Origin of the sequence: Microbacterium sp. SLBN-146 (assembly GCF_006715145.1) — a bacterium.
Classification (GTDB): Bacteria; Actinomycetota; Actinomycetes; order Actinomycetales; family Microbacteriaceae; genus Microbacterium.
The window spans coordinates 346,030-402,704 of record NZ_VFMR01000001.1; the positions used below are offsets into that span (position 1 = coordinate 346,030).

A 56,675-nucleotide genomic window follows, 5' to 3' on the forward strand; every position below is an offset into this window, starting at 1 on the left:
TGAGGAGCGAGTCGAAGAGGCCCTCGGCCGGGTAGACGACGGTGCGCTGGAAGGTGATGCAGAGCACGATGAGGAGCGCAACGATCCCGGCGACCGTCAGGGGGAGGGTCGCGAACTGGGCGAGCACGAGCCATAGCCCGTTGAACACCATCGACAGCGCGATCCACCAGCCGAGCGCCCGCTGGCGCTCGCGCGCCCGCTGACCCGGGAGGGCCTGCCAGATCGCGTACCCGATGAGCAGGACGTAGATGACGCTCCAGATCGAGAAGGCGGGGCTCGCGGGGGCGAGGAGCGAGCCGTCCGCGGCGAGTGCGCCGTCCTGAAGCTCCTGGACGGGCGTCCCGCCGAGGACGCCGCTGCCGACGAGTGAGGCGATCAGCATGAACACCGCCGTCGAGATGACCACGATCTGACGGGCGAGATCCTTGCCTGTGCTCTGCATACCTCGACCGTACGCGCTCGAACGCCCCGTCGTCACGGGGTTGACACCGCGACTCACGCGCCTGGGGGCGGAGTGCGCACGAGGGAGATCCTCTCCTCGAGGTACCCGGCGAGCGGAGCGAAGCCACCGGACGCACTCCAGCGCACGCTCGGCACCCCGCCGACGAGGGCGAGAGGGCCGGATGCCGCTCCCCCGTCGACGGCGGTGGGATCGAGCCGCTGCCAGCCGATGTGCACCGTCGCGCCTTCGTCGAACCCACCCCGGAACGCAGCGGCGGCGAGCGCGGCACGCTGCCGCTGCGACTCCGCGGTGAAGCCGCGGCGCACCTCGGCGTGGGCGCGCAGGATGTCGCCGACCGCGAAGACGTCCTCCTCACCCACGAGCAGCACGCCGACGTGCCAGGCCGAACCGCGCGGGACGATCCGCGGAGCCCGAGGGATGCCGAGGAGACGCCGCGGCTGAACGAGCTCGCCGAGCCCCTCGCGTGCAACTTCCGCCAGCCGCTCACGGGCCGCCTGGAAGAGGTCGACCGCGCTCACGCGAGGTCGTCCTCCTGGGCCGGTTCGCGGACGGGCTCCGCGGATCCCGTCGAACGCCGCCGCAGCGTCGTCGCGATGAGAGGAAGAAGCAGCACCGAGAGCATCCCCGCCCCAACCAGGACCGACGCCGTCGCCGACGTGATGACCTGTTCTTCGACGCCGATCGCCGTGACGGCGACGATGATCGGAAGCCCCGTCGCGCCGAGAAGCCCGACGGCGACCCGGTCCGAGCGCGATGATCCCGGGGGTGCGACGAGCATCGACGGGATGCCGCGCACGACGATCAGTGCGACGACCGTGAGCGGTACAGCCACGAGCAGGAGGGGCTCCGCGAGAAGCGCCGCGAGGTCGAACGTCACGCCCGTGTAGATGAAGAACACCGGGACGAGGAAGCCGAACGCGACGGCCTCGATCTTGCTCTCGACCGCCTCGCGGTCGGACTCCGCGGCATCCCTCATCATGAGGCGCCACACGATCCCGGCGGTGAACGCTCCGAGGAGGATGTCGAGGTCGAGCACCATGCTGAGCGCGACGAGCACGGACAGGACGAGGAAGACGAGGCGCACGGCGAACTGTCCCGATGTGTGCAGCGTCGAGTTCACGAACCGGTGCATCGCGCCGGCCGGGACGCGGAAGGCGAGGAGGATCGCGAGGCCCGCGACGAACGCGAAGATGGCGAGGATCACCGTCGAGATCCCGGGATCCCGACCACCGAGGAACACCGAGATCGCGATCAGCGGACCGAACTCGCCGACGGCGCCGATCGCGCCGACGGAGCGGCCGAACGGCGTCTTCAGGTCGCCGCTGTCGCGGAGGATCGGGAGGATCGTGCCGAGGGCCGTCGAACTCAGCGCGATGCCGATGATGATCGCCGCCTCACCCGGAGCGAGCACCCATCCGAGCCCGACCCCCGCCGCGAGGCTGATGAGCCAGCCGAACCCGGCGTTGCGTCCCGTGCGTCCGCGGAAGGCCGAGAACTCGATCTCGGTGCCCGCGACGAAGAACAGCATCGCGACGCCGAACTCGGCCAGGGTGTCGACGAAGGCCGACGGCTCGGCCCATCCGAGCAGGCTCGGACCGATCGCGATGCCCAGGAGGAGCTCGAACACGACGATCGGGACCCGCACCCACCGGCCGAGACCGCGCGCGAGCAGCGGCGCCAGCACCGCCAGGAGCGGGATGAGCAGCAGCGTCGGCTCGAGGTCGTCCACGGGATCAGGGTAGCGGCGCGCGAGCGATCCGCACGGAACAGTACGCGTTCGCACCCCCGCCATGCCACGGTGGAACCAGACGCCCTCGAAAGGAGCTCGGATGCCCGAGTATCACGGCCTGCCCCCGACATTCGACCGTCCCGGTGAGACAGCGCTCCGGCGTCCGGATCGCTTCCCCGACGAGGGCATGCTGCCGTCGACCGCTTATCAAGTGGTGCACGACGAGACGATGCTCGACGGCAACGCACGGCTCAACCTCGCGACGTTCGTGACGACCTGGATGGACGACCACGCGAACCGCCTCTACGCCGAGGCGTACGACAAGAACATGATCGACAAGGACGAGTACCCCAGCACGGCGGCGATCGAAGAGCGTTGCTGGCAGATGCTCGCCGACCTCTGGCACGCCCCGAGCCCCGCCGACACGATCGGCACGTCGACGACGGGGTCGAGTGAAGCGTGCATGCTCGCGGGCCTCGCGCTCAAGCGCAATTGGCAGCACGCGCGGCGCGCGGCGGGCGCCTCGACCGAGAAGCCCAACCTCGTCATGAGCGCCGCCGTCCAGGTGTGCTGGGAGAAGTTCTGCAACTACTGGGACGTCGAGGCGCGGATGGTACCCATCTCGGACGAGCACAAAGTGCTCGACGGACACGATCTCGCGTCGTACATCGACGAGAACACGATCGGCGTCGTCGCCATCATGGGCGTCACGTACACGGGCATGTACGAGCCGGTGACCGAGATCGCGGCAGCCCTCGACGAGGTGCAGCGCACGACGGGGCTCGACATCCCGATCCACATCGACGGGGCCTCGGGTGGGATGATCGCGCCGTTCCTCCAACCCGACCTCGTATGGGACTTCCGCCTCGAGCGGGTCCACTCGATCTCGACTTCGGGACACAAGTACGGCGCCGTCTACCCCGGCGTCGGGTGGGTCGTGTGGCGCGAAGCGAAGTGGCTCCCCGAGGATCTCGTCTTCACGGTGAGCTATCTCGGCGGCGAGATGCCGACGTTCGCGCTCAACTTCTCGCGCGCCGGCGCGCAGATCGTGCTGCAGTACTATCTGTTCCTGCGGCTCGGCTTCAGCGGCTACGTCGAGATGCAGAAGTCGTCGCAGGACGTCGCCCTCTACCTCTCGGCGGGAATCGCGAAGCTCGACGCGTTCGAACTGTGGAACGACGGAAGCGACATCCCCGTCTTCGCGTGGCGTCTGAGGGACGGGCACACGTCGAACTGGACGCTCTACGACCTGTCCGATCGGCTGCGCATGAAGGGCTGGCTCGTGCCCACCTATCCCATGCCCGACGGCATGTCCGACCTCACGGTGCAGCGGATCGTCGTGCGGAACGGCCTCAGCATGGACCTGGCCGCACAGCTTCTCGCCGACATCGAGGCTGAGACCGCGTACCTCGACGCCCTTCCCTCAGCCATGCCCGTCATGGCTCCCGCCCCCGGCTTCCGCCACTGACGCCACCCCCGCTATTGAGGAGCGCGCGGAGCGCGCGTATCGAGATCGACCCCCGCGTACGGCCCCGGCCCGCGGCATCCGTCGTCAGCGCGCCCCCACGCGGTCGAGCCACTGCAAGAGGCCGGGAAGTGCGAGGTAGGCCACCGTGCCATGGGTGGCGAACGAGATCTCGTGGTACGTCACCCACATGCCGAGGGATGCCTCGTGCTCGGCGAACGCCTTCGAGTCGGCGGGCACGACGAGTTCGTCGTCGAGTCCCTGCGCGATGAAGAGCGGCGCGTCGAACGCCGTCGCGCCCGCGGAGTTCTGCTCGAGGAGCGACTTCCACGGTTCGGTCGTCGTGGGGTCGGCGACGGTGAAGTCCCCGACGAGCGCGTCGCCCATCGCGTGGAGCTCGCCGATGTTCGCGAGGAGGCAGATGTCGTTCATCTTCGGGACCACCTCGAGCGCCTCGGGAGTGAGGATGTCGGCGATCGGTTCGTCGTAGACCTCTGCGAAAGCCGTGAACGCGTACGAGCCGATCGTGACGCCGGAGATGTCGTCGAGGTGCGCCTGCATGAGGTCGACGAGATTGGCCGCGGGCGCCGCCGCAGCGACGGCTTCGATCTGAAGTTCCGGCGCGTACTCGGTCGCCTGCTGCGCCGCGAACAGGACGGCGGCCCCGCCCTGCGAGTGCCCCCACAGCACGACGCGGTCGCTCGCCTGACTCTGCGGGATCGCCTGCGCCGCACGGACGGCATCGAGCACGGCGTTGCCGCCCGTGACCCCGACCAGGTAGGAGTCCGGGCCTTCCGTGCCCATCCCGACATAGTCGGTCGCCACGACGGCGTACCCGCGGTCGAGAAGTGACCGGAGGCCTTCGATGCCGACGAACGGGTCGAACCCGTACGACGGGGCGCACTGTCGCGCGGCACCAGTCGTCGGGTGCGCCCACGACAGGACCGTGCGGCCACCCGGCGGCGCGGGCGTCAGCGGCACGATGAGCACGCCCGTCGAGACCACCGGCTCGCCGTGGACGTCGGTCGTGCGGTACATGATGCGCCACGCCCGCGAGGCGAGCGGCGCACCGAGCAGCTGGTCGGCCTTCACGATCGTTCCCGGGGCACCGTCGAGAGCACCGTCGGGCTGCTCGTAGAAGGCGTCGATGCCGGGGCGCTCGAGCGCGTCCCCTGCGATCCGCACACCCTCGACCGCGACGAGTCCGCCGATGATGGCGAGCGCTGCGGCAAAGAACCCGGCGACGATCCGGTGGCCGTTCCTCACGCTGACGTGTTCCTGGGATTCTCCACAGACCGGATGCTACAGATCTCGCCGCCTCGACGCACCGCGCGCCCTGATCGACGCCGCCCCGCCCGGCTCGGGGTGCCCTTCGTACAGTCGGGGCGCACAGTTCGCGCCCCAGCGCATCAACCCGCGCCCCACCCCGCTGATCGAGTAGCGCGCGGAGCGCGCGTATCGAGATCCGGCCCCCTACTCGGACGGCCGAGGGTGAGCGGCGCGCGCGGCGGACTCCGCGGTGCGCACTGCCGCCGCGGCATCCGCAAGCTCCTTCTCGCGGGTCGCGAGCCGCTCCTCGGCTTCGGTCGCCTCCGCTTCGACGCGCTCGAGGTCGCGGCGCAGTTCGTCGACGCGCTCCCGCAGGTGATCGAGGCGCTCGCGGGCCTTGTCACGCTGCGCTGCGGCACGGACCCTCTCGCGCTCGGCTTCGTTCGCAATCCGTTCGGCCTCGCGGGCGGCCTTCTCGGCGGCCTTGCGAGCCCGACGCTCCGACAGGTCGTCGCGCGGCGGGGGCGCTGCAACCCCCGGGAGCGACCCGCCGACGGTGTCGGAGAGGTCGTCTAGCGAGCCCGCCTCGAGCGGCTTGACGAGCCGCCCCGTCAGCACGGCGGCGGCCGCCACGGCATCCACCACCGCCGCATTGATCGTCTTCTCGACATCCTCACGTGCCGCGGCGCTGAGCGTGACTCCGGCGTCCTCGGCGAGTGTCGCCGCGCGGACGGCGAGAGCCGAGACGAGCGCGCGCCGCTGACGTCCGAGCCGCGCGAGCTCCGCCGCGTCGAGGTCGTCCTGGGCCTCCCGGAGCGCCGCCGACAGCTCGACGGCGTCGGCCAGCTGCCCGTCGCGGACGAGGAGATTGACGGCCCACGCCGCAGCGGTCGGCTTGCGGAGGGCTTTGACGGCACGGGCTTCGGGCCCGCTCGCGCGGGCGTTGCGGGCCGCGGTGAACTCCGCCGGCGGCAGCGCGTAGAGCTCCGCCGCGATGGCATCGACCTCAACGGCATCCATCAGCCCATTGTCTCCCCCGTTGCGCGTTCACAATTCAGTCTCGCTGCCGCCGGCACTCCCGACGGCCGCCGGAATCCCGCGGCTGCACGCATGAGAACACGTTGTCCAGACTGAATTCTGAACGCGGCGGAGCCGGACAGGCCGGTTCGGACCGATCTCAGACCGCGAGGACGGCGGCCGCCTGCCGCGCGGCACCCAGCGCGACGTACTCGCCCGGCTGCGGCAGCTCCACGGGAAGCCCCAGGACGAGCGGCGCGATGCGGCGCACGGCTTCGGACTGCGCGCCTCCGCCGATGAGAAGGGCCCGTTCGAGCGGAACGCCGAGCGCCCGCAAAGCTTCGAGTCCCGCTCCGAGGCCCGACAGCATGCCTTCGACGGCTGCGCGCGCGAGGTTCTCGCGGGTCGTCGAGGCGAGGGTCATGCCCGTGAGGGAGGCCGTCGCGTCAGGAAGATTCGGGGTCCGCTCGCCCTCGAAGTACGGGACGAGCGTCAGCCCGCCGGCGCCGGGCTCGGCCGCGAGCGCGAGCCGCGAAAGCTCGCCGTGGTCGACCCCGAGTAGCCGCGCGATCGCGTCGAGGACGCGCGCGGCGTTGAGCGTCGCGACGAGCGGCAGGAAGCGTCCCGTGCAGTCGGCGAAGCCCGCGACCGTCCCCGACGGGTCGATCGTGCGCTCGTCGCTCACGGCGAAGACGGTTCCGCTCGTGCCGATCGAGACGACGACGTCGCCCGCGCGAGCACCGAGCCCGAGGGCAGCACCCGCGTTGTCGCCCGCCCCTCCGCCGACACGGCGGCCCGCGGCATCCGTCACGAATCCGTCGGCGTCGAGCACTCGCGGCAGGACGGCATCGTGTCCGAGAGCGGCCTCGAGCAGTGCGCGGTCGTAGCCTCCCGTCGCCGGGTCCCAGTAGCCCGTCCCCGATGCGTCGGAGCGGTCGGTGACGAGCTCGTCGAGCACGGGGTTGTCGGGGCCGAAGCCGCGGAGCCGCCACGTGAGCCAGTCGTGCGGCAGGGCGACCGCGGCGACGCGGGCGGCGTTGTCGGGTTCGTTGTCGCGCAGCCAGCGGAGTTTCGTGATCGTGAAGGATGCCACGGGCACGAGCCCCGTCCGCCGGGCGAGCTCGTCGGCGCCGAACTCGGCGATGAGGTCGTTCGCCGCCCCTGCCGAGCGGGTGTCGTTCCACAGCAGCGCGTCGCGGATGACGCGGCCGTCGGCGTCGAGGGCGACCATCCCGTGCTGCTGACCGCCGATCGCCCAGGCGGCGACGTCGTCGAGTCCTCCGGCCGCGGAGATCGCCTCACGCAGCGCGATCCACCACGCCTCGGGGTCGACCGACGTGCCGGCGGGGTGGACGGCGCGCCCTTCGCGGACGACGGCGCCTGTCGTGGCATCCGTGATCACGACCTTGCACGACTGCGTCGACGAGTCGACTCCCATGACGAGCGTCATCGCTCTCCTCTTTCGTTGATGTGGCCTTTCGAGCCCGAGCAGACCGCGAGACTGCATCTTGCGGCCGAGACTGCGGTCCGCGCGTGCTGTCTCGGGTCCCGGGTGCAGTCTCGCGGATCGGCGCGCGGATCGGCGCTGCGGCCCGGAGCCCGGTGCGCCGTACCCGAGCCCGGGCGCGGAGCCAGGGGCCGGGTACGGCGCGAGGTGGTGTGCGGGTCAGCGAGCGCCGAGCAGGTGCTCGGTCGCGAGCTGCTGCAGCCGGACGAAGCCGCCGCCCTTGCCGCCGAGGTAGACGGTCGCGTCGAAGTCCTCGTACGCGGAGCGGTCCGCGAGGAAGTCCTCGTACGTCTCACCCTCGTTGAGCGTCGGGGTCGACAGCTCGTCGACCTTCGCGGCGGCGAGCGCCTCCTGCACTTCGGGGTCGGCGCGGAAGGCCGCGGCGCGCTCCTTCAGCAGCAGGTACGTGCGCATGTTGGCGGCGGCCGACTCCCACACTCCGACCTCGTCCTCGGTGCGCGAGGGCTTGTAGTCGAAGTGGCGCGGGCCGTCGTAGGCGGGGACGCCGCCGGGGCCGCCGTTCTCGAGCAGGTCGACGAGCGCGAACGCGTTGTGCAGGTCACCGTGGCCGAAGACGAGGTCCTGGTCGTACTTGATGCCGCGCTGGCCGTTGAGGTCGATGTGGAAGAGCTTGCCGTGGTACAGCGCCTGCGCGATGCCCGCGGCGAAGTTGAGGCCCGCCATCTGCTCGTGCCCGACCTCGGGGTTGAGGCCCACCAGTTCGGGCCGCTCGAGGGAGTCGATGAAGGCGATCGCGTGTCCGAGGGTCGGCAGCAGGATGTCACCGCGGGGCTCGTTGGGCTTCGGCTCGATCGCGAAGCGGATGTCGTAGCCCTTGTCGGTGACGTAGTCGCCGAGCAGGTTGACGGCCTCGCGGTAACGCTCGAGCGCCTGCCGGATGTCCTTGGCCGAGTCGTACTCGGCACCCTCGCGGCCACCCCACATGACGAAGGTCTTGGCTCCGAGCTCGGCGCCGAGGTCGAGCTGGCGGAACACCTTGCGGAGGGCGAAGCGGCGGACGTCGCGATCGTTGGCCGTGAAGCCCCCGTCCTTGAAGACGGGTGCCGAGAAGAGGTTGGTCGTGACCATCGGGATGATGAGGCCCGTGTCGGCGAGCGCGCCCTTCAGGCGGTCGATCTGCGTCTGACGCTCGGCGTCGGTCGAGCCGAAGGCGAAGAGGTCGTCGTCGTGGAACGTGAGTCCGTAGGCGCCGAGTTCAGCGAGCTTCTCGACGGCGTGGACGACATCGAGCGGGTGGCGCGTCGGGCCGCCGAACGGGTCGGTGCCGTTGTAGCCGACGGTCCAGAGTCCGAACGAGAACTTGTCGTCGCGTGTGGGGGTGGGCATGGTGCTCCTGAGTTCATCGGTGAACAATTGTTGTTGGCAACAACCTATACCATGACGGATGCTTCGCCAACCCCTACAGTGAAGAGAATGAGCGACTCCGTTCCCAGCGCCGAAGGCGTACGCCAGCGCAACCTCGCGCGCCTCCTGCGACTCGTCCACATCGACGGGCCGCTCTCTCGCGCAGCCCTCACGGAGTCGACCGGCCTCAACCGATCCACCATCGCCGACCTCGTGGGCGAGCTCGTCCGCGAGCATCTCGTCGAGGAGCGCGCACCCGATCCCTCTCGGCGGGTGGGCCGCCCGTCTCCCCTCGTCGGCGCCGACTCTCGCGTCGTCGCGATCGCCGCCAACCCCGAGGTCGACGCGCTCACGATCGCCGTCGTGGGCCTGGACCGCGGCATCCGTCATCGGGAGCGGATCGAGGTCGACCACCTCCTCACACCCCACGAGACGGCCACGCTCATCGCCGAGCGCACGGCGACCTGGCGGGAGGCGAATCCCGACGCGCGCGTCGTCAGCGCAGGCCTCGCGATCCCGGGGCTCGTCCGCGCCTCCGACGGACTCGTACGCGACGCCCCGCACCTCGGGTGGATCGACGAACCGCTGGGAGAGCTCGTCGGGGTCGCGACCGGGCTTCCCACCGTCATCGGCAACGACGCGAGCCTCGGTGTGCTCGCCGAGCACCTCTTCGGCGCGGCGCGCGGCATCGACGACGTCGTGTATCTCAACGGCGGCGCGAGCGGTATCGGCGGCGGCCTGGTCGTCGGAGGGATGCCGGTGCCCGGCGCCGGCGGATACGCGGGTGAATTCGGTCAGAACCGGCCCGGCATCGGGGCTCCGGGAGACCGGAGGGCGGAGGGCGGCGTCCTGGAGGACGAGGTCAGCCGCGCGCGTCTCCTCTCCGTGCTCCAGCTCCCGTCGGCCGACGACGCGGCGCTCTCCGCCGCCCTCGGCGCCTCGACCGATGCAGATGTCGCGGAGGAGGTCTTGCGGCAGCGACGCATCCTCTCGACTGCTCTCGCCAATGCCGTCAACGTGCTCAATCCGTCGGTCGTCGTGCTCGGCGGCTTTCTCGCGACGCTCGCGAGCCTGGACCCCGACGCGCTCCTTGCGGGAGTCGCCGCCCAGGCGATGCCTGCGAACATGGAAGGACTGGAGATCCGCGTCGCCGCCCTCGCCGACGACCGACTGCTGATCGGAGCCGCGGAGGCCGCGTTCGCCGACCTGCTGCGCGACCCCACCGCTGCGCCGCCCGCCTGACCCGCGGCACCCTCCGTCCGCGCGGGGCGCACTCCGTCCGCGCGGGGCGCACAATCCGCGCCCCACCGCGCCGGGCCACGCCCCAAACCCCCACCGGCGAGCCCCCACCGCAACCACACGCCCGACTGCGGGTGGCAGGAGCCCCCTCACCGCACGGGGCGCACTCCGTCCGCGCGGGGCGCACAATCCACGCCCCACCGCGCCGAACCACGCCCCCACAGCCGCAAGCCCCACCACACCGCGCCCCACCGCGCCGGGCCACGCCCCAAACCCCCACCGGCGAGCCCCCACCGCAACCACACGCCCGACTGCGGGTGGCAGGAGCCCCCTCACCGCACGGGGCGCACTCCGTCCGCGCGGGGCGCGCAATCCACGCCCCACCACGACGGACCACGCCCCACACAGCCGCAAGCCCCACCAACCCGCGTCGATCCACGCCCCACCGCGCCCGACGACGCCCCACCGCACAAGCCCCACACAGCCGCGCCCCACCCACCGCAGCCCGCAAACCTGCGAAGCGGGCCCGGGGGTCGGGGAATCAGGCGCGCGGGGGCGCGGTCGTCGCGCGCGGGATGAGCTTCGTCGGCAGGATGACGCGCGGCTGCTCGGGAGGCTGCCCGTTGAGCATGGCCGTGGCGAACTGCGCCGCGACGACTCCGAGCCGGTGCATGGGCTGGCGCACCGTCGTCATGGCGGGGGTGCGCCGGGAGGCTTCGGGGATGTCGTCGAACCCGACGATGGACAGGTCGCCGGGAACGTCGAGTCCGAGGGATGCCGCGACGTCCAGGACCGCGAGCGCCGACAGGTCGTTCGCAGCGAAGACGGCGGTCGGGGGCGCGGACGACAACAGCGTCCGGGCGGCTTCGGCCGCGGCATCCGCGTCGTATCGTCCCTCCGCGACGAGCGCGGGATCGAAGGGGATGCCGGCATCGGCGAGCGCCTGCCGATAGCCGGCTTCCCGCAACTGGGCCGAGCGCAGGTCGGGGCGGCCCGCGAGGAAGCCGATGCGGCGGTGTCCGAGGTCGAGGAGGTAACGCGTCGCCTGGAGCGCACCGCCGAAGCTGTCCGACGCGACGGTCGGGAAGTCGCCGTCGCCCGTATGCGGGTCGACGGCGACGACCGGGATGTCGATGGAGGGCGTGAGCACCGTGGGAGTGACCATGATCGCGGCGTCGATGAGCGTCCCGGAGAGCCGCTGGAGCGAGCGACGCTCCCACCCTGTCGAGGCATGGTGGCGGACGCCGGCGTAGGCGACGACGTCGTACGACGAGCCGTTGAGCGCGGCGCCGACACCCTTGAGCACTTCGGCGCTGAAGGGTTCGAAGTCGGGCACGAGCACGCCGATGACGCCCGTGCGACGCGACCGCATGCTGCTGGCCACGAGACTCGACTCGTAGCCGAGCTTCTCGACGGCGGCGAGCACGCGCGAGACGGTGTCTTCCGCGACGCCGTATCGCCCGTTGACGGCCTTCGACACTGTGGCGACGGAGACGCCCGCCTCGGCGGCGACATCGTGGATCGTGGTGCGGCGTGTCATCGTGACGCCGAACCTATCGCATGGAAACCGTTTTCGAAAACGTTTGACAGCCTCCGGGGCCCTTGCGACACTTCCAACCACCGCGGGCCCGGAGTCGGACGAACGCGGATACCGACGCTGCAGCAGCAGCGGCACTCGAAGAGGAGAAAGGTGAATCACATGCACGGCAAGCGGATTCTCGCCGGCTCCGCAGCTCTCGTGATCGGCGCCCTCGCGCTGAGCGGATGCGCGGGCGGCACAGACGGCGGCAACGACGGCGACTCGGTCACGATGAGCCTCTGGCACAACTCGACGACGGGACCCGGGACGGAGTTCTGGGACCAGACGGTCGCCGACTTCGAACAGGCGAACCCCGGTGTCACGATCGACGTCCAGTCGGTCCAGAACGAAGACCTCGACGGAAAACTCCAGACAGCACTCAACTCGGGCGACGCTCCCGACATCTTCCTCCAGCGCGGCGGCGGCAAGATGGCCGCGATGGTCAACGCCGGCCAGCTCATGGACCTGACGGACAAGATCACGGGACCGGCAGCGGAAGAGATTCCGGACGCCGCATTCTCGGCCAACACGCTCGACGGCAAGGTCTACGCTCTCCCCGTCGCCGTGCTTCCCGGTGGTCTGTTCTACAGCCAGGACCTCTTCGACGAGGCGGGGATCACGGAGAACCCGACCACGATCGAGGAACTGGACGGCGCGGTCGAGCAGCTGAAGGCCGCCGGCATCGCCCCCGTCGCGCTCGGCGCGAAGGACGCGTGGCCCGCGGCGCACTGGTACTACTGGTTCGCCCTCCGCGAGTGCAGTTCGGACACCCTCGCGAAGGCCGCCGACGAGATGACCTTCGACGACGAGTGCTGGGTGCGCGCGGGAGAAGACCTGCAGGACTTCGCCGACCTCGAGCCGTTCAACGCGGGCTTCCTCACGACGTCGGCGCAGCAGGGTGCCGGCAGCTCAGCCGGTCTTCTCGCCAACCGTCAGGCCTCGATGGAGCTCATGGGCGCGTGGAACCCCGGCGTCATCGCGTCGCTGACCCCCGACCAGGAGCCGCTCCCCGACCTCGCGTGGTTCCCGTTCCCGGAGGTTCCCGGCGGTGAGGGCGAGCCCGGCTCGATGATGGGCGGCGTCGACGGGTACTCGTGCTCGGTGGATGCTCCGCCCGCCTGCGCGGACTTCCTGAACTACCTCGGTACGTCGGAGGTGCAGACCGCCTACTACGAGGCGTTCAACGCACCGCCCGTCAACACCGTCGCGCAGGAGGCCGTCACCGAGCCCTACCTGCAGGCGATCCTCGAGGCCTACAACGCGGCGCCGTACGCGACGCAGTGGCTCGACACCGTGTACGGCCAGAACGTCGGAAACGCACTGAACGTCGCCGTCGTCGACATGCTCGCGGGCAACAGCACGCCCGAGGACATCGTGGCGGCTGTTCAGGATGCTGCGGCGAAGGCCTAGGTTCGGACATGGCTACACGCGTGAGCTCTGCCGAGCAGGGTGACGTGACGGCGGAGCTCACGCAGACGGGTGGGAGCGACGCGCCGCGCTCGCTCCCACCCGTTGCCCGACGCCGCGCCGACTGGCGTGGACGGCTGGAGATCCTCCTCCTCGTCGGCCCCGCCCTCGTGATGTTCCTCGGGTTCGTCATCTTCCCGGTCGTCATGGCCGCCTACTACGGCTTCTTCAGCTGGCAGGGCTACGGCCCGCCGACCGACTTCATCGGCCTGCGGAACTACCTCACGATCATTCAGGACCCCGCCTTCCTCCAGGCGCTCGGCCACAACGGCTTCATCGTGATCTTCTCGCTGATCCTGCAGGGGCCGGCGGCGATCCTTCTCGCTCTCCTCCTGAATCGTCGGATGCGCGGGCAGTCGCTCGTCCGCGTCCTGATCTTCATCCCCTACGTCATCGCCGAGGTCGTCGTCGGAACCGGGTGGAGCCTCATGCTCCAGACGAGCGGCGCGTTCAACGATCTGCTCGAGAAGATGGGGCTCGGCTTCCTCGCCAACGACTGGCTCTCCAATCCGGACATCGCGATCTGGACGCTCATGGTCATCATCACGTGGAAGTACATCGGTTTCGCCGTCATCCTCTTCCTCGCGGGGCTGCAAGGTATCCCCGAGGAGCTGTCGGAGGCGGCCGCGATCGACGGAGCGTCGTTCTGGCAGATCCAGTGGCAGATCACCCTGCCGCTCCTCGGACCGACCCTGAGGATCTGGGCGTTCCTGTCGATCATCGGCTCGCTGCAGCTGTTCGACCTCGTCTACATCATCTGGGGGCAGTACATCGCTGCGACCGCCGGCACCTCGACCATGGCGACCTACATGGTCGCCGAAGGGCGCAACTCGGGCAACTTCGGCTACGGCAACGCCGTCGCCGTCGTGATCTTCGTGATCTCGCTCGTGATCGCCCTCATCTACCAGCGCTTCGTGCTGCGCCGCGACACCGAGGGCGCGCTCACGGGGGACACGAAGAAGAAGAGGAGGGGTGAGGGATGACCGCCTTCGCCGACACGGCGACCCGCGAGAGCGTCGCCGTCAGACCCCGCCGCGCATCGCGCGAGCGAAAGAACCTGCCCTGGGCGAGCCCGTACGTCTACTTCGTCGCGCTCGTCGTCGTCGGACTCATGCTCGCCCCCGTCGCCTACATCATCATCGGCGGCTTCCGGACGAACGCGCAGATCACGACCGACCCGTCGGGTCTCCCCGACCCGTGGGCGATCGAGAACTACCTCGACGTCCTGACGGGCGGCATCTTCTGGCGTCAGGTGCTCAACTCCACGATCGTCGCGCTCGCGACGACGGTGGGCGCCGTAACGCTCGGGCTCATGGCGAGCTACGTGCTCGCGCGGTACAGGTTCGCCGGTCGCGGCGTCCTCTACGCCGTCTTCGCGGCGGGTCTCATGTTCCCGCTGACGGTCGCCATCACGCCGCTGTATATCGTCGTCCGAAACCTCGGGCTCATGAACTCCCTCGGCGGCATCATCCTTCCCCAGATCGCGTTCGCGCTACCGATGACGATCATCATCCTGGTCCCGTTCCTCCGGGCCATTCCGGATGAGATCGAAGAGGCCGCGTTCATCGATGGCGCGAGCCGCATCGGGTTCTTCTGGCGGATGGTCCTGCCGCTGTCCCTCCCCGGAGTCATCACGACCGGCATCCTGGCCTTCGTCGGCAGCTGGAACGCCTACCTTCTGCCCCTGTTCATCCTGAACAACGAGGCCGCCTTCACGCTCCCTCTGGGCGTGCAGTCGTTCTCGTCGCAGTATTCGGTCGATACGGCGAAAGTGCTCGCCTTCACCTCCTTGTCCATGATCCCCGCACTGATCTTCTTCAGCCTGTTCGAACGTCGTATCGTCGGCGGGCTGACCGGTGCGGTCAAGGGCTGAGCTTCGCCGGATGCCGCGGCATCCCCTGCAGAAAGAGAACGACGTGTCATCAGACCACCCGTCGCGGGTCTCGCCGCGCGTGGAAGACCTCCTCGCCCGCATGACCCTCGAGGAGAAGCGCGCACAACTGGTGGGATTCTGGGTCGACCAGGGTGACGAGGTCGTCGCGCCCATGGCCGGCGAGATGCAGACCTCGACACGCTACGAGGAGGCGACCGCGCACGGCATCGGACACCTCACGCGCGTGTACGGAACGCGCCCCGTCGAACCGCTCGAGCGTGCTGAGTGGCTGTGGGGCGAGCAGCGGCGGCTCCGGTCCGAGACGCGCCTGGGGATCCCGGCGATCGTGCATGAGGAGTGCCTCACAGGCCTTGCGGCGTGGAAGGCGGCGACCTTCCCGACTCCGCTCGCGTGGGGCGCCGCGTTCGACCCCGCACTCGTCGAGGAGATGGCCGCGGTGATCGGCCGCTCGATGCGAGACCTCGGCATCCATCAAGGTCTCGCGCCGGTGCTCGACGTCGTGCGCGACCCGCGCTGGGGGCGCGTGGACGAGTGCATCGGCGAGGACCCGTACCTCGTCGGAATGCTCGGCACGGCTTACGTCCGAGGCCTTCAGAGCGCCGGTGTCCATGCGACGCTCAAGCACTTCGTCGGCTACTCGGCGTCGCGGGCGGGACGGAATCACGCGCCCGTGCACGCGGGTCCCCGCGAGCTCGCCGATGTGCTGCTCCCGCCCTTCGAAATGGCGGTGCGCGACGGTGGCGCGCGAAGCGTCATGAACTCCTACTCCGAGATCGACGGCGTGCCGGTCGCGGCGACGGCCGAGTATCTCACGACACTGCTGCGCGACGAGTGGGGCTTCGACGGCGTCGTCGTCTCGGACTACTTCGCCGTCGCCTTCCTCGAGTCCATGCACCAGGTGGCGGCCGATCGCGCGCACGCGGCGCAGCTCGCGATCGACGCGGGCATCGACGTCGAGCTCCCCAGCTCCGACGCGTACGAGGCCCTGCCCGAGCTCGTCCGGGCGGGGGCGCTCGACCCCGACGTGCTCGACCGGGCCGTCGCGCGCGTCCTGATGCAGAAGGAAGAACTGGGGCTGCTGGATGCCGACTTCCGCACGCCGCCGGTCGAGGTCGACCTGGATTCGCCGGAGCACCGCCGGATCGCCAGGGTCCTCGCGGAGGAGTCGCTCGTGCTGCTGAGCAACGACGGGACCCTTCCGCTCGATCCGCGCTCATCCGGAAGGATCGCCCTGATCGGTCCGAATGCCGACAGCGCGGAGTCCCTCATGGGCTGCTACTCGTTCGTCAATCACGTGCTCGCGCACCACGAGGGCACGCCGCACGGGATCGCGCTGCCGACGGTGCGCGCGGCACTCGCCGATACCTTCTGCGACGCGGCCCTCGTCTCTGAGCGCGGGTGCGACGTGGAGGGCGACGACGACTCCGGGATCGCCGCTGCCGTCGCCGCCGCCGCCGCTGCGGACGTCGCCGTCGTCGTCGTGGGAGACCGGGCAGGACTGTTCGGCCGCGGCACCGTCGGCGAGGGGAACGACGTCGAGTCGCTCGAACTCCCCGGCCTTCAGCGCCGGCTCGTCGAAGAGGTGTGCGCGACGGGAACCCCCGTCATCCTGGTTCTCCTGACGGGTCGGCCCTACGCCATCGGCTGGGCTCTCCCGCCGCGCGAACTTGACCGCGGCGCGGTCACGGGGCTCGGTGCGACCTCGGTGCACACCGTGGGTGGGACGGATGCCGCGGGCCCGCTCCCCGCCGCGGTCGTGCAGGGGTTCTTCCCCGGCGAGGAGGGCGGGGTCGCGATCGCCTCCCTTCTCTCGGGCGAGATCTCGCCGTCCGGACACCTTCCCGTGTCGCTCCCCCGCTCCGCCGGCGCGCAGCCTTACTCCTACTTGCATCCGACACTCGGCGGATCGTCCGACGTGACGAGCGCCGATTCCGATCCCGCTCTGCCGTTCGGTCATGGCCTGACCTACACGACGTTCGCTCGAACGAACCTCGAGAGCGACGCTCGCGTCGCTGCGGGCGGATCTTTCACGGCATCCGTGTGCGTGAGGAACACGGGCGATCGCGAGGGAACGGACCTCGTGCAGCTGTACGCGCGCGACGAGGTGGCGACTGTCACGCGTCCGGTCGCGCAGCTGCTCGCGTTCGAACGTGTGACGCTCGCGCCGGGCGAGGAGGCCGTCGTGCACTTCGACGTGCCGACCCAGCGCCTCGCGTTCACGGGGCTTCGTGGCATCCGCATCGTCGAACCGGGCGCGATCACCCTGTGGGTCGGACCGTCGTGCGCCGAACGCGAGACCACCGCGAGCCTGGCGATCGAGGGAGCCGTGCACGAAGTGCGCCCCGACGACCCCCGCGTCGCTCGCGCTCGCGTCGACCGCGTGGCGGCCGCACCCGTCCGCGCCGCCGTCGCACCCGCAGTCTGACGCCACCCCGGCGCGGCGGGCGCGGTCCGTTGCGCGGGGCTCGGGGCGTCCCGTTTGGGGCGCGATCCGTCCGTCCGGGGCGTAGTTCGTCGCCGGGCGGGCGGCCCGGTCCCGGTTCGGGGCGCGATCCGCACGCCCGGGGCGCGAAACGCCCGCCCCACACGGCAGAACCACGCCCCGAACCCACCCCGCGGCCGGACCACGCCCCTGACCGACGAAGCACGCCCCACCACGGCACCCACCCAGCGGCCGGACCGCGCCCCGAACCAACGAAGCACGCCCCACCACGGCATCCACCCACCCCACCCCCAATCGGGGCGCAATCCACACGCCCGGGGCGCGAAACCCCCGCCCCACACGGCAGAACCACGCCCCGAACCCACCCCGAACCCACCCCGCGGCCGGACCACGCCCCGAACCAACGAAGCACGCCCCACCACGGCATCCACCCACCCCACCCCCAATCGGGGCGCGATCCACGCACCCGGGGCGCGAAACCCCCGCCCCACACGGCAGAACCACGCCCCGAACCCACCCCGACACCACCCCGACACCACCCCGCGGCCGGACCGCGCCCCGAACCAACGAAGCACGCCCCACCGCGGCATCCACCCACCCCACCCCCAATCGGGGCGCAATCCACACGCCCGGGGCGCGAAACCCCCGCCCCGCACGAACGGCGCACGCCCCACACGAACGGACGACGCCCCAGACCGCGGCTCAGGCGCGAGCGGGGCCGTGCCAGCGGGATGCCGGGGTGAGGGGTACGAGCGGAGGCACCGCTGCGGTCGACGCGAGCTCACGTCGGCGACCCTCGGCGGCGGAGTCGAGCAGACCCGTCATGATGTCGAGCACGTGGAGTGCGAGCTCGCCCGAGGCGCGCCCTTCGCCGGCGACGAAGTCCAGCAGACCCACGCCGCGCGCTGCGTCCTCGAACCCCGCCGCCACGGCCAGCTCCTCACCCTCGTCGCGGTTGCCGCGACGCACCCGCACGGGCCCCGAGAAGTAGTTGGGGTCGGGAAGAACGAGCATCCCGTCGACGCCGTGCACCTCGATCGGGGCGGCGCTGGATGCCACGGCGTCGAAGCTGAACGTCACGGTCGACAGCGCCCCGCTCGCGTGCCCGAGCACACCGGTCACGTGTGTCTCGACCTCGACGGGGATGCGCTCGCCCGTCCGCGGCCCCGTTGCGATGACGCGGGTGTCGCGTGCCCGGCTGCTCGCCCCCTGCACCCATGCGACGGGGCCGAGCAGGTGGACGAGCGCCGTCAGGTAGTAGGGCCCCATGTCGAGCAGCGGACCCCCGCCGGCTCGGTAGTAGAAGTCCGGGTGCGGATGCCACGCCTCATGGCCGCTCGAGAGCCACGTCGCCGTCGCCGAGACAAGCGAGCCGATGAGGCCGGACTCCACGGCGGCGCGCGCCGTCTGCACACCCGTACCGAGAACGGTGTCGGGCGCGCAGCCGACGCGGCCCCGCGACTCTTCGGCCGCCGACAGCACCCGGCTCGCCGCATCCAGAGTCGCCGCGAGCGGCTTCTCGCCGTAGACGTCCTTACCCGCGGCGAGCGCTGCAAGAGCGACCTCCTCGTGCGCGGCCGGGATCGTGAGGTTCAGAACCGTGTCGACGGAGGGGTCGGCGTACAGCTCGGCGGGACTCATCGCCCGGGCACCCTCGATCGTCGCGGCGACCGCCGTCGCGCGCTCGTGGTCGAGGTCGGCGACCGCCGTGATGCGCACCGCCGCGGCATCCGTCAAGGTTTCGAGGTAGGCCTTCGAGATGACGCCGAGGCCGACGATCCCGATGCCGTGGGGGGTCATGCGCGCGCCGCCCAGAGGAGCCCGCGCTCGACGATCGTCCGGACGTTATCGTCCTGCAGCACGTCGACGCTGTGTCCCGGGGTGCAGACGAACACACGCCCCTCACCCCACAGGCGCGTCCACACGGCGGGCGAGACGATCGGCCGATGCCACGGGTGGTAAGGCTGAACCGGATGCGTCGTGGTCGCCAGCACGTCGATCAGGTCGTCGTGCAGCACCCAGTACTGCTCGGTCTCGAGGGTGAAGTCGTCGAGACCCGCCGTGATTTCGTGCGTCCGCCCGAGGTCGGTCACCTCGACCGTGTACGTCAGGTAGTTGTCGGTCTCATCGCCGACGCGGCCCGAAGGCTCCTTGCCGGGGTGCGTCGCGAACTGTCCGCCGACGAGCTGCAGATAGTCGGACGTGTTGCGGTACGAATCGGCGATCCCGCCGTGCCATCCCGCGAAGCCCGCTCCCGCCTCGACGGCCGCGCGGAGCCCCGCGAAGGCCTCCTTCGAGATCTCCGACATCGTCACCGACTGGAGGATCAGATCGACCTCCGCCATGAACTCAGCATCGGCGTAGATCTCGTTCGACGACTCGACGCGCACGTCGAAGCCGCTCTCCACCAGGAAGGGGAGGAACAGCTCGGTCGCCTCGACGGGATGATGGCCCTCCCACCCGCCTCGCACCACGAGTGCTGTCCTGGTCATTGCGTCGCCTCCACGGTTGCTCGTCGAGGCCGCGCGACCTCGTCGTCCACCGCAGACATTGCCAAGGATCGTGTCGACGCGCGAGCAAATTGCGCAAAATAGAAGGATGCCGCCGAGCCCGGAACCCCGGACGACGCTCGCCCACCTCGCCGCCGCGACGGGATTGAGCGTCGCGACCGTCTCGCGCGCGCTCGGCGGCCGGGGCGAGCTCTCCCCCGCGACCCGCGCGCGGGTCGTCGATGCGGCCCGTCGCCTGGGGTACACGCGCACGGGAGAACGACGCGGACGCCCCCGCGCCGGCACAGCGGGACTCATCGACCTCGTCCTCGGCGGCTTCCACGATCCCTATGCCGACGAGGTGACGGTCGGCGCACGAAGCGCTGCTGCCGCCGCCGGCTACGACCTCGTGCTGACGGCGGAGCGCGACGACCCCGACGACGACTGGCCGGCGCGCATCCGGGGCCGCGGCTCCGCGGGCGCCGTGCTGGGACTCGTCGTCCCGACCGCCGCGCAGCTCTCGCTCCTCCGCGACGCCTCGATTCCCGTCGTCCTGCTCGACCCGCGCGCCGACGACACCCACGGCCTCCCGAGCGTGCGGACGACCGATCACGCGGGAGGCGCGGCGGCGGCCGCGCACCTCATCGAGGCCGGCGCGACACGCTTCGTCGTGATCGTGGGCACACCGGCCTACCGCTTCGGCCGCGCACGCATCGAGGGGTTCCTGTCGGTCGTTCGCGAACGGATGCCGCAGGCCGAGGTCGCACGCATCGATACCGACTGGTGGGGAACGGGCGTCCGCCGCGCCTGCCGCGCGTCGCTCGCCTCCCACGGCGACCGCGTGGGCGTCTTCGTCTGCGCGGACTCGCTCGCCGCGGGTGTGTACGCCGCAGCGAAGGAGGCTGGTCGCGGCATCCCCGACTCGGTCCTCGTCGTGGGTTTCGACGACCTCCGCGGGGCCCGCACGGCGACCCCGCCCCTCACGACGGTGCACCAGCCGATCCGCGAGATGGCGGCGGAAGCCGTCGGGATGCTCGTGCGCGCGGCATCCGGCGAGCACCTCGCCCCGGACGCTGTCACGCTCCCCACGACGCTCGTCGTGCGCGGCTCGACCCGGGCCGGTCACGACAGCGGCATCCCGTCCCCGTCGTGACACGAGCGCGACGCCTCGACGCGTTCGCCCGGAGAGGGCCGCAGTTCCGCACACTCCGACCGAATCGGCCCCCTTCGACGCGGCATGCGCGGCGAGTATCGTCGGAGCAACCATCACGAAGGGCACCACCATGTCGACGAGCGCCGAACGAGCGAACCGCACCGAGGCAGAGCTGCAGGCGATGGCCCGCGACCACCTGTGGATGCACTTCGCCCGCCAGTCGGTCATGACCGACGGGCCGGGCGTGCCCATCATCGTCAAGGGCGAGGGACACCGGATCTGGGACTCCGCGGGCAAGGAGTACCTCGACGGACTCGCGGGACTCTTCGTCGTCAACGCCGGGCACGGACGCAAGCGGCTCGCGCAGGCGGCGGCGAAGCAGGCCGAGCAGCTCGCCTTTTTCCCCATCTGGTCGTACGCGCACCCCGCGGCGATCGAGCTCGCCGATCGCATCGCCGACTATGCACCCGGAGACCTCAACCACGTCTTCTTCTCGACAGGTGGCGGCGAAGCGGTCGAAACGGCGTTCAAGCTCGCCAAGTACTACTGGAAGATCCAGGGCCAGCCCATGAAGCACAAGGTCATCTCGCGCTCGGTGGCCTATCACGGCACTCCGCAGGGAGCCCTGGCGATCACCGGCATCCCGGCCATGAAGGCGATGTTCGAGCCCGTGACCCCCGGCGGCTTCCGCGTGCCGAACACCAACTTCTACCGCGCCTCCGACATGGGCGCACCGTCGGACAACCTCGAGGAGTTCGGCGTCTGGGCCGCCGACCGGATCGAGGAGATGATCCAGTTCGAGGGGCCTGAGACGGTCGCGGCGGTCTTCCTCGAGCCCGTGCAGAACTCCGGCGGATGCTTCCCTCCCCCGCCCGGCTACTTCCAGCGCGTCCGTGAGATCTGCGACCGCTACGACGTCCTGCTCGTCTCCGACGAGGTCATCTGCGCCTTCGGCCGCATCGGCCACATGTTCGCGTGCGATGCCTACGGCTACCAGCCCGACATGATCACGTTCGCGAAAGCCGTCACGAGCGGATACTCGCCGCTCGGCGGAACGGTCGTGAGCGACAAGATCTACGAACCCTTCGCCCACGGTGACCGCGCGTTCTACCACGGCTACACGTTCGGCGGACACCCCGTGTCGGCGGCGGTCGCCCTCGAGAACCTCGACATCTTCGAAGAGGAGGGACTCAACGAGCGCGTGCGCGAGAACTCCCCCATCTTCCGCTCGACGCTCGAGAAGCTCACCGACCTCCCCATCGTCGGCGACGTGCGCGGCGACGGCTACTTCTTCGGCATCGAGCTCGTGAAGGACAAGACGACGAAGGAGACCTTCGACGACGACGAGTCCGAGCGCCTGCTGCGCGGATTCCTCTCGAAGGCGCTCTTCGACGCGGGTCTCTACTGTCGCGCCGACGACCGCGGCGACCCCGTCATCCAGCTCGCCCCGCCGCTCACGATGGGTCCGGCCGAGTTCGACCAGATCGAGCAGATCCTCCGCTCGGTGCTGACAGAGGCCTGGACGCGACTGTAGTCCGGGAATTCCCGGCCGCCTCGGCCGCGTTGCATCCGGAATGACAACGTTTGGAATCATCGGAGCAGGACACATCGGACAGACCCTCGCGCAGGGACTCGTCGACCGCGGCTACGACGTCGTGATCAGCAACTCGCGCGGTCCTGAGACGCTCGCCGATCTCGTCGCCGACCTCGGTCCGCGAGCGCGCGCCGCGACGGCGACGGATGCCGCGGAGGCCGCCGACATCGCGATCGTGACCGTCCCGCTCAAGGCGTACCAAGAGGTTCCCGTCGAGCCCCTCGCGGGCAAGATCGTCCTCGACACCAACAACTACTACTGGGAGCGCGACGGGCGGATCGCCGACCTCGACGAGAAGCGCACGACGACGACGGGGATGCTGCAGGAGCACCTGCCGACCTCTCGCATCGCGAAGGCGTTCAACCACATCATGTCCGAGGACATCCTCACCACCGGATCGCCCGCGGGCACCCCGGATCGCCGTGCCCTCGCGACCGCGGGCGACGACGCCGACGCGGTCGCCGTCGTCGAGAAGCTCTACGACGAGTTCGGGTTCGACACCGTGAACATCGGCTCGATCGCCGAGAGCTGGCGCGTCGAGCGCGACCAGCCCGCGTACGTCGTGGCCCAGACGAAGCCCGAGCTTGAAGCGAACCTCGCCCGCGCGACCCGCTGACGCAACGCGCCGAACGCGCGGCATCCGCCCTGAATCTCGGGTCGGATGCCGCGCGTCGCTACGATGAGGCGCGTCACGGGGGGAGCGCATCATCGACACGACGACACTCATCACGGCAGGGGTCGCCCTCTTCACGATCTGCAACCCCATCGGCACGATTCCGGTGTTCTTGAGCGTCACGCAGGGCAAGACGGCCGCGGAGCAGCGGCGCATCGCGCTGATGACGGGCGTCGGGGTCTTCGCCGTCCTGATCGTTTCGCTCTTGCTCGGTTCGCTCATCCTCGGGTTCTTCGGAATCGGCGTCCCTGCCCTCAAGATCGCGGGGTTCCTCTTCGTCGCGACGATCGCGTGGGCGATGATGACGAGGACGGGCGCGATCCTGCCCACGACGAACGCGGGATCGCCCGCCATCGTCCCGCTCGCGATGCCCGTCGTCGCGGGACCCGGCGCCATCGCACTCGTGATCGCGTTCGCAAAGGAGAACCCGGCCCTCATCGACTACGTCGGCGGGGCTGTCATCGTGATCATCTCGGCCGTCGCGACGGCCGTCATCTTCTACTTCGCGCCGTATCTCGCGAAACTCCTCGGCCCTGCGGGTATGCAGATCTTCCAGAAGCTCTTCGGCCTCATCCTGCTCGCGATCTGCGTCCAGCAGATCCTCGAGGCGATGCCGAAGATCTGGCCGGGCCTCGCCGGCTGAGGAGCTCCCCTCCTCCTCCTCCGCAGCGCACGCGCATCCATCGACTTGTCGTAAATGGCGTCACGTGCCGCCTCCCAGCCGACATATACGACAAGTCGATGGGGTGTGACGGTGGGGAAGCGCCGAGGCGGCGGGAAGCGTGACAGCTCAGCGCGGGGCGAAGGCGGCGCGGAAGAGGGCGCGGGCCCGACGGGCGACCTCGTCGCGATCGGCGGGGTCGGCGCGGGCGAGCTCCGTCGCGAGCATCCCGGTCGCCATCATGACGTCGGCGGTGTCGATGTGCGCGCCGAGGTGTCCGGCGGCGCGCTCGCGTACGACGAGCCGGTTGACGAGCGCGCCGTATCGCTCACCGAGCACACGCACGCGAGGGTCGTGGATGTGCGCCGCGATGAGTTCGATGAAGGACGTCGACACGACCGCCTGGGCGACGACGGCGTCGAGCAGATCGTCGATCGTGCGCCCGTCGGGGGCGGTCGCCTCCTCGAGCTCGCCCAGGTTCTCGTCGAAAACGGCGACGGCGAGCGCTGTGCGATCCGGGAAATGGCGGTAGAGACTCCCCTGCCCGACGCCGGCCCGTTTCGCGACGGCGCTGAAGGGCGCCTGGAGCCCATCCTCCGAGTACACCTCGCGCGCCGCCGCGATGAGAGCCCGCCGATTGGCGGGTCCGGCCGCGGGACCGCGGTTGCTGCGGGAGGACTCTTCTGCGTCGGTCGGCACGGGTGTAGCCTATAACCGGACATGATTGTCCGGTTATAGAAAGGGATGCATCATGGCTGCCAACAAGCCCCTCACAGGCGACTCCTCGATCGCGGATTGGCTCGCCGACCCCGCGGGCAACGCGATCCTCACCGAGATGCTCGCGCAGGGCGGTCAGACTCCCGAGGTCTTCAAGCCCGTCCGCCGCCTCGCGATCAAGAGGCTCGTCAAGATGAGTCGCGGCGCGTTCACGCAGGAGATGCTCGACGACCTCGTGCGCCGGGTCGCGGCGGGCGATGTCCCCGCCGATTCCCCCTCGGTGGCGGCTGCGGCAACGCCCGACGAGACCGACGAGTCGACCGTCAAGCTCCGCGAATGGACCGAGCGGATCGACGCCGGCCGCTTCACGGGACAGACCGTCATCGTGACGGGCGCAGGGTCCGGCATCGGTCGGGCGACGGCATCGCGCATCGCGCGCGAAGGCGGGCGCGTCGTGGCCGTCGACGTCAGCCAGGAACGCCTCGACGACTTCGTCGCAGAGCATGAGGATGCCGACGTCGTCGCCCTCACCGCAGACATCACCGACGACGCGGGCGTTGCCCGGATCGTCGAGGCCGCGGGGGACACGATCGACGGCCTCGCCAACATCGCCGGGATCATGGACGACATGACGCCGGTCGGTGAAGTGTCCGACGCCGTGTGGCAGCGGGTCTTCCGGGTCAACGTCGACGGCACGATGAAGCTCATGCGCGCCGTCATCCCCATGATGCTCGCGCAGGGCGGCGGCTCGATCGTCAACACCGCGTCGGAAGCGGCCCTCCGCGGATCGGCCGCGGGCGTCGCCTACACGGCGTCGAAGCACGCCGTCGCGGGCCTCACGAAGTCGAGCGCGTTCATCTACGGACCGAGCGGCATCCGCGTCAACGCCGTCGCTCCGGGGCCCACGATCACCAACATCGAGGCGTCGTTCGGATCTCCCCTGGCCGCCGGCCGCATTCAGACGGCGATGGCCGTCATGCCCGACCCCGTCGAAGCGGACGCCCTCGCGGCATCGATCACCTTCCTCCTGTCGGATGACGGGGTGAACATCAACGGCGTCATCCTCGCGAGCGACGGGGGCTGGTCGGCGGCCTGACGCTCAGAAGGGCCACACGAGCGGCACGTAGAAGACGGCCACGACGAGGAAGAGGAGCGCGAGCGGGAGCCCGAGCTTCCAGTAGTCGCCGAAGCGGTATCCCCCCGGTTCGAGAACCATGAGGTTCGCGGGGGTCGCAATGGGCGTGAGGAACGACGCCGCTCCCGCGACCGTCAGCGCCATCATGAACGGTTGCACCGACAGGTCGAGGGTCGCCGCGAGCGACACGGCGATCGGCGCCACGATGAGCACCGTCGCCGTATTGCTGATGAGCTGACCGAGCACGATCGTCAAGACGCACAGCGCGAGGAGCGCGATGTGGGGCCCGGCGTCCCCGATGAGCGTCAGGAGCCATCCGGCCACCAGATCGGCCGTGCCCGTCTCGATGAACGCCGTCGACAGCGGGATCATGCCGGCGATCAGAACGACGGTCGTCCACGAGATCGACTGGTACGCCTGAGCGACCGTCACGGTCTTCGTGAGGACGAGAGCGGATGCCGCGAGGAGAGCCGCGACGGCAGGGGGACTGAGCCCTGTCGCCAGCAGCACGACCATCACGCCGAGCACGATCATCGCGCGCCGGGCTCCACGCCCGAGCGGGACGGAACGGCGCAGCTGCGCGGGCGAGTCCACCGGCAGCACCTTCGCGCCGGGACCGTCCGTGTGGAGCGCGAGGTCGTCCCACGTGCCCTGGAGGAGAAGCGCGTCACCCGCCTGCACGACGATGTCCTGGCCCTTGAGGTGCTCCGAGCCTCGGCGCGCCGCGAGCAGGACGAGGTCCCCGCTCGGCGTCGCCATCCCGGTGCACAGCCGGGCGCCGATGAGCGGCGAGCGGGGTGGCACGACGACCTCGGTGACACCGTTGACGGGACCGACGAGGATGCCCGTGTCCAGGCTGACCCCGTACTGCTGCCGCAGGAGCCGCGCATGGCGGACGAGATCCTTCGGCATGAGCGCACCGTTGCGCGAGGGAAGGAGTCGCGAGCCGAAGAGGCCGATGATGAGGAGCGTCCCGGCGAGGAGCGGCAGCCCGACGAGTGCGAACTCGAAGTACCCGAACGCTCGACCGCCGTTGTCCGCGGCGATCTCGGACACGATGATGTTGACGGGCGTTCCCGTCAGCAGCAGGAGCGATCCGGCGTGCGCCGAGAACGCGAGGGGAAGAAGAAGCTGCGACGTCGGGATGCCGGCACGGGATGCCACGACCACGACGAGCGGCAGGAGCGCCGCGACGGCGCCGTTGACGCTGATGAGCGCCGTGACGACAGCGACGAGCACGCCGATCACGATCAGGAGCCTCGTCTTCTTGGTTCCCGCGCGGCCGATGACCATTTGCCCGGCCCACGCGGTAACCCCCGTCGCATCGAGCGCCTCGCTCACGACGAAGAGCGCTGCGATGAACAGAACCGTCGGATCACCGAAGCCGGCAAGCGCCTGCGGGAGCGTCAGAACCCCTGTGAAGTACAGCGCGAGAGACACCCCGATCGCGACGATTCCGAGCGGAACGCGATTGGACACGAACGCCGCGATCGCCAGCACTAGGATCAGCAGCGTAGCGACGATGGGGTCCACGCGGCTCAGCGTAGACCCCCGCCGCAGACAGTGCGTGAGAGGGCGTGGTGTCACATGGGCGTTGACAGCTCCAAGGCGGGAACCATCACGGCGAAGGCCTCGTGGCTGCCGCTCACCGTCGTCGTCCTGACCCAAGTGCAGGCATCCTTCGCCGTCAACGCGCTGACGGTCTCGATGGCGGGGATCACGACCGACCTCGATACACCCGCGACGTCGGTGGGAACCGCGATCACGGCGGGGACGTTCGCAATGGCGGCCTTCATCCTCCTCGGCGCGAAGATCGGCGCCCGTTTCGGCACGCGCGGGGTGTTCCAGATCGCCGTCGCGATCCACGCCGCGGCGATGGCCGCGGTCGCGCTCAGCATGTCACCAGCCATGCTCTTCATCGCTCAGGCGTCCTCGGGCGCCGTCATCGCCCTCATCGCACCGGCGCTCACGGTCTTCATCGCGACGAACTACCACGGCGATCGTCAGGCCAAGGCGATCGGCCTGCTCGCCGCTGCGATCCCGCTCGCCGGCATCCTGGCGCTCGTCGTCGCGGGCTGGTTCGCCGAGACGATCGGCTGGCGGTGGTCGTTCGCGCTCATGGTCGTGCTCGGCGCGATCAACCTCCTCCTGAGCTTCCGCATCAAGAAGGTGCCGGCCCAGCCGAACCTCTCGATCGACTGGACGGGGGCCGTCCTCGCGGCTGCGGCCATCATCCTGCTGAGCTTCGGGTTCTCGGGTCTCAACGCGTGGGGAGTCTGGGATGCCACGGCGCAGGCGCCCTTCGACATCCTCGGCGTCTCTCCCGCGCCGATCCTCATCATCCTGGGCCTCGTCCTCGGCCAGGTGTTCTTCGTGTCGATCGCGAAGCGCCAGCGCGAGGGACGCCCGCGCATCTTCGACCTCCGGGTGCTCGCGACGAGCACCGAGTTCGCCATCACGGCGTGCATGTCGATCATGCTCTTCGTCGGCACGGCGGCGAACTTCCTCATCCCGCTCTACATGCAGGTCGTGCAGGGGCTCAGCGGCATCCAGACGTCGTTCTCGATCATCCCGTACACGATCTCGATCTTCCTCGCGTCGACATTCGTGGCCTACCTCTACAAGGTCGCACCGCCGCGCGTCATCGGCGCGATCGGATTCGTCGTGGTGGCCGGAGCCCTCACACTCATCGCCTTCACGATCCGGGGCGAGTGGGGTCAGTTCTTCATCGTGCTGGGCCTCATCCTGCTGGGCCTCGGGCAGGGATCGATCGTCGCGCTCGTCTTCAACACCCTGCTGTCGTCGGCCCCGAAGCAGCTCGCGGGCGACGTCGGCGCCTGGCGAGGCCTCGTCCACAATCTCTCCGGCTCGGTCGGCATCGCCGTCGCGAGCGCTTTCGCGGTCGGAGTCCTCGCGTCGACGCTCGCGACGGCGGCCGACGAGCATCCCGAGATCTCTCCCGCACTGATCAGCCAGGTCAACATCAACGAGGCGGACTTCCTGACCAACGCCCAGCTCGAGGACCGCCTTGCCCAGACGGATGCCACGGAGGCCGAAGTCGCCGCGGCGCTCGAGATCAATGAGGACGCGCGCCTGCAGGCACTCAAGGTGTCTCTCCTGGGCCTCGCGGGACTCGCGCTGCTCGCGATCGTGCCCGCGACCCGGATGCCCGGGCGTATCGCGGGAGAACTGCCCGAGAAGCTCGAGCCCGATGACGACGACGACATCGACGACGATATGCCCCTCAATCCCGAGGCGGCAGAAGAGGAAGAGGCGAAGCGATGACCCGCAGTCCCAGCAAGCTCATTCCCGACGATTTCCGGACGCTGCCGGGCCTCGACGACCTCGAGGCCGTCACGGTCGTCGCGCGCGAGCCCGGAGACGGTGATGAGGCCGTCGGCTACACGGTCTTCGCGGAAGGCGACGTCCCCGCCGAGCTCGGCCTCGACCGCGACGCGCTCACCCGCGCGGGATTCGACCCCAAGGTCGGACAGGCGCTCGTCATTCCGAGCGCGAGCGGCCCCGACCTCGTCGCCGTGGGCGCGGGTGTCGCGGACGAGCTCGACCCCGCTGCGCTGCGCGACCTCGCCGCCGCCTTCGCTCGTGCGACAGCGAGACGCGCGCGGATCGCGCTCGTCGTCGGAGGATCACACGGCGATCCGACCGGAACCGTGCGGGCGGTCGTCGAAGGGATCGTGCTCTCGCGGTACCGCTACCGCGTGCTGAAGACGTCGCCGACGCACACACCCCTTGCGGAACTGTCGCTCCGGGTCGCCGCGGCCGACGCCGCCGACATCGCGGCAGGTGCGGCGGACGCTCTCGTCTCGGCCCGCGCGGCCGTCATCGCGCGCGACCTGGCGAACACTCCACCGGGATGGCTCACGGCGACCGACATCGGCGACATCGCGGTCCAGCTCGGCGCGCGGTTCGGCTTCGGGGTCGAGCTCTTCGACAAGGCGGCACTCATCGAGCTCGGGTGCGGAGGTCTCCTCGGCGTCAACCAGGGCTCGGTCGAAGAGCCGCGGATGGTCAAACTCACGTACACGCCCGAGGCCGCGGCATCCGCTCACCTCGCGCTCGTCGGCAAGGGCATCATGTACGACTCGGGCGGCATCAGCCTCAAGCCGAGCGACCCCATGCATCTGCTCATGAAGATGGACATGGGAGGAGCCGCCGCCGTCCTCGGAGCGTTCACGGGGCTCCGCGACGCGGGGGTCGGCACCCGGGTGACGGGATGGCTCATGTGCACCGACAACATGCCCTCGGGGACGAGCTACAAGCTCGGCGACGTGCTCGTCGCACGGGACGGCACAACGGTGGAGGTCAAGAACACGGATGCCGAGGGGCGCCTCGTCATGATGGACGCGATCGCCCTCGCGAACGAAGAGAACGTGGACGCGATCATCGACATCGCGACGCTCACGGGTGCGGCGCTCATGGCGCTCGGGCAGTCGACGGCACCCGTCCTCGCGAACGATCAGCGGATGGCAGATCTCGCCCTCGCGGCATCCGAGACGACCGACGAACCACTCTGGCAGCTTCCCCTGGAACGCAAGTACCGGTCACAGCTCGACTCCGACGTCGCAGACATCTCGAACCTCGGCGGCAAGTACGCCGGCGCGACGACGGCGGCGCTGTTCCTCGATCACTTCGTCGGCGACACCCCGTGGGCGCACCTCGACATCGCGGGCACGATGCAGACCGACAAGGACGATTCATGGCGGTCCGCCGGTGCGACCGGCTTCGGCGCCCGCACGCTCCTCGAGATCGCGCGCACCTTCGCGCTCTGACGCCGCCGGGAGCCCCAGGCGTCGAGACAAGGGATCTCGCCGAGACCCAGCGGCACACCGCCCTGTCCCGACGAATCCCCCGGTCTCGACGACCGGATCGGGCGCCGCGCCCGACGTCAGATCTGGTCGAGCGCCTGCTCGAGGTCGGCCACGAGGTCGGCGACCGACTCGATGCCGACCGACAGGCGCACGACGTTGTCGGGCACGGCGAGCTCCGTGCCGCGCACGGAGGCGTGCGTCATGGCGTCGGGGTAGTTCATGAGCGACTCGATGCCGCCGAGCGACTCCGCGAGGGTGAACAGGCGCGTCGACTCCGCGAAGCGACGGGCTGCTGCGGCATCCGCCAGCCCCACCGACACGATGCCGCCGAAGCGCGACATCTGCCGCGCGGCGAGCTCGTGACCCGGATGCTGCGGCAAGCCCGGGTAGTACACCGTCTGCACCTTCGCGTGCGCGTCGAGGAACTCGGCGATGACCTGGGCATTCTCGCTGTGCCGCTGCATCCGGATGCCGAGGGTCTTGAGCCCGCGTGTCGTGAGCCACGCGTCCATCGGCCCCGAGACGGCGCCGGCGGCGAACTGCAGGAAGCGCACCTTCTCGGCGAGCTCGTCGTCGTTCGTCACGAGCGCTCCCCCGACGACGTCGGAGTGACCGCCGATGTACTTCGTCGTGGAGTGCACGACGACGTCGGCGCCGAGCGAGAGCGGCTGCTGGAGAGCGGGGGACGCGAACGTGTTGTCGACGACGACGAGCGCCCCCGCCGCGTGACCGAGACGCGCGAGCTCGGTGATGTCGCTCACCTTGAGGAGGGGATTGCTGGGCGTCTCGACCCACAGGATGCGGGTGGGTCCCTCCGCGAGCGCGGCCTCGACCGCGGCGAGGTCGGTCATCTCGGCGACGCGCAGCCCGACGCCCCACGGCGCGAGGATGCGCGCCAGAAGACGGTAGGTGCCGCCGTAGACGTCGTTGCCGAGGAGGACTTCGTCGCCGGGCTTCAGGACCGCACGAAGGAGCGCGTCCTCTGCGGCGAGCCCTGAGGCGAACGACAGGCCGTGCCGGGCACCCTCGAGCGCCGCGAGCTGCGTTTCGAGGGCCGTTCGCGTCGGGTTGCCGCTCCGGCCGTACTCGTATCCGCCGCGGAGTCCGCCGATGCCATCCTGCGCGTACGTGGTCGAGAAGTGCAGCGGCGGAATCACCGCGCCCGTCGTCGGGTCGAAGTCCTGGCCCGCGTGCACCGCGCGCGTGTCGAAGCCGCTCATGCGCGGTGTCCTTCCGTGGAGGGGGTCGGGGAGATGTCGAAGCCGCGTTCGCGCATCCAGTCGTCGTCGAAGATCTTGCTGAGATAGCCGCGGCCGTGGTCGGGCAGCAGCACCACGACGACGGCATCGGCGGGGAGGTCGCGAGCGATGCGCAGGGCGCCGACGACCGCCATCCCGCTCGATCCGCCGACGAGGAGGCCCTCTTCGCGGGCGAGGCGCCGAGTCATCGCGAACGCCTCCGCGTCGCCGACGCGTTCGAAGGCGTGCGGAACGGCGTGGTCGTACGTCTCGGGCCAGAAGTCCTCGCCCACGCCCTCGACGAGGTAGCCGTGCACGGGACCGCCCGAGTAGATCGAGCCCTCCGGGTCCACGCCGATGACCTGCACGGAGTCGCCCGACACTTCTCGGAGGTAGCGCCCTGTCCCCGTGATGGTGCCCCCGGTGCCGATGCCCGCGACGAAGTGGGTCACGCGTCCGTCGGTGTCACGCCAGATCTCGGGGCCCGTCGTCTCGAAATGGCCGCGCGGACCGTTCTGATTCGCGAACTGGTCGGGTTTGAAGGCGCCCGGGATCTCGCGGGCGAGACGGTCCGAGACGCTGTAGTACGAGCGCGGATCCTCGGGCGGAACCTGAGTGTCGGTCAACACGACCTCGGCTCCGTAAGCCCTCAGAACCGCGACCTTCTCACCGTCGAACTTGTCCGGCACGACGAAGACCATCCGGTATCCGCGTTCGAGGGCAAGGAGGGCGAGGCCGACACCCGTGTTCCCGCTCGTCGGTTCGACGATCGTGCCGCCGGGCTTCAGGAGCCCGTCACGCTCGGCCGCGTCGATGATGTTGCGGGCGATGCGGTCCTTCGCGGAGCCGCCGGGGTTGAAGTACTCGACCTTCGCGAGCACCGTGGCCTCGATGCCCTCGGTGACGTGGGAGAGCTGGACGAGCGGGGTGTTGCCGACGAGTTCGGCGACGCTGCGGGCGTATCGCACAGTAGGAGTCCTCGGGGTGTCGCGCAGTCGTGCGCGGGCTGACGGGGGTCGTCGAAGGAACGCGCGAAGGCGTTCAGCGACAACAGCGACAGGTCAGCACGTGACAACCGTACCCCACACGGACCCCTCCGCGCGTCCCGAGACGCGGCATCCGTGGTCCCGTGCCCCGCAGAACCGAGGAGATCCGCGATTCTGAGGAGGGATGCCGCGCAGAGGCCCTCGGAATCGCGGATCTCCTCGATACGGCGACGGCTACACGAGCGCGGGAGCGGGGCGCGGGACGAGGGGGAAGACCTGCTCCGCGATGCGCTCGAGCTCTTCCTCGAGCGGCGATGCCTGGATGAGCAGGAGCGATATGCCCGCGTCGGAATACGCGCGGATCCGCTCCGCCACCTGCTCGGGCGTTCCGACGAGGTTCGGCCGGAGTCCGCGTGTTCCGACCGAGTACTCGCGCTTGGTCAGCTCGAGCGACAGCTTCGAGTTGCGCTGGAACTCCTCGAACGACGCATACCCGGGAGAGCGAGGGTCGACCGTCGTGATGCGTTCGAGCTCGCGCTGGGCCTCCGCCTCGGTGTCGCGCACGATGACATAGGCCGGCATCCCGATCTCGGCGATGCGCCGACCGTGGACACGAAGCGACCGCTCGTCGATGTCGGCGACGTTCGCCCGAACCTCCTCGAGCGTGCCGCCGTGCATGACGTAGGCGTCGGCGAAGCGCGCGATCGACTCCTTGCCCGCTTCGCTCTCGCCGCCCGCGAAGATGACGGGGCTCGCCGAGGGCTTCGGCTCGACGATCGTGTCCTCGAGCTCGTAGTAGTCGCCGGCGAACGTGAAGGGGCTCCGATCCCACAGTCCGCGCAGCACCTGCACGAACTCCTCCGCCTGCACGTAGCGCGCGTCGTGCGTCGTGAAGCGCCCGCCGAACTGCCGGGCCTCCTCGGCCCACCACGCCGCGACGACGTTGAGCGCCACGCGGCCCGGCGCGATCGAGTCGAGCGTCGACACGGTCTTCGCGAGCACTGCCGGGAGGTGGAACCCGGGTCGGACCGCCGTCATGACGCGGAGGCGACTCGTCACGGCGAGGATCGCCGCCGACAGCGACCACGCCTCGAGGCTCGGCGCATCGATCCCCTTGCGGTCGTTGAGGTACAGCTCCGGCACGAGGGTCGTGTGATACCCGAGGCGGTCGGCGGTGACCGACACGTCGCGGATCGAGTCCCACGTCGCGGCCATCCCCTCCTCGTCGCGCACGTTCCGCAGGAATCCGCCGTAGACGGGGGTCCAATAGCCGAGATCGATCGTCATGAGTCCTCCTGCACGCGGGCGTCGCGGACGAGCGGATGCCGCACCCCGGCGCCGCGCAGGCGCTCGAGCCACAGGACGATCCGCGCCGCGACGGAGCGGTGCGTCTGGTCGTTGAGGGCGTCGTGGAGTCCGTCGACGGTCTCGACGAGCTCCAGCTCGGGGATCACCTCGAGGACGGCCGCCGCCTGCGCGAACGGCGCGATCGGATCGGCGCCCCCGTGGAACGCAAGGACGGGCACCGCGATCGCGGCGAGGGTCGCAGCATCCGGGATCTCGACCGCGTCCGTGCCGGCGGCATCGACCGTCGCTTCGGACAGCACTCCGAGGTGCACGGGGCACGCCGTGCGCTCCTCCGCCGACCCGCCGGCAGCTCCCGCGACGGGGAGTCCTGCGACGACGACACCGTCGGCGCCGTCTGCGCGAACGAGGACCGCCGCCGCGCCACTGTCCGACCCGACGAGCACACGCGGCTCGACCTGCTGCGCCGCGAGCCATGCCGCGGCGTCGTTCGCGGCATCCGTCTCGAACACCCCCACGAGGTAGCCGTCCCCCGCGAGCCTGCGGCCGAGTCGCTCGTAGACGCGCGTCGTCTCGCCGCTCCCCGCGACGACGGCGAGGGTGCCGCGCACACGGACGGACGGCGGCGGGCTCCAGAGGGCAGGGGCGACGAGTGCTGTCGAGGTCATGGTGCTCATCGTCCCCGGCGCGGTGGCAGGGGACGCAAGCATGTGACGCCGTGTTGCACCGGATGAACGCGATGGTCATGGCGTCGTCACACGGGAGTGGCAGACGCCTACCGTCGCTGACCATGACCTCGACCACCCGCTCTTTCGCCGCGACGCTCGCCGTCGCCGCCCTCGCCCTCTCCGGCTGCGCGACCCAGCCCGCCGCCGACGACGTGCCCGCTCCGACGAGCCTCACGTGGGGGTGGGCTCTGCCGACGAGCTGGGATCCCGTGACCTCGGTCGCCGGGTGGGACACGCACGCGCTGGCCCTCGTCTACGACGGACTGACGCAGCTCGATCCCGAGGGAGAGGTCGTCCCGGGGCTCGCCGAGTCGTGGACGTACGCCGACGACGGCACAGCCGTCACGTTCACTCTGCGGGACGGGCTCGTGTTCGCCGACGGCACGCCCATCGATGCGGATGCCGTCAAGGCGAACCTCGAACGCGGTCGGGACCAGGCCGACTCGACGCTCGCAGGTCAGCTCAAGATCGTCACGGGGGTGGACGCGGTCGACGAGCGCACCGTGACGGTGCACCTCGACCAGGCCGACTACCAAGTGCCCTACCTCTTCGCCGGCAAGACCGGGTTCATCGTCAACCCCGCCGCGTTCGACGACCCCACGACGCTCGCGACCCAGCCCGAGGGCTCGGGACCGTTCGAGCTCGTGGAGTACGTCCCCAATGCGCACGCCGATCTCGTCAAGAGCGAGGAGTACTGGAACGCCGATCGCATCCACATCGACGAGTTCCGCATCGCTCCCGTGACCGACCCCGCGACGGTCGTCGCCGGTGTTCAGACAGGCCAGTGGGACGTCGCGCTCATTCCGCCGTCGCAAGTGCAGGCATCGGAGTCGGCGGGACTCGAGGTCGAGCGGATCACGGCGTTGACGGTACGCACGATCGACGTGAACAACACCGTCGCGCCCTACGACGACCCGCGCGTCCTGCAGGCGATCAGCCACGCGACCGACCGGCAGGCGCTCGTCGACGGCGCCTACTTCGGAGAGGGGACGCCGAACTTCCAGCCGTTCCCCGAGGGATACAGCGCCTACGACGCCGACCTCGAGGACCTCTACCCCTACGACCCCGACGAGGCGCGCGAGCTTCTCGCCGAAGCGGGCCACCCCGACGGGATCGATGTCGAGCTCGGCATCACCGAAGCCGACAGCGCGATCGCCGAGGTCCTGCAGGCGCAGTGGGCGGATGCCGGCATCCGGGCCACCCTCACGGTCCTGCCGCCCAACGCCAACAACTACATCAACCGGACGTATCCCTTCGTTCTCGACAGCTTCTCGGGCCGCCAGTCGCCGCTCCAGGCGCTCGAAGTGCTCTACGGGCCCGAAGGCCTCATGAACCTGGGGCGGAACACTCCCGACGAGCTCATCGCGGCGATCGACACGGCCCGCGCGACGCCGACGGATGCCGACGACTACGAGGAGAAGCTGCAGGATGCCGTCGCGATCGCCGTCGAGCAGATGCCCAACACCTTCCTCTTCACCTGGCCGCGCATTCTCGTCCACCCGGCGAAGGTCACGGGGATCCAGCACTGGATCGACGTGCAGCGCTGGGAGGACGTCACGATCGAGGAGTGAGCGGATGACACTCACGCAGACCGAAGCCGCGGGTGGAGCGATCACCGCCCGCGGCCCGGTCCCCGGGTTCGGGGCACGGGCGCGCCGAGGGTCCTGGTCGGTGCTCGCGATCGCGGCGCAGGCGGCGACCGTCTTCCTCATCGCGACCTTCCTCACCTTCGCCCTCGGCGCGTGGAGCGGGTCGAATCCCGCCGCCGTCGCGCTCGGCGATCAGGCGACCCCCGAGGACATCGCGCGACTCAACGCCGTGTACGGCCTGGACCAGCCGCTCCTCGTCCGCTACGTCGACTGGCTGACGTCGGCGCTCACGGGAGACCTCGGGACGGCCTGGTTCAGCGGCATCCCCGTCGCCCAGTCGATCGCACAGGCCTTTCCCGTGAGCCTCTCGATCGCCGTCGGCGCGACGCTCGTCGCGGTGGTCCTGGGCGGGTCCACGGGGATCCTCGCCGCCGTGGCGCGCGGAAGCTGGATCGACCGGGGCATCACGGCGGTCTGCGCCGTCCTCGCGACGATCCCCGCGTTCGTCGCCGGCATCGCCCTCATCCTCGTCTTCGCCCTCGCGGTCCCGATTCTTCCCGTGGGCGGATACGTTCCGCCGACGATCAGCGTCGGCGCGTGGCTCGCGTGCCTCGTCCTCCCCTCGATCGCGCTGAGTCTCGACGCCGCGGCCGACCTCTCGCGGCAGCTGCGGACGAGCCTCGTGGGAAGCCTCACCCAGAACTACGTCGTCGCCGCGACGGTCCACGGGCTCGGACGCCCGCGCATCGTGCTGCGCCACGCTCTTCCGAACGCGCTCGGCCCGGCCGTCGCGACGCTGGGACTGCACGTCCCCCGGCTCGTCGGCGGCGCCGTCATCACGGAGGCCGTGTTCGGGATGCCGGGACTCGGGATGCTCGCGCGCCAGGCGGCACTGTCGGGTGATGTGCCGGTCGTCCAGGGCGTTCTGCTCGTGAGCATCGCGCTCGTCGTGGCATCCGGAATCGTCGTCGGGATCGTGCTCGGCCGGCTCGGCGCGAACGAGAGGAGCACGGCATGACGCGTCTCTGGAACGCGGGGTGGACGCTGCGCGTCGCCCTCGTCGTCCTCGGCCTCGTCGCGATCGCGGGCGTCTTCGGACCCTGGCTCGCGCCCTATGACCCGCTCGCGCAGGACACGGCCGCAGCCCTCCAGGGACCGTCCTGGGCGCACCTCCTCGGCACCGACTACGTCGGTCGCGACGTGCTCAGCCGCCTCCTCGCGGGCGCCCCGCTCTCGCTGCTCGCGGCGCTCCTCGCGACGACGATCGGCTTCCTGCTCGGCGTCATCCCCGGCGTCCTGTCGGTGTTCGCGCCGCGGCCCGCCGAATGGGCGAGCCTGCGTCTCGCCGATGCGGTCCTCGCTCTGCCGTTCATCCTCTTCGCGATCGTGTTCGCCGCCCTGCTCGGGAACGGCCTCATCCCGGCGATGGTCGCGATCGGCATCCTTCTCGCGCCGGGGTTCTTCCGCGTCGCCCGCGCAGCCGCCCTGTCGGTGAGCACGGCCCCCTACATCGAGGCGGCGACGCTCCTCGGCGCGTCACCCGGGTGGCTCGTGCGCGCACACCTCTGGCGCCACGTGACGCCGACGGTCGTCGTGACGGCGATCGGGGCACTGGGCGGCTCGCTCCTCGTCGTCTCGTCGCTCACCTTCCTCGGGATCGGCGTCGTCCCCCCGACCCCGACGTGGGGCGGGATGCTGGCGAGCGATCTCGAGTACCTGACGCAGCGTCCTCTCGGACCCGTCGCCCCGGCGCTCGTGATCATCGTGACGGTCGGCTCGCTCAATCTGCTGGCGGATGCCGCGCGGGATGCCTTCGGTCTCGATGCCGTGGCGCGTGGAACCACCCTTTCCCGGAAGGAGCCCCATGACCTCGGCGTCTGACATCCTCGCCCGTTCCCGCTCGTCGTCCACGACGCGAGGGGAGGCGCTCGGGCCCTCGTTCGACGAGGCATCCCTCATCGCACCGCCCCTCGTGGCGGTGCAGGGCCTGCGCATCTCGACGTCCGACGGCACGGAGCTCGTGCACGGGGTCGATCTCGCCGTCCGCCGCGGCGAGATGCTCGGGATCGTCGGCGAGTCCGGGAGCGGCAAGAGCCTCACGTGCCGCGCACTCCTCGGCATCCTCCCGGCGGGAACGCACGTCAGCGGCGGACGCGTCCTCGTCGACGGCACCGACATGGCGGATGCATCGGAGCGCCAGTGGCGCGGCATCCGCGGGCACCGGATCTCCGCCGTCTTCCAGGACCCCGCGTCGTACCTCAATCCCGCCGCGCGCATCGGAGCGCAGCTCGAAGAGGTGCTCCGGGTCACGGCGCGCGTCCCCCGCCGCGAGACGCGCGAACGAGCGCGCGACCTCCTCGCGCAGCTCGGGCTCCGCGACGTCGACCGCGTCCTGCGTCAGCGCGTCGGGGAGCTCTCGGGCGGGATGCTGCAACGCATCCTGATCGCCCTCGCGCTCGCGACCGACCCCAACGTCCTGATCGCCGACGAGGCGACGACGGCGCTCGACGTCACGGTGCAGGCCGAGCTCCTCGACCTCCTGCGCGACCTGCGCGCCGCGCGCGGCCTCGCGCTCATCCTCGTCTCGCACGACCTCGCCGTCGTGTCGAACGTCTGCGAACGGGTGCTCGTCTTCCAGGACGGGCGCGTCGTCGAGGGGGGCGGCACGGCGCGCGTCCTGTCGACTCCCGGTCACGCGTACACGCGGTCGCTCCTCGCCGCCCACTCCGCCTACGGGCTCGAGCGCTACCTGGGGAGCATCGTATGAGCCTTCTCGACATCGACGGCGTGAGCGTCGACCTCGGCCGTGCCCCGCTGACGCGGGTGCTCGACGAGGTCTCGCTGAGGCTCCGAGCCGGAGAGGTCGTCGGCGTCGTCGGCGAATCGGGGTCGGGTAAGACGACGCTCGCGCGGTCCATCCTGCGCTCCGTCCCGGTCGCCGCCGGTTCCCTCCGCATCGACGGCCGCGATGTCCGGGGACTCCGCGGCGGCACGCTGCGGGCGTGGCGACGCGAGGGGGCCGTGCAGTACGTCTTCCAGGACCCGCTCCGGTCCCTCGATCCCGGCGTGCGGGTCGTCGATTCGATCGCCGAGGGACTCCGCATCGCGCGTGTCCCGTCGGAAGAACGGACGCGACGCATCGCCGCGGCGCTCCGCGACGTCGGCCTCGACCCCGAGCTGGCCGGGCGCCTGCCCGGGCACCTGTCGGGCGGGCAGCGGCAGCGCGCCGCGATCGCCCGTGCGCTCGTCATGCAGCCACGCCTGCTGCTGCTCGACGAACCCGTCAGCGCCCTCGACGCGGCGAGCCGCGACCGCATCATCCGCACCCTCATCGCGCTCCGCGACGCCCATCGCGAGCGGCTCGGCATGCTCGTCATCTCGCACGACATCGGCTCGCTCGCCGCGCTGAGCGACCGCCTCGTCGTGCTCTACCGGGGGCGCATCGTCGAAGACGGTCCGACCCGCCAGGTCGTGGCACGCCCCCGGCATCCGTACACCCGCCTGCTCATCGCCTCGGTGCCCGTGATCGGCGTCGCGGGAGCGGATCGCACCGAACGCGCCGCCCTTCGCGCCGCCATCGACGCCTGAACGCACGACAGCAATCGCACGACAGAAGGAGACACCATGTCCATCGAGATCCTCGGAATGATCGCGACGACCGCCGGATCGGAGTCGCGACGTCTCGACGGCCCGCTCGTCGACCCGCAGTACGTGCGCGACTTCTCCCGCGCCCACGAAGCAGCCGGGTTCGACCGCGTCCTCATCGGCTACAGCGCGAGCGCGCCCGACGGGTTCGCGGTGGCCGCGGCCGCCCTCCATGCGACCGACGCCCTCAAGGTCCTCATCGCCCACCGGCCCGGGTTCGTCGCCCCGACGATCGTCGCCCGCAAGCTCGCGACGCTCGATCACCTCACAGGAGGAGGACGCGTCGCGATCCACCACATCTCGGGCGGCAGCGACGCCGATCAGCGCCGCGACGGCGACTTCAGCGCGAAGCGGGACCGCTACCGGCGCACGGGCGAGTTCATCGAGGTCCTGCGCACCGCGCTCACGGCAGCGGAGCCCTTCGACCACGACGGCGAGTTCTATCGCATCCAGGGCGGATTCTCCGCCGTGAAGCCCGCGACGGATGCCGGCATCCCGATCTACTTCGGGGGACTCTCGGACGGCGCCGTGGAGGTCGGGGCTGCGTACGCCGACGTGTACATGCTCTTCGGTGAGCCGCTCGCGGACGTTGCGGAACGGATCGCGGCCGTCCGCGCGGCGGCGGCCGCGCACGGACGCGACGTCGAGTTCAGCCTCTCGACCCGGCCCATCGTCGCGGCGACGGAGGACGAGGCATGGGCCAAGGCGCAGCGCATCTACGAGGAGACCGAAACGCTCATCGCGCAGAACGCGACGGGCAACACGCTCGCCTTCACCGCCCCCGCGCAGCGCGAAGAGGTCTCGGTGTCGGCCGACCTGCTGCAGCGGCACGCGCGAGCGTCCGACGTCCACGACGAACGGCTGTGGCTCGGGATCACGCGACTGACCGGTCCGAGCGGCAACTCGACGGCACCCGTCGGGACACCCGCGCAGGTCGCCGAGGCGCTCCTGAAGTACTACGACCTCGGTGTCACGAAGTTCCTCATCCGCGGGTTCGATCCGCTCGGCGACGTCGTCCAGTGGGGAGACGAGCTCATCCCGCTCCTCCGCGAGGGCGCACGCCTGCGCGACGAAGCATCCGCTCTGCAACCCGCCTGAAGGAGAACTCCATGACCCTTCACGCCTCCGCCCCCGCGTCGCCGCGCGCCTTCGCGGCATCCCTCGCTCCTGACGACTACAAGGCACTGTTCCGCGGACATCCGGGGGGCGTCGCCGTCATCACCGCCGATGCCGGCGATGGCCCCGTGGCGCTCACGGCGACCTCCGTGTCATCGGTGAGCGCCGACCCGCCGCTCCTCGTCTTCTCGATCTCGGCACTGTCGTCGGCGGCATCCGTCCTCTCGAGGGCCGAGACCGTCGTCGTGCACCTGCTCGACGCGCACGACCTGACGGTCGCGCAGCTGGGCGCCACGAGCGGCATCGACCGCTTCGCCGAGACGCACCGGTGGTCGCGGCTCGTGACGGGCGAACCCGTCTACCGCGACGTCCGCGCGTGGGTGCGCTGCGTCGTCGTCGATCGGATGGACGCGGGGGGCTCCACCATCATCGCGGCGCACGCGCTGCAGTCGCACGTAGCCCGCGACGACAGCGAAGCCCTCGTCTACCACAACCGCACGTGGCACCGCCTGGGCGAGCACTCCCGCGTGGACCCCTGAGCCGGGCAGCGCCCGCCCTCACCGGTCCGCAGCGTTCAGAATTCAGTCTGCGCGACATGCCCCGCGCGCCCGAGGCGCGGGTTTCCGCCAACCCCGTCCGCCGTCCGGCGGCCGAAGACTGAATCCTGAACACCCGGACTGCGGCACCCGACCGAGTACCCTCGGTTCAGCACCGCTGAAGGGGGAACCATGGCCTGGCGCATGCCCGCCGAAACCGCTCCGCACGACCGCACGTGGATGGCGTTCCCGCGCGAGGGCCTGACCCTCGGGTCGACCGCCGCCGAGGCGGAGGCCTGCTACGCCGCGTGGAGCGCCGTCGCTCTCGCGACCGCCGAGTTCGAGCCGGTCACGATGGTCGTGGACCCGACCGAGATCGCACGCGCCCGGCGCCTGCTGGGCGGTGCCGTGGACCTCGTCGAGGCGCCGCTCGACGAGTTCTGGATGCGCGACTTCGGACCCACCTTCGTCGTCGACGACGAGCGTCCCGGTGTCCTCGGCGCCGTCGACTGGATCTTCAACGGCTGGGGCGCGCCCGAGTGGGCCGAGTGGCAGAAGTCCGCCGAGATCGCCCGGTTCGTGAGCGACCTGGTCGGGTCGGAGCTCGTGAGCTCGGTCCTCGTCAACGAGGGCGGCGGCATCCACGTCGACGGCGAGGGAACCGTGCTCGCCACCCAGACGGTCCAGCTCGACCCTCGACGCAACCCCTTCGCCGACAGACCGCGCGTCGAGGCGGAGTTCGCCCGCACCCTCGGCGCCCGCAAGACGATCTGGCTCCCCCGCGGACTCACCCGCGACTACGACGACTTCGGCACCAACGGGCACGTCGACATCGTCGCGACGATCCCCTCGTCCGGCCGTCTTCTCCTCCACGCGCAGAACGACCCCGGGCATCCCGACCACGAGGTGACCCGCGAGCTGCGCGCGCAGCTCGAGAACGAGACCGACGCCGCAGGCCGCGGCTTCGACATCATCGACCTCCCCGCCCCCGAGACGCTCCGCGACCACGAGGGCTTCGTCGACTGGAGCTACGTCAATCACCTCGTCGTCAACGGCGGCGTGATCGCGTGCGGGTTCGGGGAGGAGCGGGCGGATGCCACGGCCCGGGCAATCCTCGAAGACGCCTACCCGGGCCGGCGCGTGGTCACCGTCGACGCACGCGAGATCTTCGCCCGCGGCGGCGGCATCCACTGCATCACGCAGCAGCAGCCCGCGCTCGCGGGAGCCTGACCGATGTTCGACGTCGTCGAGCGGAGCATCGCCGAGCTGCGCGCTGCCCTGGAGTCGGGCCGGGCGACGGCGAGCGACCTCGTCGACGCCTACCTCGCGCGCATCGAGGCGTACGACGGGGAGCTCAACGCCGTCGTCGTCCGCAACCCTGCCGCGAGGGCCGAGGCCGCGGCATCCGATCTGCGCCGGTCCCGCGGTGAGACCCGCGGTCCCCTCGACGGGATCCCCTACACCGCGAAGGACTCGTACCTCGTGAAGGGTCTCACCGCCGCCGCGGGCAGCCCCGCGTTCGCCGACCTCGTGGCGCAACGCGACGCCTTCACGATCGAGCGGCTGCGCGCGGTCGGCGCGATCTGCCTGGGCCTCACGAACATGCCGCCGATGGCCAACGGCGGAATGCAGCGCGGGCTCTACGGTCGCGCCGAGAGTCCGTACAACCCGGCGTTCCTCACGGCGCCGTTCGGGTCGGGCTCGTCGAACGGCTCGGGCACCGCGACGGCGGCGAGCTTCGCGGCGTTCGGCCTGGGTGAGGAGACGTGGTCGAGCGGACGCGGCCCGGCGTCGAACAACGCCCTCTGCGCCTACACGCCGTCGCGGGGCGTCATCTCGGTGCGCGGCAATTGGCCGCTCGTCCCGACGATGGACGTCGTCGTGCCGCACACCCGCACGATGGCGGACCTCCTGGAGGTACTCGACGTCATCGTCGCGCCCGATTCCGAGACGCGCGGCGACTTCTGGCGTACGCAGCGGTGGGTCGAGATCCCGGATGCCGCGACGCACCGTCCCCCGTCTTACCCGGGGGTCGCGGCGTCGGGCTCCGCTCTCGACGGCCGCCGAGTCGGCGTGCCGCGCATGTACATCAACGCCGATCACGAGCCCGACGGCGTCGGCATCGGCGGCCCCACCGGCACGCGCATCCGCACCCGCGCATCGGTTCTCGCCCTGTGGGAGGCGGCGCGGCGCGACCTCGAAGCGGCGGGTGCCGAGGTCGTCGAGGTCGACTTCCCGGTCGTGTCGAACTACGAAGGCGACCGGCCGGGTGCCCCGACGATCGCGACGCGGGGTCTCGTGTCGGCGGACTACCTGAAGCGCGAGATCGTCGATCTGTCGGCGTGGGGGTGGGAGGACTTCCTCGCCGCGAACGGCGACCCCGGCCTCTCGACCCTCGCGGACGTCGACGGCGCGACCATCTTCCCGCCTCCGCCCGGCGCGCTCCCCGATCGCTACACGGGGTTCGACGACGACATCGCGGAGTACCCCGACTGGGTGCGCACCCACCCCGGGGTCGGTCCCGAGGACATGCCGGAGCTGCCCGCGGGACTCGCGGGACTCGAAGAGACGCGCCGCATCGATCTCGAGGAATGGATGGACGGGCTCGGGCTCGATGCCGTCGTCTTCCCGGCCGTCGCCGACGTCGGGCCCGCCGACATGGACGTCAACACCGAATCCGCCGACCTCGGTTGGCGGAACGGCGTGTGGGTCGCGAACGGCAACCTCGCGATCCGGCACCTCGGCATCCCTACGGTGACGGTCCCGCTGGGCACGATGTCCGACATCGGGATGCCGGTCGGCCTGACGTTCGCCGGCCGCGCCTACGACGACGTGGCGCTCCTGCGTCTGGCATCCGCCTTCGAGTCGCTGCGCCCGCGCCGCACCCCACCCCCGCGCACCCCCCGTCTCTAACTCCCCCTCCCCCTCCCCCTCCTCCGTCGAGAAACCGCGATCTCGCCGAGACACCCCGACAATGCGCGCATACAACGGGGTCGCTCGTCGAGAACCCGGGGTCTCGACGAGGCACGCAGGGGCGGGGTCAGGCGAGGGTGTCGAGGATGTCGGTGAGGATCTCGAAGGTCGTCAGGGGGCTCAGGATCGCGAAGCGCAGGACAGGCTCGCCCGCGTGGGACGAGGGCACGACGAAGCCGATCTGCTCCTCGAGGAGCCGGTCCGACCACGCCTGGTAGTCGGCGAGGGTCCAGCCCTCCCGCCGGAACACGACGACCGACAGCTCCGGGTCGCGCACGAGCGAGAGTCCGGGACGGACCGCGATCTCGTCGGCGATCCGGCGGGCGAGGTCGATGCCGTAGCCGATGGCCGCGCGATACTCGTCGGTGCCGTAGGTCGCGAGGGAGAACCACAGCGGAAGACCCCGCGCGCGCCGCGTGAGCTGAATCGCGAGGTCGGACGGATTCCAGTCGGCCTTGTCCGTGAGCGTGTCGAGGTACTCGGCGTGCTGCGTGTGCGCGACGCGGGCGAGCCCCGGATCACGGTAGATCAGCGCGCACGCGTCGAACGGCGCGAACAGCCACTTGTGCGGATCGACGATGACCGAGTCGGCCCGCTCGACACCCGCGAATGCCGGTCGCATCCGGTCCACCAGCATCGCCGCGAGCCCGTAGGCACCGTCGATATGGAGCCAGACGTCCCGCGCCTTCGTGACGTCGGCGATCGAGGCGATGTCGTCGACGATGCCGAAGTTCGTCGTCCCGCCTGTCGCGACGACGGCGAAGACGGCGTCACCGTGCGCGTCGAGCACCGCTTCGACGGCGTCCCCGTGAAGCCGACCGTGCTCGTCTGGGGCCGCCGTCGCGACCTCGATGTCCATGACGGCTGCCGCCGAGGCGATCGACGAGTGCGCTTCGGCACTGCACACGACCACCCAACGATCGGGGAGCGCGCGGCCCGCCTCACGACGGCTGCGGCGCGCGGCATCCCGTGCCGTCACGAGCGCGGAGAGATTGCCGATCGTGCCTCCCTGGACGAAGACACCTCCCGCTCCCGCGGGCAGGCCGAACTCCGACGCGAGCCAGTGGAGCACCTCGTTCTCGGCGAAGACGGCGCCGGACCCCTCGATCCAGGAGCCGCCGTAGATCGCCGAGGCCGACACCACCAGGTCGAATGCGCTCGCGGCCTTGCTCGGCGCCGACGGGATGAACGACAGGTACGTGGGGTGGTCCGTCGTGACGCACGCGGGAGCGAGCACGTTCTCCCACAGTGCCGTCGCGCGGCGGGCGCCGATGCCGTCGGCCGTGATGGACCCCGAGGCCAGACGCGACAGTTCGCGGGGCGAGAGGGGCTTGTCGAGCGGGATGTCCTCGTACAGCGCGCGCCGACGTGCGTAGTCGAGGACGACGTCGACGACGGCGTGCGTCTCGTCCGAGATCTCGTGCATGCGTCGGGGCGCAGCGGCGTCGCTCATTCCAGCTCCTGTCGGGGGCGCGATCGGCCCCGCTCAACGATAGGAGGACGGATGCCGCGCGGCAACGCGCGACACCATGTCAGCGCTCCGATTCATCGGGCAGTGAAGGTACGGGCACGACGACGACGTCCTGCACCTTCCAATCGAGGGCCGCGATCGCTTCGCGCGCCGCATCGAGCTGGTCGATCCGCACGCGGCTGCGCACGGGAACCACGAACGCCTCGACGTGGAAGACCTGCCCCATGTCGCGCATTCGCACGGATGCCTGGTCGATCCACGGCTGCGCCACGAGGGCATCGACGATGCGACCGAAGAGCGGATCGGGCTCGGAGTCGTCGTGTGTCAGTGCGCGCTGGTCCATCAGATCACGGACGGCCGAGCGGGTGTTGCGGTATCCGTCCCACACGATTCCCAGTGAGATGAACAGAGCCGCTGCGCCATCGAGCCACCACCACCCGATGCCTATGCCCAGGACTCCGACGATGGATGCGGCATTGGTATGCCAGTCCGCCCTCGCCATGTCAGCGTCGGCGTAGAGGACCTTGTTGTGGATGACCGGGGCGAGACGCGCCTTGGCCGGGCCGTAGAAGAGCGGTCCGATCACGATGAGGACCATGACGCCGATCATGAGCCACCCCATCCACACCGTCGCCCCGAAGAGGGAGACCGTGCCGATCGCGGGGTGCTCGGCCGTCACGAGAGCGACGATCGCTTCGACGGCGAGAGTGCCGCCGATCGCGACCAGCGCCACTCCCGCGACGAGATGCCCAACTCCCATCGCCCGGTGGAGCCCGTAGGGGAACCGGCGCGTCGGGCGGTGACGGATGAGCAGCAGGGCGACGAGGAAGGAGGCCTGAGGGATGAGCGACAGCATGTCTTCGATCCAGGCGGTCTTCATTGCCTGCGATCCGCCGACGACGAAGGCGATCAGCGCGATCGTGACACACGTGTAGCCGATGGTGAACCACTCCCACCGGATAGCGGAATGCAGGGCCTCGCGCTGCTCGATCGGGAGATCGGTGCGTCCGAGCGATTTCACGGTCGCGCCTCGCGATCGAGGTAGGTCTCGAGCGCCGCCTGCAGTGCGTTCTCGCCCATCGGAAGGAGGACGACGATGTTCGAGCCCGCGCTGCCCGCCAGATCGGGGTATCCCCGCGTGACGCTCACCCGATCCCCCCAGGGCGTGGCATCCGTCATACCTCCGATCGCGAGGTCGAGGGATCCCCGCTCGAGCCTGTCGACGAGGCCTTCCTCGCTGTCGACCGTCCACTCGATCTCAGCGTCTCGATCGTCGGCGAAACCCTCGATGAGCGTCGCGAGCGATCCCGAGACCACACCGTCGTCGACGATGACGAGTCCCTCGTGCGGCGATGCCCCGACTCTCAGGGTCGCGCCCGTCACGCGATCGAGGGTACGGTCCGGGTCCCGCGGGATGCCGCACGCCGGCGCGAAGAGCACGAGCACGACGACGAGAACGGCTGCCGCCGAGCGGCGAACGAGCGGATGTGCCATCGCGAGCTCCCTCCTGCAAGAGTCGGTGTCGGCGCGAGGACGTCACATCACAGCGGTTTGCCGCCCGTGACGGGCAGCACCGCCCCCGAGACGTAGGACGCCGCGTCGGATGCCAGATACACGTAGGCGCCCGCGAGTTCCGCCGGCTGTCCCGCGCGACCGAGAGGGGTGTCCTTGCCGAAGGTCGCGAGTCGCTCCTCGTCCCAGCCCGTCGCGGGGATGAGCGGCGTCCAGATGGGTCCGGGGGCGACGGCGTTGACGCGGATGCCCTCCGGACCGAGCTGCTCCGCGAGAGCTTTGACGAATGCGACCTGCGCCGCCTTCGTCATTGCGTAGTCGATCAGGCCGGGCGACGGGTTGAATGCCTGCACAGACGACGTCACGATGATGGACGACCCGGCTGTGAGATGGGGGACGGCGGCGCGCGCAGTGAACATCATGCCGTCGAGGTTCGTGCGGAAGACGCGCTGGAACTCGTCCGTCTCAAGGGTCGCGAGACTCTCCCGGTCTTTCTGGTATGCGGCGTTAAGCACGACGATGTCGACACCGCCGAAGGCTTCGATCGTCGTGGTGACGACCGACGTCGCGAACTCCTCGTCGCGGATGTCTCCCGCGAGGCTGAGGCCCCGCCGGCCCGCGTCGGCGACGAGGCGGACGGTGTCATCAGCGTCTTCCTGCTCCTCCGGAAGATGCACGATCGAAACGTCCGCACCCTCGCGCGCGTAGGCGATCGCGACCGCGCGTCCGATCCCGGAGTCTCCTCCCGTGATGAGCGCACGTCGGCCGGTCAGCCGACGAGACCCGCGATAGGACTCTTCGCCGTGGTCAGGGGACGGGCGGGTCTCGCTGGTCGTTCCCGGCTGGGTCTGGTCCTGAGCAGGGAATCCTTCCGCGCGATGCGCGTCGCGCGGGTCTTGCATGGCCTGTTCGGTCATGGGAGCTCCTCTCGTCGGAGCCCCACTTTAGGCAGACAGGCGCGAGGCGCTCATCCCCCTTGACAGGCGCCACCGAGGGTGCCCGCCATGTCAGCCTTCGTCGGAATCGGCGTCGGATTCCGTCGGCTCGGGAACGATCGTGAGACCGTTGGGTCCGCTCGCCGCGAGCATGAGCTCTTCGACCCACAGGCGGTTGATGCGCGGGTGCCGCGTTCCGAAGAAGTGCAGCTGGATGGGGATCGAGGGGTGGATCCAGAAGGACCGGCGTCCCGTGCCATCGTTGAGCTCGACGTCGAACATGAAGGGCTCGGACCGGCGGAGCTTGTTCATGATGACGATGCGCAGATGTGCGAGCGTGCGGTCTTCGAGGTCGACCGAGTTCGCCATCGTGTCGTAGATGAATCTGCCCATAGGGCCCCAGTTTACTCGGCGAAGTCGACGTCGTACTCTGCGTGGCTGCGGCGGATCCGCGCTGCCGCCTCGGGGGCGCCCGCGAGTCTCACGGAGATGACATCCGGCGCGTCGACGACGGCGACCTGCGCGCCGGCCCCCACCGCGACGGCCGTCTGCGCGGTCGTCCCGGCCACGACGGCGGGGAAGCGGACGGTGTCGACCCGGCGGAACTGGGCGAGGAGGGCTGAGTACTCCAGCGTCGCATCGGCGATGTCATCGGTCGTCAGAAATCGGGTGCCGTTGATCAGCAGGTCCTTCATGATTCTCCTCGGGGATCCGATCTCACTGCCACGCAGCATCCGGTGAGTGGATCCGCGCATGAACGTCTTCATGTGTCGATCACGCAAGCGTGTCATCGCAAGCCCCCGGGACGCACCCGGTTGACGCTAGGGGCGCGCCCTGCTAACCCGTTAGTGTTGCTGCGTGGGCACCATCTACTACGGCGGTTCTGCGACGCCCATCGACATCGAAGACCGTGCGCTCGCACACCTCAAGGTCGTCATCGCGACGAAGCTCCGCCGCGGCGAGAGCTTCACGGTGTCATGGACCCACCCGGAGGGTCACCCCGGCGGCCGCACGACTCTGTGGCTTCACCCGTCGATCCCGCTGCGCTTCACCTTCAGCGACCCCGAGCCGCCCGAACTCAGCCGCGAATGGCTCGAGGAACTCGCCAACTCAGCTCACTCGTCGGGCGGGATCGTTCTCGTCCCTGGCCAGGTCGACGGCGGCCCCATCGAGATCGCGGCGGCCGCCGACTGAGGGCCGCCCCGCAGGCGAGCTCTCGGGGCGCAGCGTGACGGGCGAGCGCGCGGGGTACAGCAGATCGGCAGTGCCGTCCTGGCGCACCGTGAGAGTGAAGTCGCCGATCCTCGCGACGCCGAAGCCGGGGGCCGCGCCCTCGTGTTCCAGAAGCGTCTGGGCACCCCAGAGGTCGCGGAGTTCGATCGTCGTCTGCGGATTCCGGCGGCGGGGCACTTGCGAGGGCTGCCCCCACAGGTAGTGCAGGCGCGGGTCATCGACCGTCGAGAAGGTCGCACGATTCACCCTGCGACTCTTGCCCTCGGGCTGAGCGAGAATGCTGACGCTGCCCGTCACCCGCCACGCGCCGATGATCGTGTCTTCGAAGACGGACACCAGGACGCGCACCCGCTCGGCCTTCGCGGCCTCCATGGCCCACGACGATGACCCGATCTCGGCCCGCGAGGCCTCTCCTCGAGGCGGCGGTTCAGAACCGGATCTCGATGGCCACACGAACAGCACAAGGTCTTGCGGTGCATACTCCCGAGCGAACATCTCGCCCTCCCCCGACGTCTTCTCCACTGCGAGCACTCCGGCCCGATTTCCCCTGGGTCTCGGACCGCATCGACACACCCTCCCCCCGGAAGACGTCGCCGTGACGGTGAGGTTTGTGGCCCGCGTGCACGGCGTTCGACGATGCGGCGATCATGCCTCACGCATCACCGAAAATCAACGACACGCCGTCAGAACGCGAAACCCTCGGGGAACGGATCGCTCGGATCCAGGACGTACTGGCTGATCGCCGTGATCCACGCGCGACCCGTGACGGTCGGCACGACAGCGGGGATACCACCCACATCGGTCTCACGCAGAAGTCGCCCCGTGAAGGAAGATCCGATGAAGGACTCGTTCACGAAGTCGGCCCCGAGCGCCAGTTCCCCCCTCGCCCACAGTTCCGCCATGCGCGCGGACGTTCCGGTCCCGCACGGCGAACGGTCGAACCACCCAGGGTGGATCGCCATCGCGTGGCGGGAGTGCGCGGCATTCGAACCGGGCGCGAGGAACTCGACGTGATGGCAGTGGTCGACACCGTCGATCTCGGGATGCCGCGGCGGAGCCTGCGTGTTGATGGCATCCATGATGCGAAGGCCGGCGTCGAGGATCCTCGTGCTCGCGGCGCGGTCGAACGGCAGACCGACATCGTCGAGCTCCACCATCGCGTAGAAGTTCCCGCCGAACGCGAGGCTGTAGGGCACGTCTCCGAGCCCGGGTACCGAGATCACGTCGTCGAGCCGTTCACAGTAGGCGGGCACGTTCTCGATCGTCACCGACTCGGCGTGCCCGTCGCGGACCGCGACCGCCGCGACGACGAGGCCCGCGGGGGTGTCGAGACGGATGACGGTGACAGGCTCGACGACCTCCACCATGCCGGTTTCGACGAGCACCGTCGCGACCCCGATCGTGCCGTGCCCGCACATCGGGAGGCAGCCGGACACCTCGATGAACAGCACGCCGTAGTCGGCATCCGGCCGAGTCGGGGGCTGCAGGATCGCCCCGCTCATGGCCGCGTGACCGCGCGGCTCATTGACGAGCATCTTCCGGATGTGATCGAGGTTCGCGATGAAGTGGAGGCGGCGCTCGTTCATCGTGGCACCGGGGATGACGCCGATGCCGCCCGTCACGACCCGCGTCGGCATCCCCTCGGTGTGGGAGTCGACGGCCGAGTACATCCGGCTCGCGCGCATGTCAGGCGGGCACCCGCTCTCGGCTTTCGAGGTGATCGATCGCGCGCCGCATATCGGCGCGCACGCGGCGGTCGTGATCGGGCGTCAGGGGACCCCGCGGCGGGCGACAGGGTCCGCCGTAGCGGCCGACCATGTCCATACCGAGCTTGATCGCCTGCACGAACTCCGTGCGCGAGTCCCAGCGGAAGACAGCCACGAGATGACGGTACAGCTCGCGTGCCTCCGTGATGCGCCCGGCGCGGACGAGGTCGTAGATCTCGACCGACTCGGCCGGGAAGGCATTGGGGAATCCCGCGAACCATCCGACCGCGCCGTCGAGCATGAGTTCGAACAGCACGTCGTCAGCGCCCGCGATGACGTCGATCTCGCACAGCTCGGCGATCTCGAACGCGCGGCGCACGTCGCCCGAGAACTCCTTGATCGCCACGATGTTCTCGATCGCGGCGAGTTCGGCGACGAGCGACGGCACGAGGTCGACCTTCGTGTCGAACGGGTTGTTGTACGCCATGACGGGCAGCCCGACGCCCGCGATCCTGGTGTAGTGCTCGATCACTTCCGCGTCGCTGGCGCGATACAGCGTCGGGGGGAGAGCGAGCACCGCGTGCGCGCCATCTTCGGCGGCGAGCTCGGCCCATTTCTTCGCCTGATGCCAGCCCGCGCCGTGGACGCCCGCCACGACGATGCCGCGATCACCGACGGCCTCGACGGCGACCTGGACGACGGTCCGCCGCTCGGCGTCGGTCAGCGACGAGTACTCACCGAGGGATCCGTTGGGGCCGACGCCGCGGCATCCCTGCGACATGAGCCAGTCGCAGTGCTCGGCGAACCGGTCGTAGTCCACCGCGAGGCCGGCGGGCGCCGAAGAATCCGCCGTGAAGGGGAGAGCCGTCGCGACGACGACACCGCCCAGCGAGAGCGCACTGTTCATGGAGCTTCCTTTCTGTTTCCGCCCGCCTCAGCGGCGGTCGGAGTTCGCTTCCGGAGCCAGCGCGGCGAGATCGCCGATCCGCTGCGGAGTGACGAGGGGTCGTCGGTCGGTCGTCGCTCCATCGCGAGAAGGTCGTGTCGTGAGCAGTTGCTCCACCGAGCGTCCGCAGATCCTGCCCTGGCAGAGCCCGAGTCCCGCGCGGGTCGTCAGCTTGATCGACCGCAGGCCGGGCTCGCCGAGCGTGGATGCCGCGCGTCGCACGTCACCGCACGTGACGCCCTCACAGCGACAGACGACCGTGTCGTCGGGCAGGGCCTGCGCCCATCCCGTCGGGATCCCGTGAGCGCGCTCGATACGGCGGGCGAAGTCGGCGTGCACGGTTCTCGCGCGCGACGCGTGGCGCGGTAGGGATGCCTCCGCGCCCGCCGCCGCAGCCCCCGCGATCATGCCCTCGGCGAGCGCGAGCTGTGCTCCGCCGATGCCGGTCAGCTCGCCGGCGGCGTACACCCCCGGCACCGACGTCTGCTGCATCGTGTCGACTCGGACGAAGCCCGCCCCCGTCACGGCGCATCCGGCGGCGAGCGCGAGCTCCGTGCGCGGAGTGAACCCGTGACTGACACACACGGCATCCGCGGCGATCGTGCGCTCCGTACCCGCGATCGGCGTCCAGTCCTTCGCGAGGCGCGCGATCGTCACGCTGTCCACGCGCCTGCTCCCGTGCGCGGCGATGACGCCGGTGCCGGTCCGATAGGGGATGCCGCGGCGCAGGAGCGCGGCGGAGTAGCCCGCGAGTTCGGCGAACTTCGAGGGGGCGGCGAGCAGTCTCGCGGGGGCCGGCAGCATCCATCCGCGCACCGCCGTCGACGCGCGCGCCGCTTCGAAGACGCCCCGCACACGGCCCCCCGATGCCGCGACGGCCTTCGCTACGGGGAGCAGGAACGGCCCTGCCCCGGCGATGACGACGTCGGCGCCCACCCGGACGCCTTCGGCTTTGGCCAGCGCCTGGGCAGCGCCGCCCGTCACGACCCCCGGCAGCTCCCATCCCGGGAACGGGAGGGTGCGGTCGTGCGCGCCGGTCGCGAGGACGAGCGCGTCCGGAAGGATCGTGCGCAGCTCCTGGCCGACGCCGTCCGCGGGACCCGTCGCAAGGTTGAGCGCGAAGCCCGACCCGCTCACGGTCGTCCGTTCGAGCGACCAGACCTGCGTTCGCGTGAACACCGCGCAGGAGGGATCGCGCTCGACGCGTGATCGCAGTGCCGCGAATCGCTTCCAGCCGTGCTGTGTCGCGCGCTCCGGGATGCCCCGCTCGCGCGGGAGCGCCCTCCAGTACTGTCCTCCGAGCGACCTGTCGGAGTCGATGAGAGTCACGCGGGCTCCCGCGTCCAGCGCCGACACGGCGGCCGCGAGGCCCGCGGGTCCCGCCCCGACGATCACGACGCTCCTCATGCGTCCGCACCCCCCGGTCGGGTGGCCTGCCATGTGACGACATCGCCGTCCTTCGCATCGCGCTGACACAGTCGCACGTCGGCGAGGCCGTTGACCGTCGCGACGCACGCGAAGCACACGCCGATGCCGCAGAAGAAGCCCTCCATCCGACCGGCGGCGAGGAGGACCCCGGCGATCGACTGGCCCTCGAAGCCGCCGACGGCCTCACCGCCGACCTCGATGCGCACGACGCCCGCTCCCTCGACCTCGTCGCGCAAGGCCGTCACGACGCGACCTCTGCCGGCTCGAGGATGCCGGGACGCGTGAGTCCGACGAAGAACGGATCGATCGCGGGAGGCCGACCCGTCAGCACGTCGGCGATGAAGGCGGAGGTCGCGAGGGACAGCCCGACGCCCGCACCCTCGTGTCCTGTCGCGTGCCACAGGCCTTCGACGCGCGGATCGCGCCCGATGAGCGGCAGATGGTCGGGTGTGAAGGGCCGGAACCCCGAGTAGGAGCGCATGACGGATGCAGAGCTCAAGAAGGGGAAGAGCAGGAGGGCCTTCCGACACAGTTCGCCGATGAGGTCGGCGCGCAGTTCGTCGGCGAATCCGACCCGCTGACGGGACGAGCCGATGAGAACGGTGCCCGCGCGCGTCGACTCGACGACACTCGACGTCTGCAGCTCGTCGGAGTCCGAGCCGACCGCCCCCACGTAGTCGGCGTCGTAGACCTTGTGGTGCACGCGTGGCGGCATCCGTGTCGTGACGAGCACCACGCCGCGGCGCGGCTGCACGGGGATCGGCGCACCGAGACGGGCACCCACGTCGCCGCTCCACGGTCCCGCCGCGTTGATGACGACGGGTGCGTGCACCGTGCCGGCACTCGTCTGCACTCCCTGGAGGATCCCACCCGGACCGGTGACCGGACCGAGCAGCTCGGCACCCGCGATGACGACGACTCCCGCCCGCCGCGCGGAGAGCAGGAGCGCCTCGGTCGCGATGACGGGCTGCACTTGCGCGTCGTCGGGGTAGTGGACGGCCGCGGAGATGGCGGGATTCAGGTGCGGCTCGAGCTCGAGGGCCTCACCGGGCTCGAGAACGACGCAGCGCACACCGGCATCCCTCTGCGCCGCTGCGAAAGCGAGGAGGGGGGCGACATCTGCACCCCGCGTCGCCACGACGACGCCGCCTTTGTGCTCGAACTCGATATCCGGCAATTCACCCGCGAGTTCATCCCGAAGCTCGTCTGCGACCTGCGTCCACCGGGCCCGCGCGACGAGGGCGAGGTCCAGCTCGGGACCCGGCGCCTTGTCCGACACGAGGATGTTGCCTTCGCCGCGGGCGGACGATCCGGATGCGGCGGAGTGGCGTTCCACGACGGCGACCGACAAGCCCTCGCGCGCGAGGTCGCGGGCGACGGCGGCGCCGACGATCCCTGCCCCGATGACGATGGCGTCGTAGACCACGTGCCCTCCTCGCGGCATGCCTCAGCGCAATACTATGTCACATGGCTCCCGCACGGACATCAGGTTCCTGCGACCGCGTGCGCTTCGCTCTGTCCGGCCCACCATCCGAGCACGTGCTCGACGTGTCGGCGCATGACCCGCTCCGCGGCATCCCCATCTCCCTGCACGAGGAACTGCAGGAGCTCGTGATGCTCGCGAGCAGACTCGCGGAGCTCCTCGCTCGCGACCAGCCCGATCAGTCCCGGGAGCCGCGTCTGCGATCGGAGCTCGCTCACGAGCGCCGTCAGGCGGTTGTTGCCCAGCAGCGTGGTCAACGCGGCATGGAAGTCGGTGTCCGCCGTCAGGTACGTCGTGAAGTCGCCGCGCTCGGCCGCCGTCACGATCCGGTCGGCGAGCTCGGTCAGCGCCGGGATCTCCGCGTCGGGCACGTGGCCGGCGAGCCGCCGCATGGCGGGCGGCTCGAGCATGAGCCGCACATCGACGATGTCCTTCAAGGATTCATCGCTCACGGGCGTGACGCGGAAACCCTTGTTCCGCACGATCTTGACGAACCCGCGTTTCTCGAGGTTCATCATCGCTTCGCGCACGGGCGTCGCGGACACCGCGAATTCTTCGGCGAGCACCGGGGCGCTGTACAGCTGCCCCGGCGCCATCTCGCCGGAGATGATCGCGCTCGCGAGCGCCTGCTCGACGCGCTCTCTGAGACTTTGCCGCGGAGCGAGCGCTGAAACGTTCGAATTTCTCGCGCTTTCCGTCCCACTGATGGTTGCCGACTGATCCATCTCGTGGACTCCCCTTCCCCTCGATGTGGCGCCATGCTACATCTCGCGGGGAAGCGCCGACTGTGCGGCTCGTAATCAGGGTCGCAAGACGACCTTGATGCAGCCATCCTCCTTCTTCTGAAAGGTCTCGTACAGGGCGGGCGCGTCCTCGAGCGGCACGCTGTGCGTCACGAGGTCCATCACTCCGAACGGATCGGAAGGGTCTTCGACGAACGGAAGGAGTTCGTCGGTCCAGCGCTTCACGTTGCACTGTCCCATGCGCAACGACAACTGCTTGTCGAACATCGTCTTCATGGGCAGGAGGTCGGCGTCGCCCGCGTAGACACCGCTCACCGAGACAGTGCCACCGCGGCGCACGGCATCGATTCCGGCGTAGAGAGCGGCGAGGCGGTCCATGCCCGCCGTGTCCATGATCTTGCGTGCAATCCCGTC

53 protein-coding genes (2 of these 53 only partly in view) are annotated in these 56,675 nt (G+C 70.1%); 23 read left to right on the forward strand and 30 right to left on the reverse strand.

Annotated features, from left to right (window positions below; genetic code table 11):
- The 3 genes in view from FBY39_RS01345 to FBY39_RS01355 are tightly spaced (at most 53 nt apart) and all read right to left on the reverse strand, a layout consistent with a single transcriptional unit that may run on beyond the window.
- Positions 1-442: the 5' portion of a tryptophan-rich sensory protein gene (locus FBY39_RS01345; RefSeq protein ID WP_141929885.1), read on the reverse strand. Its footprint begins 365 nt before the window's first position; only the first 442 of its 807 coding nucleotides appear in the window; the start codon lies at positions 440-442; its stop codon lies beyond the left edge, outside the window.
- A 53-nt stretch (positions 443-495) separates the two neighbouring features.
- Positions 496-981, reverse strand: a complete 486-nt coding sequence (locus FBY39_RS01350) for a glutaminase (RefSeq protein WP_141929886.1) — start codon at positions 979-981, stop codon at positions 496-498.
- On the reverse strand, positions 978-2,192 hold the full coding sequence (locus FBY39_RS01355) for a cation:proton antiporter (protein ID WP_141929887.1): 1,215 nt from the start codon (positions 2,190-2,192) through the stop codon (positions 978-980). Before FBY39_RS01355 ends, FBY39_RS01350 begins: the two co-directional genes overlap by 4 nt.
- 100 nt (positions 2,193-2,292) lie before the next feature.
- Between FBY39_RS01355 and FBY39_RS01360 the strand changes: the two genes are divergently transcribed.
- On the forward strand, positions 2,293-3,660 hold the full coding sequence (locus tag FBY39_RS01360; protein ID WP_141929888.1) for a glutamate decarboxylase: 1,368 nt from the start codon (positions 2,293-2,295) through the stop codon (positions 3,658-3,660).
- Positions 3,661-3,744: 84 nt separating this feature from the next.
- On the opposite strand, the gene FBY39_RS01365 is transcribed toward FBY39_RS01360, so the two are convergent.
- The 4 genes from FBY39_RS01365 to xylA all read right to left on the reverse strand — a co-directional run bounded on the left by FBY39_RS01365 (position 3,745) and on the right by xylA (position 8,797).
- Positions 3,745-4,923, reverse strand: a complete 1,179-nt coding sequence (locus FBY39_RS01365) for a lipase family protein (protein ID WP_260837387.1) — start codon at positions 4,921-4,923, stop codon at positions 3,745-3,747.
- 207 nt (positions 4,924-5,130) lie between these two features.
- Positions 5,131-5,946 carry a transposase gene (locus tag FBY39_RS01370; protein ID WP_141929889.1) on the reverse strand — a complete coding sequence of 272 codons (816 nt, stop codon included), beginning with the start codon at positions 5,944-5,946 and terminating at the stop codon, positions 5,131-5,133.
- 157 nt (positions 5,947-6,103) lie between these two features.
- Complete coding sequence (gene xylB / locus FBY39_RS01375) at positions 6,104-7,393, reverse strand: xylulokinase (RefSeq protein WP_186336911.1); 1,290 nt, start codon at positions 7,391-7,393, stop codon at positions 6,104-6,106.
- A gap of 216 nt (positions 7,394-7,609) precedes the next feature.
- Entirely contained in the window at positions 7,610-8,797 is a 1,188-nt protein-coding gene (xylA, locus tag FBY39_RS01380) for a xylose isomerase (RefSeq protein ID WP_141929890.1), read from the reverse strand.
- An 87-nt stretch (positions 8,798-8,884) separates the two neighbouring features.
- Here xylA and FBY39_RS01385 point away from each other — a divergent pair, with 87 nt between their 5' ends.
- Positions 8,885-10,057 carry an ROK family protein gene (locus tag FBY39_RS01385; protein ID WP_141929891.1) on the forward strand — a complete coding sequence of 391 codons (1,173 nt, stop codon included), beginning with the start codon at positions 8,885-8,887 and terminating at the stop codon, positions 10,055-10,057.
- 538 nt (positions 10,058-10,595) lie between these two features.
- On the opposite strand, the gene FBY39_RS01390 is transcribed toward FBY39_RS01385, so the two are convergent.
- A complete protein-coding gene (locus tag FBY39_RS01390) occupies positions 10,596-11,594 on the reverse strand; it encodes a LacI family DNA-binding transcriptional regulator (RefSeq protein ID WP_141929892.1) in 999 nt (332 codons plus the stop codon).
- Between the two features lie 159 nt (positions 11,595-11,753).
- Here FBY39_RS01390 and FBY39_RS01395 point away from each other — a divergent pair, with 159 nt between their 5' ends.
- From FBY39_RS01395 to FBY39_RS01410, 4 genes are read left to right on the forward strand one after another with little or no spacing between them, the layout of a single operon-like run.
- Positions 11,754-13,043 carry an ABC transporter substrate-binding protein gene (locus tag FBY39_RS01395; protein WP_141933782.1) on the forward strand — a complete coding sequence of 430 codons (1,290 nt, stop codon included), beginning with the start codon at positions 11,754-11,756 and terminating at the stop codon, positions 13,041-13,043.
- Positions 13,044-13,051: 8 nt separating this feature from the next.
- A complete protein-coding gene (locus FBY39_RS01400; protein ID WP_260837388.1) occupies positions 13,052-14,083 on the forward strand; it encodes a carbohydrate ABC transporter permease in 1,032 nt (343 codons plus the stop codon).
- Positions 14,080-14,973: a carbohydrate ABC transporter permease gene (locus FBY39_RS01405; RefSeq protein WP_141929893.1), complete on the forward strand. Its 894-nt coding sequence runs from the start codon at positions 14,080-14,082 to the stop codon at positions 14,971-14,973. The genes FBY39_RS01400 and FBY39_RS01405 overlap by 4 nt, the downstream gene beginning before the upstream one ends.
- 10 nt (positions 14,974-14,983) lie before the next feature.
- Entirely contained in the window at positions 14,984-17,419 is a 2,436-nt protein-coding gene (locus tag FBY39_RS01410) for a glycoside hydrolase family 3 N-terminal domain-containing protein (protein ID WP_141929894.1), read from the forward strand.
- Between the two features lie 720 nt (positions 17,420-18,139).
- On the opposite strand, the gene FBY39_RS01415 is transcribed toward FBY39_RS01410, so the two are convergent.
- Positions 18,140-19,237, reverse strand: a complete 1,098-nt coding sequence (locus FBY39_RS01415; protein ID WP_141929895.1) for a Gfo/Idh/MocA family protein — start codon at positions 19,235-19,237, stop codon at positions 18,140-18,142.
- Positions 19,234-19,929 carry a ThuA domain-containing protein gene (locus FBY39_RS01420; RefSeq protein ID WP_141929896.1) on the reverse strand — a complete coding sequence of 232 codons (696 nt, stop codon included), beginning with the start codon at positions 19,927-19,929 and terminating at the stop codon, positions 19,234-19,236. Before FBY39_RS01420 ends, FBY39_RS01415 begins: the two co-directional genes overlap by 4 nt.
- 106 nt (positions 19,930-20,035) lie before the next feature.
- Here FBY39_RS01420 and FBY39_RS01425 point away from each other — a divergent pair, with 106 nt between their 5' ends.
- The 4 genes from FBY39_RS01425 (at position 20,036) to FBY39_RS01440 (ending at position 23,989) form a co-directional block, all read left to right on the forward strand.
- Positions 20,036-21,079, forward strand: coding sequence for a LacI family DNA-binding transcriptional regulator (locus tag FBY39_RS01425; RefSeq protein WP_141929897.1), 1,044 nt, complete (start codon positions 20,036-20,038; stop codon positions 21,077-21,079).
- 130 nt (positions 21,080-21,209) lie between these two features.
- Positions 21,210-22,613, forward strand: coding sequence for an aspartate aminotransferase family protein (locus FBY39_RS01430; RefSeq protein WP_141929898.1), 1,404 nt, complete (start codon positions 21,210-21,212; stop codon positions 22,611-22,613).
- A gap of 40 nt (positions 22,614-22,653) precedes the next feature.
- A complete protein-coding gene (locus FBY39_RS01435) occupies positions 22,654-23,289 on the forward strand; it encodes an NADPH-dependent F420 reductase (protein ID WP_141929899.1) in 636 nt (211 codons plus the stop codon).
- A 109-nt stretch (positions 23,290-23,398) separates the two neighbouring features.
- Positions 23,399-23,989, forward strand: coding sequence for a MarC family protein (locus FBY39_RS01440; RefSeq protein WP_260838045.1), 591 nt, complete (start codon positions 23,399-23,401; stop codon positions 23,987-23,989).
- 147 nt (positions 23,990-24,136) lie between these two features.
- Here the strand turns inward: FBY39_RS01440 and FBY39_RS01445 are convergent, their stop codons facing one another.
- Positions 24,137-24,706 carry a TetR/AcrR family transcriptional regulator gene (locus tag FBY39_RS01445; protein ID WP_141929901.1) on the reverse strand — a complete coding sequence of 190 codons (570 nt, stop codon included), beginning with the start codon at positions 24,704-24,706 and terminating at the stop codon, positions 24,137-24,139.
- A gap of 52 nt (positions 24,707-24,758) precedes the next feature.
- Here FBY39_RS01445 and FBY39_RS01450 point away from each other — a divergent pair, with 52 nt between their 5' ends.
- Positions 24,759-25,820: an SDR family NAD(P)-dependent oxidoreductase gene (locus FBY39_RS01450; RefSeq protein ID WP_141929902.1), complete on the forward strand. Its 1,062-nt coding sequence runs from the start codon at positions 24,759-24,761 to the stop codon at positions 25,818-25,820.
- A gap of 3 nt (positions 25,821-25,823) precedes the next feature.
- Here the strand turns inward: FBY39_RS01450 and FBY39_RS01455 are convergent, their stop codons facing one another.
- Positions 25,824-27,392, reverse strand: coding sequence for an SLC13 family permease (locus FBY39_RS01455; RefSeq protein ID WP_141929903.1), 1,569 nt, complete (start codon positions 27,390-27,392; stop codon positions 25,824-25,826).
- A gap of 54 nt (positions 27,393-27,446) precedes the next feature.
- Here FBY39_RS01455 and FBY39_RS01460 point away from each other — a divergent pair, with 54 nt between their 5' ends.
- Positions 27,447-29,144: an MFS transporter gene (locus tag FBY39_RS01460; RefSeq protein ID WP_141929904.1), complete on the forward strand. Its 1,698-nt coding sequence runs from the start codon at positions 27,447-27,449 to the stop codon at positions 29,142-29,144.
- On the forward strand, positions 29,141-30,649 hold the full coding sequence (locus FBY39_RS01465; RefSeq protein ID WP_141929905.1) for a leucyl aminopeptidase: 1,509 nt from the start codon (positions 29,141-29,143) through the stop codon (positions 30,647-30,649). Before FBY39_RS01460 ends, FBY39_RS01465 begins: the two co-directional genes overlap by 4 nt.
- A 116-nt stretch (positions 30,650-30,765) precedes the next feature.
- On the opposite strand, the gene FBY39_RS01470 is transcribed toward FBY39_RS01465, so the two are convergent.
- From FBY39_RS01470 to FBY39_RS01485, 4 genes are all read right to left on the reverse strand, one after another.
- Positions 30,766-31,908 carry a cystathionine gamma-synthase gene (locus tag FBY39_RS01470; protein WP_141929906.1) on the reverse strand — a complete coding sequence of 381 codons (1,143 nt, stop codon included), beginning with the start codon at positions 31,906-31,908 and terminating at the stop codon, positions 30,766-30,768.
- A complete protein-coding gene (locus FBY39_RS01475) occupies positions 31,905-32,894 on the reverse strand; it encodes a PLP-dependent cysteine synthase family protein (protein ID WP_141929907.1) in 990 nt (329 codons plus the stop codon). Before FBY39_RS01475 ends, FBY39_RS01470 begins: the two co-directional genes overlap by 4 nt.
- A 252-nt stretch (positions 32,895-33,146) precedes the next feature.
- Complete coding sequence (locus FBY39_RS01480) at positions 33,147-34,199, reverse strand: LLM class flavin-dependent oxidoreductase (protein WP_260837389.1); 1,053 nt, start codon at positions 34,197-34,199, stop codon at positions 33,147-33,149.
- Entirely contained in the window at positions 34,196-34,885 is a 690-nt protein-coding gene (locus FBY39_RS01485) for an alpha/beta hydrolase (RefSeq protein ID WP_141929908.1), read from the reverse strand. Before FBY39_RS01485 ends, FBY39_RS01480 begins: the two co-directional genes overlap by 4 nt.
- 122 nt (positions 34,886-35,007) lie before the next feature.
- Between FBY39_RS01485 and FBY39_RS01490 the strand changes: the two genes are divergently transcribed.
- The 9 genes from FBY39_RS01490 (at position 35,008) to FBY39_RS01530 (ending at position 44,744) form a co-directional block, all read left to right on the forward strand.
- A complete protein-coding gene (locus FBY39_RS01490; RefSeq protein ID WP_222115641.1) occupies positions 35,008-36,516 on the forward strand; it encodes an ABC transporter substrate-binding protein in 1,509 nt (502 codons plus the stop codon).
- A 4-nt stretch (positions 36,517-36,520) separates the two neighbouring features.
- On the forward strand, positions 36,521-37,552 hold the full coding sequence (locus FBY39_RS01495) for an ABC transporter permease (RefSeq protein ID WP_141929909.1): 1,032 nt from the start codon (positions 36,521-36,523) through the stop codon (positions 37,550-37,552).
- The gene (locus FBY39_RS01500) at positions 37,549-38,415 is read left to right on the forward strand and encodes an ABC transporter permease (protein ID WP_141929910.1); all 867 of its coding nucleotides are present in this window, start codon (positions 37,549-37,551) and stop codon (positions 38,413-38,415) included. Before FBY39_RS01495 ends, FBY39_RS01500 begins: the two co-directional genes overlap by 4 nt.
- Positions 38,399-39,301, forward strand: a complete 903-nt coding sequence (locus FBY39_RS01505; RefSeq protein ID WP_141929911.1) for an ABC transporter ATP-binding protein — start codon at positions 38,399-38,401, stop codon at positions 39,299-39,301. The genes FBY39_RS01500 and FBY39_RS01505 overlap by 17 nt, the downstream gene beginning before the upstream one ends.
- Positions 39,298-40,122 carry an ABC transporter ATP-binding protein gene (locus FBY39_RS01510; RefSeq protein WP_141929912.1) on the forward strand — a complete coding sequence of 275 codons (825 nt, stop codon included), beginning with the start codon at positions 39,298-39,300 and terminating at the stop codon, positions 40,120-40,122. Before FBY39_RS01505 ends, FBY39_RS01510 begins: the two co-directional genes overlap by 4 nt.
- Positions 40,123-40,158: 36 nt before the next feature.
- Entirely contained in the window at positions 40,159-41,277 is a 1,119-nt protein-coding gene (locus FBY39_RS01515; RefSeq protein WP_141929913.1) for an LLM class flavin-dependent oxidoreductase, read from the forward strand.
- An 11-nt stretch (positions 41,278-41,288) separates the two neighbouring features.
- On the forward strand, positions 41,289-41,834 hold the full coding sequence (locus FBY39_RS01520) for a flavin reductase family protein (protein WP_141929914.1): 546 nt from the start codon (positions 41,289-41,291) through the stop codon (positions 41,832-41,834).
- A 189-nt stretch (positions 41,835-42,023) separates the two neighbouring features.
- Positions 42,024-43,061, forward strand: a complete 1,038-nt coding sequence (locus tag FBY39_RS01525) for an agmatine/peptidylarginine deiminase (protein ID WP_141929915.1) — start codon at positions 42,024-42,026, stop codon at positions 43,059-43,061.
- A gap of 3 nt (positions 43,062-43,064) precedes the next feature.
- Positions 43,065-44,744 (forward strand): amidase, encoded by a 1,680-nt coding sequence (locus tag FBY39_RS01530; protein WP_141929916.1) that lies wholly within the window; start codon positions 43,065-43,067, stop codon positions 44,742-44,744.
- A gap of 127 nt (positions 44,745-44,871) precedes the next feature.
- Here FBY39_RS01530 and FBY39_RS01535 read toward each other — a convergent pair whose 3' ends face one another.
- The 6 genes from FBY39_RS01535 to FBY39_RS01560 all read right to left on the reverse strand — a co-directional run bounded on the left by FBY39_RS01535 (position 44,872) and on the right by FBY39_RS01560 (position 49,417).
- Positions 44,872-46,257 carry an aminotransferase class V-fold PLP-dependent enzyme gene (locus FBY39_RS01535; RefSeq protein WP_141929917.1) on the reverse strand — a complete coding sequence of 462 codons (1,386 nt, stop codon included), beginning with the start codon at positions 46,255-46,257 and terminating at the stop codon, positions 44,872-44,874.
- Between the two features lie 79 nt (positions 46,258-46,336).
- A complete protein-coding gene (locus FBY39_RS01540) occupies positions 46,337-47,296 on the reverse strand; it encodes a cation diffusion facilitator family transporter (protein ID WP_260837390.1) in 960 nt (319 codons plus the stop codon).
- On the reverse strand, positions 47,293-47,769 hold the full coding sequence (locus tag FBY39_RS01545) for a hypothetical protein (protein WP_260837391.1): 477 nt from the start codon (positions 47,767-47,769) through the stop codon (positions 47,293-47,295). The genes FBY39_RS01540 and FBY39_RS01545 overlap by 4 nt, the downstream gene beginning before the upstream one ends.
- Positions 47,770-47,816: 47 nt before the next feature.
- Positions 47,817-48,704, reverse strand: a complete 888-nt coding sequence (locus FBY39_RS01550) for an SDR family oxidoreductase (RefSeq protein ID WP_141929918.1) — start codon at positions 48,702-48,704, stop codon at positions 47,817-47,819.
- A gap of 90 nt (positions 48,705-48,794) precedes the next feature.
- Positions 48,795-49,115: an ATP-dependent DNA ligase gene (locus FBY39_RS01555; RefSeq protein ID WP_141929919.1), complete on the reverse strand. Its 321-nt coding sequence runs from the start codon at positions 49,113-49,115 to the stop codon at positions 48,795-48,797.
- 11 nt (positions 49,116-49,126) lie between these two features.
- On the reverse strand, positions 49,127-49,417 hold the full coding sequence (locus tag FBY39_RS01560; protein ID WP_141929920.1) for a hypothetical protein: 291 nt from the start codon (positions 49,415-49,417) through the stop codon (positions 49,127-49,129).
- A 163-nt stretch (positions 49,418-49,580) separates the two neighbouring features.
- Here FBY39_RS01560 and FBY39_RS01565 point away from each other — a divergent pair, with 163 nt between their 5' ends.
- A complete protein-coding gene (locus tag FBY39_RS01565; RefSeq protein ID WP_141929921.1) occupies positions 49,581-49,916 on the forward strand; it encodes a hypothetical protein in 336 nt (111 codons plus the stop codon).
- On the opposite strand, the gene FBY39_RS01570 is transcribed toward FBY39_RS01565, so the two are convergent.
- The 8 genes from FBY39_RS01570 to FBY39_RS01605 all read right to left on the reverse strand — a co-directional run.
- Positions 49,833-50,327 (reverse strand): hypothetical protein, encoded by a 495-nt coding sequence (locus FBY39_RS01570; RefSeq protein WP_141929922.1) that lies wholly within the window; start codon positions 50,325-50,327, stop codon positions 49,833-49,835. The two genes, FBY39_RS01565 and FBY39_RS01570, sit on opposite strands and share 84 nt — an antisense overlap.
- A gap of 311 nt (positions 50,328-50,638) precedes the next feature.
- A complete protein-coding gene (locus FBY39_RS01575; RefSeq protein ID WP_141929923.1) occupies positions 50,639-51,640 on the reverse strand; it encodes a proline racemase family protein in 1,002 nt (333 codons plus the stop codon).
- Between the two features lies 1 nt (position 51,641).
- Complete coding sequence (locus FBY39_RS01580; RefSeq protein ID WP_141929924.1) at positions 51,642-52,568, reverse strand: dihydrodipicolinate synthase family protein; 927 nt, start codon at positions 52,566-52,568, stop codon at positions 51,642-51,644.
- A gap of 27 nt (positions 52,569-52,595) precedes the next feature.
- The gene (locus tag FBY39_RS01585; protein ID WP_141929925.1) at positions 52,596-54,014 is read right to left on the reverse strand and encodes an NAD(P)/FAD-dependent oxidoreductase; all 1,419 of its coding nucleotides are present in this window, start codon (positions 54,012-54,014) and stop codon (positions 52,596-52,598) included.
- The gene (locus FBY39_RS01590) at positions 54,011-54,280 is read right to left on the reverse strand and encodes a 2Fe-2S iron-sulfur cluster-binding protein (protein ID WP_141929926.1); all 270 of its coding nucleotides are present in this window, start codon (positions 54,278-54,280) and stop codon (positions 54,011-54,013) included. Before FBY39_RS01590 ends, FBY39_RS01585 begins: the two co-directional genes overlap by 4 nt.
- On the reverse strand, positions 54,277-55,461 hold the full coding sequence (locus FBY39_RS01595) for an FAD-binding oxidoreductase (protein WP_260837392.1): 1,185 nt from the start codon (positions 55,459-55,461) through the stop codon (positions 54,277-54,279). Before FBY39_RS01595 ends, FBY39_RS01590 begins: the two co-directional genes overlap by 4 nt.
- Before the next feature lie 59 nt (positions 55,462-55,520).
- Positions 55,521-56,243 carry a GntR family transcriptional regulator gene (locus FBY39_RS01600; RefSeq protein ID WP_141929928.1) on the reverse strand — a complete coding sequence of 241 codons (723 nt, stop codon included), beginning with the start codon at positions 56,241-56,243 and terminating at the stop codon, positions 55,521-55,523.
- A gap of 75 nt (positions 56,244-56,318) precedes the next feature.
- Positions 56,319-56,675, reverse strand: the 3' portion of a protein-coding gene (locus tag FBY39_RS01605; protein WP_141929929.1) for a zinc-dependent alcohol dehydrogenase. The gene runs 819 nt beyond the window's last position; the window shows 357 of its 1,176 coding nt (coding positions 820-1,176); the start codon falls outside the window, past its right edge — the gene reads right to left on this strand; it ends in the stop codon at positions 56,319-56,321.

Coding starts and splice junctions, on each gene's coding strand:
- FBY39_RS01400 (WP_260837388.1), top strand. CDS start 13,052: ATGGCTACACGCGTGAGCTCTGCCGAGCAGGGTGACGTGACGGCGGAG.
- FBY39_RS01370 (WP_141929889.1), bottom strand. CDS start 5,946: ATGGATGCCGTTGAGGTCGATGCCATCGCGGCGGAGCTCTACGCGCTG.
- FBY39_RS01465 (WP_141929905.1), top strand. CDS start 29,141: ATGACCCGCAGTCCCAGCAAGCTCATTCCCGACGATTTCCGGACGCTG.
- FBY39_RS01480 (WP_260837389.1), bottom strand. CDS start 34,199: ATGACGATCGATCTCGGCTATTGGACCCCCGTCTACGGCGGATTCCTG.
- FBY39_RS01395 (WP_141933782.1), top strand. CDS start 11,754: ATGCACGGCAAGCGGATTCTCGCCGGCTCCGCAGCTCTCGTGATCGGC.
- FBY39_RS01535 (WP_141929917.1), bottom strand. CDS start 46,257: ATGAGCGACGCCGCTGCGCCCCGACGCATGCACGAGATCTCGGACGAG.
- FBY39_RS01390 (WP_141929892.1), bottom strand. CDS start 11,594: ATGACACGCCGCACCACGATCCACGATGTCGCCGCCGAGGCGGGCGTC.
- FBY39_RS01570 (WP_141929922.1), bottom strand. CDS start 50,327: ATGGAGGCCGCGAAGGCCGAGCGGGTGCGCGTCCTGGTGTCCGTCTTC.
- FBY39_RS01515 (WP_141929913.1), top strand. CDS start 40,159: ATGTCCATCGAGATCCTCGGAATGATCGCGACGACCGCCGGATCGGAG.
- FBY39_RS01500 (WP_141929910.1), top strand. CDS start 37,549: ATGACGCGTCTCTGGAACGCGGGGTGGACGCTGCGCGTCGCCCTCGTC.
- FBY39_RS01410 (WP_141929894.1), top strand. CDS start 14,984: ATGCCGCGGCATCCCCTGCAGAAAGAGAACGACGTGTCATCAGACCAC.
- FBY39_RS01405 (WP_141929893.1), top strand. CDS start 14,080: ATGACCGCCTTCGCCGACACGGCGACCCGCGAGAGCGTCGCCGTCAGA.
- FBY39_RS01505 (WP_141929911.1), top strand. CDS start 38,399: ATGACCTCGGCGTCTGACATCCTCGCCCGTTCCCGCTCGTCGTCCACG.
- FBY39_RS01495 (WP_141929909.1), top strand. CDS start 36,521: ATGACACTCACGCAGACCGAAGCCGCGGGTGGAGCGATCACCGCCCGC.
- FBY39_RS01425 (WP_141929897.1), top strand. CDS start 20,036: ATGCCGCCGAGCCCGGAACCCCGGACGACGCTCGCCCACCTCGCCGCC.
- FBY39_RS01530 (WP_141929916.1), top strand. CDS start 43,065: ATGTTCGACGTCGTCGAGCGGAGCATCGCCGAGCTGCGCGCTGCCCTG.
- FBY39_RS01420 (WP_141929896.1), bottom strand. CDS start 19,929: ATGACCAGGACAGCACTCGTGGTGCGAGGCGGGTGGGAGGGCCATCAT.
- FBY39_RS01575 (WP_141929923.1), bottom strand. CDS start 51,640: ATGCGCGCGAGCCGGATGTACTCGGCCGTCGACTCCCACACCGAGGGG.
- FBY39_RS01580 (WP_141929924.1), bottom strand. CDS start 52,568: ATGAACAGTGCGCTCTCGCTGGGCGGTGTCGTCGTCGCGACGGCTCTC.
- xylA (WP_141929890.1), bottom strand. CDS start 8,797: ATGCCCACCCCCACACGCGACGACAAGTTCTCGTTCGGACTCTGGACC.
- FBY39_RS01435 (WP_141929899.1), top strand. CDS start 22,654: ATGACAACGTTTGGAATCATCGGAGCAGGACACATCGGACAGACCCTC.
- xylB (WP_186336911.1), bottom strand. CDS start 7,393: ATGACGCTCGTCATGGGAGTCGACTCGTCGACGCAGTCGTGCAAGGTC.
- FBY39_RS01485 (WP_141929908.1), bottom strand. CDS start 34,885: ATGACCTCGACAGCACTCGTCGCCCCTGCCCTCTGGAGCCCGCCGCCG.
- FBY39_RS01545 (WP_260837391.1), bottom strand. CDS start 47,769: ATGGCACATCCGCTCGTTCGCCGCTCGGCGGCAGCCGTTCTCGTCGTC.
- FBY39_RS01490 (WP_222115641.1), top strand. CDS start 35,008: ATGACCTCGACCACCCGCTCTTTCGCCGCGACGCTCGCCGTCGCCGCC.
- FBY39_RS01520 (WP_141929914.1), top strand. CDS start 41,289: ATGACCCTTCACGCCTCCGCCCCCGCGTCGCCGCGCGCCTTCGCGGCA.
- FBY39_RS01600 (WP_141929928.1), bottom strand. CDS start 56,243: ATGGATCAGTCGGCAACCATCAGTGGGACGGAAAGCGCGAGAAATTCG.
- FBY39_RS01385 (WP_141929891.1), top strand. CDS start 8,885: ATGAGCGACTCCGTTCCCAGCGCCGAAGGCGTACGCCAGCGCAACCTC.
- FBY39_RS01430 (WP_141929898.1), top strand. CDS start 21,210: ATGTCGACGAGCGCCGAACGAGCGAACCGCACCGAGGCAGAGCTGCAG.
- FBY39_RS01510 (WP_141929912.1), top strand. CDS start 39,298: ATGAGCCTTCTCGACATCGACGGCGTGAGCGTCGACCTCGGCCGTGCC.
- FBY39_RS01525 (WP_141929915.1), top strand. CDS start 42,024: ATGGCCTGGCGCATGCCCGCCGAAACCGCTCCGCACGACCGCACGTGG.
- FBY39_RS01560 (WP_141929920.1), bottom strand. CDS start 49,417: ATGAAGGACCTGCTGATCAACGGCACCCGATTTCTGACGACCGATGAC.
- FBY39_RS01585 (WP_141929925.1), bottom strand. CDS start 54,014: ATGAGGAGCGTCGTGATCGTCGGGGCGGGACCCGCGGGCCTCGCGGCC.
- FBY39_RS01450 (WP_141929902.1), top strand. CDS start 24,759: ATGGCTGCCAACAAGCCCCTCACAGGCGACTCCTCGATCGCGGATTGG.
- FBY39_RS01470 (WP_141929906.1), bottom strand. CDS start 31,908: ATGAGCGGCTTCGACACGCGCGCGGTGCACGCGGGCCAGGACTTCGAC.
- FBY39_RS01555 (WP_141929919.1), bottom strand. CDS start 49,115: ATGGGCAGATTCATCTACGACACGATGGCGAACTCGGTCGACCTCGAA.
- FBY39_RS01360 (WP_141929888.1), top strand. CDS start 2,293: ATGCCCGAGTATCACGGCCTGCCCCCGACATTCGACCGTCCCGGTGAG.
- FBY39_RS01550 (WP_141929918.1), bottom strand. CDS start 48,704: ATGACCGAACAGGCCATGCAAGACCCGCGCGACGCGCATCGCGCGGAA.
- FBY39_RS01415 (WP_141929895.1), bottom strand. CDS start 19,237: ATGACCCCCCACGGCATCGGGATCGTCGGCCTCGGCGTCATCTCGAAG.
- FBY39_RS01460 (WP_141929904.1), top strand. CDS start 27,447: ATGGGCGTTGACAGCTCCAAGGCGGGAACCATCACGGCGAAGGCCTCG.